General features: G+C 68.5%; 27 protein-coding genes, 1 tRNA gene and 3 pseudogenes. 21 read left to right on the top strand and 10 right to left on the bottom strand.

The genetic code is table 11. The annotated features are described in order from the left end of the window. The first annotated feature begins 657 nt into the window (after window positions 1–657). The 11 genes from AC1DWT_RS26015 (at window position 658) to AC1DWT_RS25965 (ending at window position 11,917) form a co-directional block, all read left to right on the top strand. Complete coding sequence (locus tag AC1DWT_RS26015) at window positions 658–1,422, top strand: MlaE family ABC transporter permease (RefSeq protein ID WP_015888557.1); 765 nt, start codon at window positions 658–660, stop codon at window positions 1,420–1,422. A gap of 20 nt (window positions 1,423–1,442) precedes the next feature. Continuing rightward, window positions 1,443–2,294 carry an MlaE family ABC transporter permease gene (locus AC1DWT_RS26010; protein WP_072947894.1) on the top strand — a complete coding sequence of 284 codons (852 nt, stop codon included), beginning with the start codon at window positions 1,443–1,445 and terminating at the stop codon, window positions 2,292–2,294. Window positions 2,295–2,306: 12 nt separating this feature from the next. After that, a complete protein-coding gene (locus tag AC1DWT_RS26005) occupies window positions 2,307–3,482 on the top strand; it encodes an MCE family protein (RefSeq protein WP_095863238.1) in 1,176 nt (391 codons plus the stop codon). Beyond that, a complete protein-coding gene (locus AC1DWT_RS26000) occupies window positions 3,479–4,501 on the top strand; it encodes an MCE family protein (protein ID WP_083395633.1) in 1,023 nt (340 codons plus the stop codon). The genes AC1DWT_RS26005 and AC1DWT_RS26000 overlap by 4 nt, the downstream gene beginning before the upstream one ends. Before the next feature lie 2 nt (window positions 4,502–4,503). Next, window positions 4,504–5,559, top strand: a complete 1,056-nt coding sequence (locus AC1DWT_RS25995; protein WP_072947901.1) for an MCE family protein — start codon at window positions 4,504–4,506, stop codon at window positions 5,557–5,559. Beyond that, on the top strand, window positions 5,556–6,848 hold the full coding sequence (locus tag AC1DWT_RS25990; RefSeq protein WP_072947903.1) for an MCE family protein: 1,293 nt from the start codon (window positions 5,556–5,558) through the stop codon (window positions 6,846–6,848). The genes AC1DWT_RS25995 and AC1DWT_RS25990 overlap by 4 nt, the downstream gene beginning before the upstream one ends. Next, entirely contained in the window at window positions 6,845–8,074 is a 1,230-nt protein-coding gene (locus AC1DWT_RS25985) for an MCE family protein (protein WP_072947906.1), read from the top strand. The genes AC1DWT_RS25990 and AC1DWT_RS25985 overlap by 4 nt, the downstream gene beginning before the upstream one ends. Continuing rightward, a complete protein-coding gene (locus AC1DWT_RS25980) occupies window positions 8,071–9,480 on the top strand; it encodes an MCE family protein (protein WP_072947909.1) in 1,410 nt (469 codons plus the stop codon). Before AC1DWT_RS25985 ends, AC1DWT_RS25980 begins: the two co-directional genes overlap by 4 nt. Next, window positions 9,477–10,223: a hypothetical protein gene (locus AC1DWT_RS25975; protein ID WP_477922811.1), complete on the top strand. Its 747-nt coding sequence runs from the start codon at window positions 9,477–9,479 to the stop codon at window positions 10,221–10,223. Before AC1DWT_RS25980 ends, AC1DWT_RS25975 begins: the two co-directional genes overlap by 4 nt. Further along, window positions 10,220–10,738 carry a h domain protein gene (locus AC1DWT_RS25970; protein ID WP_072947914.1) on the top strand — a complete coding sequence of 173 codons (519 nt, stop codon included), beginning with the start codon at window positions 10,220–10,222 and terminating at the stop codon, window positions 10,736–10,738. Before AC1DWT_RS25975 ends, AC1DWT_RS25970 begins: the two co-directional genes overlap by 4 nt. A 168-nt stretch (window positions 10,739–10,906) precedes the next feature. Then, complete coding sequence (locus tag AC1DWT_RS25965) at window positions 10,907–11,917, top strand: NAD-dependent epimerase/dehydratase family protein (RefSeq protein WP_095863242.1); 1,011 nt, start codon at window positions 10,907–10,909, stop codon at window positions 11,915–11,917. On the opposite strand, the gene AC1DWT_RS25960 is transcribed toward AC1DWT_RS25965, so the two are convergent. Continuing rightward, the gene (locus AC1DWT_RS25960; protein ID WP_477922806.1) at window positions 11,887–13,434 is read right to left on the bottom strand and encodes an alpha,alpha-trehalose-phosphate synthase (UDP-forming); all 1,548 of its coding nucleotides are present in this window, start codon (window positions 13,432–13,434) and stop codon (window positions 11,887–11,889) included. The two genes, AC1DWT_RS25965 and AC1DWT_RS25960, sit on opposite strands and share 31 nt — an antisense overlap. A 33-nt stretch (window positions 13,435–13,467) precedes the next feature. Then, on the bottom strand, window positions 13,468–13,641 hold the full coding sequence (locus AC1DWT_RS25955; RefSeq protein WP_005262874.1) for a hypothetical protein: 174 nt from the start codon (window positions 13,639–13,641) through the stop codon (window positions 13,468–13,470). A gap of 166 nt (window positions 13,642–13,807) precedes the next feature. Between AC1DWT_RS25955 and AC1DWT_RS25950 the strand changes: the two genes are divergently transcribed. Together AC1DWT_RS25950 and AC1DWT_RS25945 are read left to right on the top strand one after the other, a co-directional pair. After that, window positions 13,808–15,511: an ABC transporter ATP-binding protein gene (locus AC1DWT_RS25950; RefSeq protein ID WP_477922803.1), complete on the top strand. Its 1,704-nt coding sequence runs from the start codon at window positions 13,808–13,810 to the stop codon at window positions 15,509–15,511. Then, window positions 15,508–17,256, top strand: coding sequence for an ABC transporter ATP-binding protein (locus AC1DWT_RS25945; protein ID WP_477922801.1), 1,749 nt, complete (start codon window positions 15,508–15,510; stop codon window positions 17,254–17,256). The genes AC1DWT_RS25950 and AC1DWT_RS25945 overlap by 4 nt, the downstream gene beginning before the upstream one ends. Window positions 17,257–17,314: 58 nt before the next feature. Here the strand turns inward: AC1DWT_RS25945 and AC1DWT_RS25940 are convergent, their stop codons facing one another. Further along, window positions 17,315–18,250 (bottom strand): methionyl-tRNA formyltransferase, encoded by a 936-nt coding sequence (locus tag AC1DWT_RS25940; protein ID WP_477922799.1) that lies wholly within the window; start codon window positions 18,248–18,250, stop codon window positions 17,315–17,317. A 110-nt stretch (window positions 18,251–18,360) separates the two neighbouring features. On the opposite strand from AC1DWT_RS25940, the gene AC1DWT_RS25935 reads away from it, so the two are divergent. From AC1DWT_RS25935 to AC1DWT_RS25915, 5 genes are all read left to right on the top strand, one after another. Continuing rightward, a complete protein-coding gene (locus tag AC1DWT_RS25935) occupies window positions 18,361–19,164 on the top strand; it encodes an alpha/beta fold hydrolase (protein WP_015888572.1) in 804 nt (267 codons plus the stop codon). A 79-nt stretch (window positions 19,165–19,243) separates the two neighbouring features. After that, window positions 19,244–20,443 carry a diguanylate cyclase domain-containing protein gene (locus AC1DWT_RS25930; RefSeq protein ID WP_477922796.1) on the top strand — a complete coding sequence of 400 codons (1,200 nt, stop codon included), beginning with the start codon at window positions 19,244–19,246 and terminating at the stop codon, window positions 20,441–20,443. A 307-nt stretch (window positions 20,444–20,750) separates the two neighbouring features. Continuing rightward, window positions 20,751–37,553 carry an amino acid adenylation domain-containing protein gene (locus AC1DWT_RS25925; protein ID WP_477922794.1) on the top strand — a complete coding sequence of 5,601 codons (16,803 nt, stop codon included), beginning with the start codon at window positions 20,751–20,753 and terminating at the stop codon, window positions 37,551–37,553. A 162-nt stretch (window positions 37,554–37,715) separates the two neighbouring features. Continuing rightward, a complete protein-coding gene (locus tag AC1DWT_RS25920; RefSeq protein ID WP_095863247.1) occupies window positions 37,716–39,062 on the top strand; it encodes a lysine N(6)-hydroxylase/L-ornithine N(5)-oxygenase family protein in 1,347 nt (448 codons plus the stop codon). Then, window positions 39,059–39,310: an MbtH family protein gene (locus AC1DWT_RS25915; RefSeq protein ID WP_005244517.1), complete on the top strand. Its 252-nt coding sequence runs from the start codon at window positions 39,059–39,061 to the stop codon at window positions 39,308–39,310. Before AC1DWT_RS25920 ends, AC1DWT_RS25915 begins: the two co-directional genes overlap by 4 nt. Window positions 39,311–39,419: 109 nt before the next feature. On the opposite strand, the gene AC1DWT_RS25910 is transcribed toward AC1DWT_RS25915, so the two are convergent. After that, the gene (locus tag AC1DWT_RS25910; protein WP_072947937.1) at window positions 39,420–40,859 is read right to left on the bottom strand and encodes a threonine/serine exporter family protein; all 1,440 of its coding nucleotides are present in this window, start codon (window positions 40,857–40,859) and stop codon (window positions 39,420–39,422) included. Between the two features lies 1 nt (window position 40,860). Then, window positions 40,861–41,241, bottom strand: coding sequence for a nuclear transport factor 2 family protein (locus tag AC1DWT_RS25905; protein WP_095863248.1), 381 nt, complete (start codon window positions 41,239–41,241; stop codon window positions 40,861–40,863). Between the two features lie 72 nt (window positions 41,242–41,313). On the opposite strand from AC1DWT_RS25905, the gene AC1DWT_RS25900 reads away from it, so the two are divergent. Both AC1DWT_RS25900 and AC1DWT_RS25895 read left to right on the top strand, forming a co-directional pair. Then, a tRNA-Thr gene (locus tag AC1DWT_RS25900) sits at window positions 41,314–41,388 on the top strand. Between the two features lie 145 nt (window positions 41,389–41,533). Continuing rightward, a complete protein-coding gene (locus tag AC1DWT_RS25895) occupies window positions 41,534–41,737 on the top strand; it encodes an RNA polymerase sigma factor (RefSeq protein WP_095863249.1) in 204 nt (67 codons plus the stop codon). 4 nt (window positions 41,738–41,741) lie between these two features. Here the strand turns inward: AC1DWT_RS25895 and AC1DWT_RS25890 are convergent. From AC1DWT_RS25890 to AC1DWT_RS25875, 4 genes and pseudogenes are all read right to left on the bottom strand, one after another. After that, window positions 41,742–43,152 (bottom strand): annotated as a pseudogene (locus tag AC1DWT_RS25890) (lipase family protein). A gap of 95 nt (window positions 43,153–43,247) precedes the next feature. Beyond that, window positions 43,248–43,883, bottom strand: coding sequence for a TetR/AcrR family transcriptional regulator (locus AC1DWT_RS25885; protein ID WP_095863250.1), 636 nt, complete (start codon window positions 43,881–43,883; stop codon window positions 43,248–43,250). Window positions 43,884–43,955: 72 nt separating this feature from the next. Then, window positions 43,956–45,848, bottom strand: a complete 1,893-nt coding sequence (locus tag AC1DWT_RS25880) for a glycoside hydrolase family 15 protein (RefSeq protein ID WP_095863251.1) — start codon at window positions 45,846–45,848, stop codon at window positions 43,956–43,958. An 85-nt stretch (window positions 45,849–45,933) separates the two neighbouring features. Continuing rightward, window positions 45,934–46,821, bottom strand: coding sequence for a sigma-70 family RNA polymerase sigma factor (locus AC1DWT_RS25875; RefSeq protein WP_095863252.1), 888 nt, complete (start codon window positions 46,819–46,821; stop codon window positions 45,934–45,936). Between the two features lie 78 nt (window positions 46,822–46,899). On the opposite strand from AC1DWT_RS25875, the pseudogene AC1DWT_RS25870 reads away from it, so the two are divergent. Further along, window positions 46,900–47,286: pseudogene (locus tag AC1DWT_RS25870) on the top strand (SDR family oxidoreductase); the annotation flags it as partial. On the opposite strand, the pseudogene tnpA reads toward AC1DWT_RS25870, so the two are convergent. Then, window positions 47,262–47,658, bottom strand: a pseudogene (tnpA, locus tag AC1DWT_RS25865) (IS200/IS605 family transposase); the annotation flags it as partial. The pseudogenes AC1DWT_RS25870 and tnpA sit on opposite strands and share 25 nt — an antisense overlap. Between the last annotated feature and the right edge of the window lie 188 nt (window positions 47,659–47,846).

Raw genomic sequence — 47,846 nt, 5'->3', positions numbered from 1 at the left:
GAGGAGCTCGGGACCTACTTCGAGGACCGGGATCCGGCCGCGATGTTCTCGGCCTCCGCGGCGCTGCGCGAACTGGGCTGATCCGCGTCCTGCGGGTCGAGGAATCGACACGACCCGGGTTTGCGTATCGTTTCCGCAGGTAATGCGTCCGCGATGGGCGATACTGAAGGCAACTGAACAGCTGCGGAGCGGGGCCGGGTGACGGTGGAGGGGGTGTGGAACGCGTGCCGGATTTGACTAGATCGTGTTCTAGTTTTCCGCCGTCGACCGGTTCGATCACCCTTGCCTGCGACACTCCCGAAGCGCTGGTGCCCGGCGGGCGCGCCCGGTCGCCGGAATCGGACGCAAAGGCGATTTCCGCGCTCGCCCGTGCGCGATGATATTTATTCAAAGGTCTTGTGCTATAACAACTTAGCGCCAACGCTTTGTGTTTCCGGCTGGCACCAACTTCCAGGTCCGATCGCGGGGTGACACGCCCTGATTTTCGGTCGAATCCGACCCTCGGAGCGTGCTGAATATGGGACGATTCTTGCTGATGAGCGGCCACCTTTGACAGGTGAACACGTTCTAGTTAATATGACCTGAGTCACAGACCGTTGGGGGGCTGGGCTCGAACTGACAGTCGGTGCTGGGCGAGATCATGGACGAGGAGGACGGATGGTAGACCTCCTCGAGGTGCCGTTGCGTGCGGTCGGCGGGTTCTTCACGATGTCGGGCGAAACGTTGAGGGCAGTCTTTTCGAGGCCCTTCCAGCGTCGCGAGTTCGTCGACCAGGCGTGGTTCGTCGCCCGGGTCTCGATGGTGCCCACCGTGCTGGTGGCCATTCCGTTCACGGTGCTGGTGAGCTTCACGATCAACATCCTCCTGCGCGAGATCGGCGCGGCAGACCTCAGCGGCGCGGGCGCCGCTCTCGGCACCGTCACCCAGGTCGGCCCCATCGTCACTGTGCTCATCGTGGCGGGTGCGGGTGCCACCGCCATCTGCGCAGATCTCTCCGCCCGCACCATCCGCGAAGAGATCGACGCGATGCGCGTGCTGGGCATCAACCCGATCCACCGCCTGGTCGTGCCGCGCGTGCTGGCCTCGACCGTCGTGGCGCTCCTGCTCAACGGGCTGGTCTGCACCATCGGCATCCTCGGCGGTTTCGTCTTCTCGGTCTACATCCAGGACGTCAACCCGGGTGCCTTCGTCAACGGCATCACGCTGCTCACCGGTTTCGGGGAACTCGTGATCTCGGAAGTCAAAGCAGGTCTGTTCGGCATGATCGCCGGCCTCGTCGCCGCCTACCTCGGCCTGAACGTCAAGGGTGGCGCGAAGAGCGTCGGTGACGCCGTCAACCAGACCGTCGTGTTCTCGTTCATGGCCCTCTTCGTGGTCAACGTTCTCGTCACCGCCGTCGGCATCAAACTGACGGCAGGGTGATCGACTTGGTGGTGGAGTAGATGGCACTAGCGGCGGCCGGGCGCTTTCCCCGAACTCGCAGACGGTTCGCGTCGGCGTCACGCTCGATCGACCGGCTCGGTGAGCAGGCACTGTTCTTCGCGCGGGCCATCGGCTCGGCGCCCCGCGCCCTGATGCACTACCCGAGGGAGACGCTGCGGCTGATCGCCGAGATCAGCATGGGCACCGGTGCRCTCGCGGTGATCGGCGGAACGGTCGTCATCGTCGGCTTCCTGACTCTGTTCACCGGCGGCACCATCGCCGTGCAGGGGTACAGCTCGCTCGGCAACATCGGTGTCGAGGCACTCACCGGCTTCTTCGCGGCATTCATCAACGTGCGCATCGCGGCGCCGGTCATCGCCGGCATCGGGCTGGCGGCCACCATCGGCGCCGGCTCCACTGCCCAACTCGGCGCGATGCGCGTCTCGGAGGAGATCGACGCACTCGAGACGATGGCGATCCCGTCGATCCCGTACCTGGTCAGCACCCGCGTGATGGCGGGCATGATCGCGATCATCCCGCTGTACGCCCTGGCGGTGATCGCGTCCTTCATGGCGAGCCGGTTCGCGACCGTCGTGCTGTACGACCAGTCGTCCGGCGTCTACGACCACTACTTCTCGACGTTCCTGATACCCACGGACATCCTGTGGTCGTTCGCCCAGGCCATCGTCATGGCGATCGCGATCATGCTCATCCACACCTACTACGGCTTCAACGCCTCGGGCGGCCCGGTCGGCGTCGGTGTGGCCGTCGGCAACGCGGTGCGCTCCTCGCTGATCGCCGTCGTCACCGTCACCCTGCTCATCTCGCTCGCCATCTACGGCGGGTCCGGCAACTTCAACCTTTCGGGATAGGAGTGCCGGTAGATGACTGATTCGAGTGGGAAGAAGAAGCTCGCGGCACTCGTACTCGTGGTGAGTCTTCTCGCGATCATCGGTGTGTCACTGGCCATGTTCAACGGCACGTTCAACGAGACCACGCCCGTCACCGTGACGTCGGATCGCTCCGGACTGGTGATGGAACCCGACGCCAAGGTCAAGCTCCTCGGTGTCCAGGTCGGCCGCGTCGCCGCCATCGAGCACGTGACCGACGGCGCCGAGCTGAAACTGGCGATGTACCCCGACATGATGTCGCTGATTCCGTCCAACGCGACTGTGGAAATCAAGTCCACCACCGTGTTCGGCGCCAAGTACGTCAACTTCGTGATGCCGGAGAACCCGTCGTCCACTCCTCTCCAGTCGGGGGACGTCATCGCTTCCGACAACGTCACCGTCGAATTCAACACGGTCTTCCAGCACCTGTCCGACGTGTTGGCCAAGGTGCAGCCAGAGAAGCTCAACGCCACCCTCGGTGCCATCTCCTCGGCGCTGCACGGGCGGGGTGACGAACTCGGCGCCCTGCTCGAGCAGAGCGACAGCTACCTGGCGGAGATGAACCCGAGTCTGCCCCAGTTGCAGGAAGATCTGGCGAAGGCGGCGCAGGTCACCGACGTGTATGCCGACACCGCGCCCGACCTGCTCCGGGTGCTCGACAACGCGACGGCCACCAGCGGCACCGTCGTCGACGAACAGGACAACCTGGACGCCGTGCTGCTCAACGTCACCGGGCTGGCCGACACGGCGAACACCGTCCTGACCGAGAACGAGCAGAACCTGGACTCCGCTCTCGGCCTGCTGCTCCCGACGACGGATCTGCTGGCCGAGTACTCGCCCGAGATCTCCTGCTTCATCGTCGGCCTGAACAACGTGATCCCCCTCGCCGAACAGCTCATCGGCGGCAATCAGCCGGGTATCGCGCTGAGTGCCAGCTTCATGTACGGGCAGGAGCCGTACACCTATCCGAAGGACCTGCCGAAAGTGAACGCGACAGGTGGGCCGAACTGCCACGGTCTTCCCAACCCCGATCTCAGCAAGCACGCGAACTTCGTCGTGGCCGACACCGGCACGGTGCCGTTCGTGCCGTCGACGGAAGTCCAGGTACATCTGCCGAAGGTGTTCCAACTGTTGTTCGCGGGCGTGTTCCCCGGGCAGGGTGGGCAGTGACTGTGCGAGCGACCACGGTCAAGCTGCTGATCTTCGCGACGGTGATGTCGGTGATCTTCGCCGGGCTCGCCCTGGTGTTCAGCCAGTACCGATTCAGTAGTTCCGACGGCTACCACGCTACGTTCACCGACGTGTCCGGGCTCAAGCCCGGCGACAAGGTCCGCATCGCCGGCGTTCCCGTCGGCGCCGTCGAGAAGGTGGGCATCGACGACGACAACCTGGCCGACGTCGACTTCACCGTCGACACCAAGTACTCGCTGTTCGACGGGACCAAGGCGACGGTGCGGTACGAGAACCTCGTCGGCGACCGGTACATGGAACTCCTCGAAGGCGCCGGATCGGTGGAACCACTGCCGGACGGTGGTTCGATCCCCGTCGAGAACACCTCTCCCGCACTCGATCTCGACCTTCTGCTGGGCGGGTTCAAGCCGCTGCTCCGGGCGCTGGACCCGCAGCAGGTCAACGACCTGTCGCAGGCGCTGGTCCAGGTGTTCCAGGGGCAGGGCGGCACGCTCGTCTCGCTCCTCGGCAGCACGAGTTCGTTCACGAACACCCTCGCCGACCGGGACCAGTTGATCGGCGAGGTGATCACGAACCTCAACCAGGTGCTCGGGACCATCAACGACCGCGGCGACCAGTTCCGGTCGACGCTCGACCAGTTGCAGCAGTTGGTGAGCGGGCTCTCCCAGGACCGCGATCAGATCGGTGACGCCATTCCCCGCATCGCCGGGGCGACGGGCGATCTCGCACATCTGCTCGAAGGTGCGCGGCCGCCCCTGCAGAGCACGATCGCGGAGGCCAACCGCACCGCGACTCAACTCCAGGCGGGCGAGGACGACCTCGACTGGGTGTTCCAGAATCTGCCCGACGCGTACCGCAGGCTCATCCGCATCGGCACGTACGGCAGCTTCTTCCAGATGTACGTCTGCACGGTCAAGTTCAAGTTCTCCGGCCCGGACGGATCGGATCTGCTCCTGAACATGCCGGGCGGTCAGACGGCAGGGAGGTGTGCACCGTAGCCATGAAGAGTGAACGCAATCCCGTACAGGTGGGACTCATCGGTGTCGCCGTCGCGAGCATGATCGTGATCGCGACCCTGCAATACGATCAGCTGCAATTCCTGTCGGGCGGCACGCAGTACTCCGCCTATTTCGAGGACGCGGGTGGGCTGATGACCGGCGACACGGTGACCCTCGCCGGTGTCGACGTCGGGAAGGTCGCCGAGGTGGAACTCGACGACCAGAAGGTGCTCGTCACGTTCACCATCCAGGACGGCATCGCCCTCGGCGACGCCACCGAGGCGAACATCAAGACCAACACCGTTCTCGGGCGCAAGTCCCTCGCCGTCACCCCGCTCGGGCACGACACGATGCGGGTGGGATCGACTATTCCGTTGGAGCGCACCAACTCTCCGTACTCGCTCAACGACGCACTCGGCGATCTGTCGACCACCGTCTCCGAACTCGACACCGACGAGGTCAACAACGCGTTGAACGCGATGTCCGGCGCTCTCGAGAACACGCCGCCCGAGCTGCGCACCGCACTGGACGGCCTGACCCGGTTGTCGGAGAGCATCAACTCGCGGGACGAGAGCCTGCGGCAGCTGCTCTCGCGGGCCGAGAACGTGACCGGAATCCTCGCCGAGCGCAGCGGGCAGATCAACTCGCTGATCGTCGACGGAAACGAGCTGTTCGGTGAGCTCGACCGTCGCCGCGCGGCGATCAGCCAGCTGATCGTGAACATCTCCGAGGTGTCCCGGCAGCTCACCGGGCTGGTCCAGGACAACGAGGAGCAGATGAAACCGACGCTCGACAAGCTGAACTCGGTGGTCGACGTCCTGCAGCGCAACAAGGACAACATCTCACAGGCTCTCGACGGCCTCGCGCCGTACGCCACTCAGCTCGGCGAGTCGGTGGGTAGCGGCCCGTTCTTCATGGCGTACGTCTACAACATCGGCATCGGCAACCTGTTCCAGGGGCTCAGCGACGCGGTGACGTGGCCGGAGCATCTGCCCAACGACCTCCAGGCGTACCTGCAGACGGGTCCGTCCATCGAGCTGAGGGAACCGCCGCGATGACGACGAACCCGGAAATCACCAACACGCGGAAGAAGTGGCTGATCCGCGGCGGCGTCGCCGCGGTCGTGGTGGTGCTGATCGTCGGCGCCGCAGTGATGTTCGTGCCCAAGCTGTTCCAGAACACGATCACCGCCTACTTCCCGGCGACCACCGGGCTGTATTCGGGCGACGACGTCCGCGTCCTCGGTGTGAAGGTGGGGACGATCGATTCGATCGAGCCCGGCGCCGACTTCGCGCGGGTGACGATGAACGTGAACAAGAGCGTGAAGATTCCGGCCGACGCGAAGGCCGTCATTGTCGCGCCCAGCCTGGTGTCGGGACGGTTCGTCCAGCTGACACCCGTGTACGCGGGTGGGCCGACGATGGGCGACGGCGCGAGCATCCCGGTGGAGCACACCGCCGTCCCGGTGGAATGGGACGAGATCAAGACCGAGCTGAACAAGCTGTCGGAGGCGCTCGGACCGCAGGGCGCCGACCCGCAGGGCTCGCTCGGCACGTTCATCGACACCGCCGCCGCCAATCTCGACGGGAACGGCGAGTCGCTGCGCAACACGTTGCGGGAACTGTCGGAGACCATGCGGACCCTGTCCGACGGCCGCACCGACCTGTTCTCGACCATCCGCAACCTGCAGACGTTCGTGGCGGCGCTGTCGTCGAGCAACGAGCAGATCGTCCAGTTCGAGGGCAGGCTCGCGTCGGTGTCGAACATGCTCGCCACCAACTCCGACGAACTCGGAACCGCCCTGAACGACCTCGACCTGGCGCTCGGCGACGTCAACCGGTTCGTGGCGGAGAACCGCGCCGCCCTCAGTGAGCAGGTCGGCCGTCTGGCGGACGCCACCCAGGTGCTCGCCGACAAGAGGCCCCAGATCGAGCAGGTGCTCCACGTGGCGCCCACGGCGCTGGCGAACTTCAGCAACATCTACAAGCCGGCGCAGGGGTCACTGGTCGGTGCGGTCGCGTTTGCGAACCTCGGGAACCCCGTGAACTTCATGTGCGGCGCCATCCAGAGCCTGCAGGCCAACGAGGCGAATCGCAGTGCCGACCTGTGCACCCAGTACCTGTCGCCGGTCCTGAACTCGCTGACGATGAACTATCTGCCCGTCCTCACCAACCCGACCACGGGAGTGAATGCGTTCCCGGATCAGATCGAGTACACCCCGCCGAGTCTCGAGGCCTCCGTGCCGCCGCGGTCCGCGCCCCCGGTGACCGGCACCCTCGCCGGGATGCCGACGGTGGACGTGCCCAGAGACCTGAACGATCTGCTGCAGCCGGGAGGTGGGCGATGACGAAGCACGCACGGATGCGTCGCGGTGGCATCGCCGCGGTGGCGATCACACTGACGCTGACCCTGACCGGATGCGAGTGGGAAGGGCTGAATTCGCTTCCCCTGCCGGGGACCGAGGGGCAGGGCGACGACGCCTACACCGTCGAGATCCAGATGCCCAATGTGACGACGCTGTCGCAGAACTCGCCCGTCCGGGTGAACGACGTGACGGTGGGTTCGGTGACGGGCATCGAGGTGCAGGACTGGCACGCCCTGGTCACCGTGTCGATCAACGGCGACGTCCAGTTGCCCGCCAATGCGACCGCCAAGATCGGCCAGACCAGCCTCCTCGGCTCGCAGCACCTCGAGCTGGCTCCGCCGAGCGACGTCGAGCCCGAAGGCAAACTCGAGGACGGCGACGTCATCCCGATCGAGCGGGCGGGCGCCTACCCGACCACCGAGCAGACGCTGTCGTCGCTGTCGGTGGTGCTCAACGGCGGCGGCATCGCCCAGATCCGCGACATCACCCAGGAACTCAACGCCGCGCTGGGCGGACGGGAGGAGTCCATCCGCGACCTCCTTCCGCAACTCGACCAGCTCGTCACGAGCCTCGACCGGCAGCGCGGCGACATCATCGGTGCGATGGAGGGGCTCGACCGGTTGTCGGGCACCGTCAACGAGCAGAAGGCCACCCTGGACGCGGCGCTGGACGGCATCCCGCCCGCGCTGGACGTGCTCGTCACCCAACGGCAGAATCTCACCACCGCTCTGGTCGAGGTGGGCAAGCTCAGCGACACCGCCTCCCGTCTCGTCGAGAGCAGCGGCGAGGACCTGAAGGCGAACCTGCGCAACCTCACCCCGGTGCTGCGTGAACTCGCCAACTCGGGGAGCGCGCTGACCGAGGTGCTGACCCTGATGCTCACGTACCCCTTCCCGATGAAGACGATGGACAAGGCGATTCAGGGCGACTACGCGAACCTCATGATGACGATCGACATGACCAACGAACGCGTCGACAGCAACTTCCTGACCGGAACCGGGCTCGGCGGATCACTCGGCGGCGTGGAGGGCGCCGTGGGATCGCTCGCCGGGGTGGCCGGACAGTCCGGCGATCCGCTGCAGGCGCCGCTGCAGCCGGCGCCGAAACCGGCACCCGCGCCGCCGGTGATTCCCGGGCTCCCGCAGATACCCGGACTGCCGCAGATACCGGGCCTTCCGCCGCAACTGGGAGGGGCGCCGACACCATGAGAATGACGAGATTCGTTCGTATTCAGCTGATCATCTTCTCGATCCTCACCGTCATCGGGCTCGTCGTGATGTCGATCCAGTACATCAAGGTGCCGGTGCTGTTCGGCGTCGGACGCTACGAGGTGAGCGTCCGGCTGCCGTCCACCGGCGGGCTCTACTCCCACGCCAATGTCGCGTACCGCGGCACCAACATCGGTGTCGTCGAGAACGTGACGCTCACCGGCGAGGGTGTGGAGGCGAAGATGTCGCTCGACAGCGACTACAAGATCCCGGCCGACGTCGACGCGGCGGTCAAGAGCGTGTCGGCGGTCGGCGAGCAGTACGTCGACCTGATCCCGCGGGAAGGCACAGCCGACGGCCCGTACCTCGCGAACGGCGACGTGATCCCGGAGGATCGGGCGACCATCCCGCAGGACGTCGGCGAGATGCTCGACCAGGCCGACGAACTGCTCGCCAGCATTTCGGACACCAGGCTGCAGACGGTGATCGACGAGGCGTTCACGGCGTTCAACGGATCCGGTCCCGACCTGCAGCGGCTCATCGACTCGGCCCGCCTGTTCGTCGAGGAGGCCGACGCGAACAGCGACGCGACGAAGGCCCTGATCGACCAGGTCGGTCCGCTGCTCGACACCCAGACGGTCAGCAGCGACGCCATCCGCTCGTGGACCCAGGACCTCGTGACATTCACCGACCAGTTGCGGGCGAGCGACCCGAGCCTGCGGTCGGTGCTGGAGAAGGGTCCCGGCGCGGCGCAGGAAGCCACCCAGCTGTTCCAGGACCTGCAGCCGACGCTGCCGATCCTGCTGCGGAATCTGGTGAGCGTCGGGCAGGTCGGGGTGATCTACAACAAGAGCATCGAGCAGGTGCTGGTCATCTACCCGCCGCTGACCGCGGCGCTCGTGACGGCGGCGACCGGCGGGCCCGTGGAGGACGGCGCGATCGTCGACTTCGCCCTGCAACTGCACGACCCCCCGGCGTGTACGACGGGATTCCTGCCCCCCGACCAACGCCGGTCGGGAGATCAGACCGACCCGATCGCGACACCGAACGACCTGTACTGCAAGGCCGCTCCGGACGACCCGTCCGTCGTGCGCGGCGCGCGGAACCTCCCGTGCATGGAGTTCCCCGGACGCCGCGCACCGACGGTCGAGGCATGCCGCGAGGGCTGGGAGGCGTCGGGCAACAACCCGCCGTACGGGCCGATCATGCCGCCGGATGTACCCTCGTACACAGCCGTTCCGAGTTCCTACGAAGGCTCCGCGGGTGCACCGGTCGCGGCCGTGCCCTACGACCCGGCCACCGGTAGCTTCATTGGTTCGGATGGAAAGACGTACACCCAACCGGATCTGGCGGTGCAGGGAAAGGACTCGACGTGGCAGACGATGATGACAGGTCAGCAGATTTGAGTTCCGGCACGGACGAGCGCGTGACCGACTCCGCGGATCAGGCGCAGCAGACACACGCATCGACGGACCGGACGAGACGCCGGGCCGTCCGGCACGCCGGCCCGCCGGTGGGGGAGACCGAGGCCCCGAAGCCGGTGGTCCTCGCCAAGCCGGCGGTCGCGCAGGCCACTCCCGAGGCGGAGAAGGTCTCCACGACGACGTCCGCACCACAGGCGTCCGAGGCGCCGCCGATCGAGGCGCCGAAGCAGGGTCGGTCCCTGAAGTCGTTGCTCACGTGGGGCGTTACGGCGGTGGTGATTGTCGCACTGGTCGTCGCGGCGGTAGTCCTGCTGCTCGACCAGCTGTCCGCGCGCGAACGGGACGACCGCCGTCAAGCCTTCGTCGACACGGCCCGGCAGACGGTGCTCAACCTGACGACCATCCACCCCGAGACCGCGAAGGACGACGTCGCCCGAATCGTCGCCGGTGCTTCCGGCCAGTTCCTCGAAGAGTTCCAGGGCCGGGAGGATCCGTTCGTCGGTGTCGTGCAGGACGCGAACGTGACCACCGAGGGCGAGGTCATCGAGGCCGGCATCGAGAACGGTACCGAGACGTCGATCTCGGCGAACGTCCTGGTGGCCGCGCGGACGATGGTGAGCAGCAAGGAACAGCCGGAACCCTCACCGCGCGACTTCCGGATGCGGGTGACGATCAGCGACGTCGACGGCAAGTTGACCGCATCGAAGGTGGAGTTCGTCCCATGAGCGACAACAACGAAGGCAAGCGAAAGTTCGCAATCACCAAGGGCGCAGCGCTGAAGATCGCGGCCGCGGTCGTGGTGGTCGCGCTCGCCGTCGGGGTGGGCTTCCTCTGGTACGGCCACCGGCAGGATCAACTCTCCGAGCAGGCGCGCATCGACGCCGTCGACGCCGCGGGCAAGCAGGCCGTCGCGATGCTGGCGTACGACTTCGCCGACGTCGACAACCAGTTGGCCTCTGCCGCAGACGGACTCACCGGTTCGTTCCGTGACGACTACACCACGCTCGTCCAGGAGACCATCGCACCGGGCGCCAAGCAGAAGCAACTCACCGTGCAGGTGTCGGTGCAGGCCGCCGCGCCGGTGTCGACCACACCCGACGAGGCGGTGGTTCTGCTGTACCTGAACCAGACGACGACGAGCGCCGACGCCCCCGACGCCCGAACGTCGGGCAGCCGGGTGCGGGTGTCGCTGCAGAAGGTCGACGACCGCTGGCTCGTCGATCAGCTGACCCCGGTGTAGCTGCGCTGCCTGTGAGTACTTATTAACGTCGGGCGGTTGACAAGTACTCACGGGGCGGAGCCACCCCCTTCGCAAAATGAAACAAGTTCTAGTAGTCTCGGGGTTTCCTGGCCGGGTGCCGACGCACGACGCTGTGTCGCACGGCCACAACCGAACGGGGAGTCGTCGATGAAGGTTGCAGTAACCGGCGCCGCGGGATTCGTGGGCAACAATCTGCTGAATCTGTTGGTCGAGGCAGGGCATGAGGTGACTGCCATCGACCGCGTCCGTTCCCGGTACGCACCCGAATACGGGGTCACCTGGGTGAACGCCGACGTGCTCGACGTCGAATCCATGAAGCAGGCGCTGGACGGCGCCGAGGTGGTCTACCACCTGGTCGCGATGATCACCCTCGCCCAGAAGGACGACCTGGCGTGGACCGTCAACACCAAGGGTGTTCGCACCGTCGCCGAAGCCGCTCTCGCGGTGGGAGTTCGGCGGATGGTGCATTGCAGTTCTGTGCACTCCTTCGACCAGAGCAGTTGCGGCGGAACGCTCGACGAGTACTCGCCGAGGTCCGTCGACGCGTCGATCCCCGTGTACGACAGGTCGAAATGGGCAGGCGAGATCGAACTCCGCGAGGTGGTCGACGCCGGCCTCGACGCGGTGATCTGCAACCCCACCGGGGTGTACGGGCCCGCCGACTACGGACTGTCGCGGGTGAACGCGTTGCTGCGCAACGCCGCTCGTGGCCGGGTGCCCGCGGCGGTGCAGGGCGGGTTCGACTTCGTCGACGTCCGCGACGTCGCCGCCGGACTGATCGCCGCAGGCGAGAAGGGCCGGACCGGTGAGAACTACCTGATTTCGGGGCACATGCTCGGCATGCATGATGTCGTGAGGAGGGCAGCGCGTGCGGCGGGCCGTCGGGGGCCGCTGTACTCGTTCCCGCTCAGTGTCATCGAACGCGTGCTGCCGATCGCCGAACCGATCGGGACCCGCTTCGGGTCGGACGTGCTGTCGCGGTCGGCGATGTCGGCGCTGCTCGCGGCGCCGGTCGTCGACGGTGGCAAGGCGCGGTCCGAACTCGGTTACGCCCCACGTCCCGCCGACGAGACGATCCGCGACTTCGTCGCCTTCCTGGTGACGTCCGGTCAGCTGAGCCGGGGAGGTCAGCTGTTCCCGGTCGCGTCTTCGGTGTAGTCGGACTCGGAAGCCTCGGCGGGAGCGATCAGCGCGGGGCCCGCGGCGCCGCCGTGTGCGAGGGCGTCGAGGAAGGACCGGGCCCACCGGTCGACGTCGTGTGCGAGGACCTGCCTGCGCAGGGCCCGCATGTGGCGTCGGCCGTCCTCCTTCGGCTGGTTCAGGGCCTGCTCCATCGCGTCCTTGACGCTGTCGAGATCGTGCGGATTGCACAGGAACGCCTGACGCAGTTCGGCGGCCGCACCGGTGAACTCGCTGAGCAGCAGCGCGCCGCCGAGATCACTCCGGCACGCCACGTACTCCTTGGCGACCAGGTTCATGCCGTCCCGCAGCGGGGTCACCAGCATCACGTCGGCGGCGACGAAGAACGCGATCAGTTCGTCGCGGGGGATGGGCCGGTGGATGTAGTGCACCACGGGCCTGCCGACCTCGCCGTACTCGCCGTTGATCCGCGACACCGACTGCTCGATCTCGCCGCGCATGTGGACGTAGCTCTCGACGCGCTCACGGCTGGGTGTCGCGAGTTGCACGAGCACGGTGTCGGCGGGGTCGACGCGGTTCTCGTCGAGCAGTTCGTGCAACGCGGCGAGGCGGACGTCGATGCCCTTCGTGTAATCGAGGCGGTCGACGCCGAGCATGATGTGTTTGGGATTGCCCAGTTCCTTGCGGATCTTCCTGGCGCGGTCCCGGATGGACTTGGACCGGGACTGCTCGTCCAACTGCCCCGAGTCGATGGAGATCGGGAACGCGCCGACGCGGACCGTGCGGAAACCTACCTGCACGACGCCCAGCTTGGAGCGGACGCCCACGTTGCCGCGGGACGTCTGCTGGCCGGCGAGTTTGCGGGCCAGKTAGAGGAAGTTCTGGGCACCGCCCGGGAGGTGGAACCCGATCAGATCGGCGCCGAGCAGGCCCTCGATGATCTCGGTGCGCCACGGCATCTGCATGAACAGTTCCACCGGCGGGAACGGAATGTGCAGGAAGAACCCGATGGTGAGGTCGGGGCGGAGCATGCGCAGCATCTTCGGAACGAGCTGCAGCTGGTAGTCCTGGATCCACACGGTGGCGCCCTGCGCGGCAGCCTTCGACGTGGCCTCCGCGAAACGGCGGTTGACCTCGACGTAGGCGTTCCACCAGGCGCGGTTGTACTCGGGCTTGACGATGACGTCGTGGTACAGCGGCCACAGGGTGGCGTTGGAGAAGCCCTCGTAGTAATCGGCGATCTCCGCGGCGCTCAGCGGAACCGGGTACAGCTCGAGATCGTCCTCCACGACGGGATCGAGCTCCGCGTCCGGGACCCCCGCCCAGCCGACCCATGCGCCCTTGTTGCGGCGCAGGATCGGCTCGAGCGCGGTGACGAGGCCACCGGGGCTGCGCTTCCAGCGGGTGGTGCCGTCCGGAAGGCGTTCGAGATCGACGGGGAGTCGGTTCGCGACGACGACGAAGTCGGCTTGCCCGGAAACCGGATCAGAAGTCGAGCGTGATGACGATGCTGACGATTCCGAACTGGCAGCCACGGGCTTCCTTCGCAGTCGAAGTGGATGAAATTCTCAGTCGAGCTTGGAGGTGGGTCCGATTCCCAGCATCGAGAGCAGCATCCTGCACTCGTCGGCATCTTCGGCGTATGCAGCGACAACACGCTGCGCCTGGCGAGCGGTCTCGTCGGCTAGGGGTTCGAGATCCTCGTCCGCGATGTCGTTTTCGGCGGTCGTCTTCGCGGCCATCTTTGTCCTCTCGGGCTTGCTGCTGCGTCACGCGCAGTAGTTCGTATCGGCGACTCTATGAGAACCGGGCATGTCAACGCTAGTTGCCCATCGATTAGGGTTCATCTAGTTAGGGTCCGCTTACTTTGTGGTGGGTGGGGAAGCGTCGGCGTTGGGAGTTACGCGCGTGAAGACTGGTGGCACCGCAATTCTGCGTCGCACCCTGGTGCGGAATCGGGGACGGCTGGGCATCGGCACCGTACTCGTCTGCCTGCATCAGGTAGCCGAGACGCTGGTCCCGATCTCGATCGGTGTGATCGTCGACCGGGCCGTCGCGACCGGCGACGTGTTCGCGCTCGCGGTGTGGCTGTGCGCCCTCGCACTGCTGTTCCTGGTGCTCACCGCGGCCTGGCGCTACGGTGCGCGTTTCATCGTCGTGGCGATGCAGAACGAGGCCCACCAGCTGCGGATGGAGGTCGCGCACCGCATCCTCGACCCGCGGGGGGTGCGCACCGAGCTGCGCGCCGGTGAGCTGCTGTCCGTGTCGACGTCGGACGCCGACCGCGCGGCCTGGATCGCGGACATCACCCCGCGCGCCGCCGCGGCCCTCACCGCGGCGATCGGATCCGCGATCGCCCTGCTGCTGATCGACGTGCCCCTCGGCCTCGCCGTCCTGATCGGCACCCCCGTCATCCTCGGACTTCTCCAACTCGCTGCACCGCTGATCACCCGCCGCGCCACCGACCAGCAGGCGGCGGTCGCGCGGGCGTCCGCGATGGCCACCGACCTCGTGAGCGGGCTCCGCCCCCTGCGCGGGATCGGCGCCGAGGTGTCGGCGTCGCGCCGGTACCGGGCGGCCAGCCGCGACGCACTCGGCGCCACCCTGCACACGGCGAAGAGTTCCGCCGTGTTCGCCGGGGTGTCGATGACCGTCAGCGCACTCCTCGCCGTCGGGGTCGCGGGTTTCGCGGGCTGGTTCGCGCTCGAGGGCCGCATCACTATCGGCGAACTGATCACCGTCGTCGGACTGTCCCAGTTCTTCATCGAACCGCTCGGCGTTCTCGCCGGCCTGCCCGGGTTCCTCGCCCTCGCCCGCGCGTCGGCGGACCGCCTCGCACTCGTACTGGACGCGGAACCCCTGCTGCCCGCCGGGTCGGGCCGGACACTCGACGGCAGCGAACTCAGCCTCACCGGCGTGTCCTACCGGTCCCTGAGCGGACTGGACCTCCGGGTCACCCCCGGCGAACTGCTCGGCGTCGTCGCGTACCGCCCCCAGGACGCGGAGGCGCTGGCCGCGCTGCTGTCCGGGCAGGTTCCGCCCGACCGTTACGACGGCGAACTGACGGTGGGCGGGGTCCGGCTGTCGGACGCGGATCTTTCGCACGCCCGCCGGACGCTGCTCGTCGAACCGCACAACGGCGACCTGTTCTCCGGAACCGTCGCATCGAACGTGACCGCGGGCAGGCCCGGCGCGACGGCGTCCGAGGTACACGCGGCGCTGTCCGCGTCCGCGGCGGTCGACGTCGTCGAAGCGCACCCCGAGGGGCTCGACCACGAGGTCGCCGACCGCGGGTCCTCGCTGTCCGGTGGTCAACGACAGCGCGTCGCCCTGGCACGCGCACTCGTGGCGCAGTCGCCGGTGATGGTGCTGCACGATCCGACGACGGCGGTGGACGCCGTCACCGAACACGCGATCGCGGGCGGAATCGCGGACCTCCGGCATCGCGGCTCCCCGGATCGCCAGACCACGATCCTCATCACGAGCAGCCCCGCGCTGCTGTCCGTCACCGACCGCGTCGTCGTGCTCGACGACGGAACGGTGGCCGGTGAGGGCACCCACTCGCAACTGGCCACCGAGAACGCGAACTACAGTCAGGCGGTCCTGCGATGAGTGAACTGCTTCCCATCGCGAACGCGCGCGACACGTGGGCGTGGCTGAGGTCCGAGCTGGGACAGCGCCGCGGCCGGAGCGTCTTCACGCTGCTGGTGGCGGCTGTCGCGGCCGGCATGGCGCTGGTCCCCGTCTACGTCTTCGGCGTCCTCGTCGACCGCGTCCAGGAGGGTGCGCCGCCGTCCACCATCGGCTGGGTGGTCGCGGTGATCGCGTCCGCCGCGGTGATCGGCGGACTGTGCGCCGGGTTCGCGTCGTATCTGATCCGCAGTCTCGGCGAGGGAATCCTGGCGGACCTGCGCGAGCGGACCGTCGACCGGGCGCTCCGGCTGCCGATCCAGACGATCGAACGGGTCGGCAAGGGCGACCTGCTGTCGCGCGTCGGCGACGACGTCGCGGTGATCGGCAAGGCTGTCACCGACGTGGTCCCCAATCTCGTCACGGCGGTCCTGCTGGTGGTGCTGAGCATGGTCACGATGCTCGGCATCGACTGGCGGCTCGGGCTCGCGGGCATGGTGGCGCTGCCGATGTACGCGCTGGCGATGCGCTGGTACCTGCCGCGGTCGGCGCCGGTGTACGCCGCCGAACGCGTCGCGATGGGGGAGCGTTCGCAGGCCCTGATCAGCAGCATGCAGGGTGCCCGGACGGTGCGCGCCTACGGCCTGGAAGACAGCCACCTGGGTCAGATCAACGGCGCGTCGGAGAAGGCCCGCGACCTGTCCGTCGGCGTCTTCGCACTGTTCACCCGGTTCGCGGGACGCGGCAACCGGGCCGAGTTCGTGGGGCTGGCCACCATCCTCGCCGCYGGATTCGCCCTGGTGAACGCGGACATCGTGACAGTCGGCCAGACCACGACCGCGGCGCTGCTCTTCCACCGGTTGTTCAATCCGATCGGCATGCTGATGTACACGTTCGACGAGGTGCAGTCTGCCGGTGCGAGCCTGGCGCGGCTCGTCGGCGTCGTCGACCTCGACGACGAATCCTCCGCCGGGACCGCCGCCGCCGGGGAGAACACGGACGCGACGCTCGAACTCGACGACGTCCGCCACACCTACGACGGCAGCCACGAAGTGGTGCACGGCATCAGCCTGCACGTGAAGTCGGGTGAACGTGTCGCCCTCGTCGGCTCGACCGGGGCGGGCAAGACGACGGTCGCGGCGATCGCGGCCGGGTCGATCGTCCCGACGGCCGGTTCGGTGCGGATCGGCGGAACCGCGCTGGCGGACCTCGAGCCGGGTGGCCTCCGTCGCCGGGTCGCGATCGTCAGCCAGGAAGTCCACGTGTTCGCCGGACCGCTGATCGACGACCTGCGGCTCGCGGCACCCGACGCCTCCGAGGAGGACGCGGCGATGGCTCTGAAAGTCGTCGGCGCCGACGGCTGGGTGAGCGCACTGGACGACGGGGTTCAGACCGTGGTCGGGGAGGGCGGCCACGAGTTGACCGCCGCCCAGGCGCAGCAGTTGGCCCTGGCCCGACTCGTCCTCGCGAACCCGGCGGTCGCCATCCTGGACGAGGCGACGGCCGAAGCCGGCAGCGCGGGTGCCYGGGAACTCGAGGCGTCGGCCGAGGCCGCGACCCGCGGTCGCACGACGCTGATGGTCGCCCACCGGCTGACCCAGGCGGCCGCCGCAGACCGGGTCGTCGTCCTGGAACACGGCCGGATCGTCGAGGAAGGTCCGCACACCCGGCTCGTCGAGGCCGGCGGACGCTACGCCGAGCTGTGGTCGGCGTGGGAGGGGCGGTAGGGCGTTCCGCCCCGTGCGCCTTTCTGGTAGCACCCACTACCAGAAAGGCGCACGGGCGTCAGCTGAGGTAGCCGCCGCCGTGGGGGAAGAAGTCGGTCCCGGCGAGTTCGGTGCCGTCGTCGAGGCGGACGTGCTGGATCTTCAGGCCCTTGTTCTGTCCGGTGCGGGCGTCGGGTCCGGCGACGATGACCATTCCGTCGCCTTCGTGGATGAAGACACGCCCGGGCGTTCCACCGTAATTTCCCTCGGATACGGCGGCCTTCAGAACCCGGACACGCTGACCCTTGAAATGGGTGAAGGCGTTCGGGTACGGGTCGGACTGCGCGCGGACGAGGCGTTCGATGGCGTCGGCGGGCCACGTCCAGTCGATGAGGCTGTCCTCGGGGGCACGCTTGTGGAAGAACGTGGCCTGCGAGCGGTCCTGCGGCGTCCAGTCCGTGCGACCGGACTCGATCAGTGCGAGCGCGTCGAGCGTGATCGGGCCGATCATGTCGACGGTGCGGTGGAACAGATCGGTGACGGTGTCCGTCGGCCCGACCCGCGTCGACCTCTGCAAAACGATGTCGCCGGCGTCGAGTTCCTCGTCCATCAGGTGCGCGGTGAGGCCGACTTCTTCCTCGCCGTTGATGAGCGCCCAGATCAGCGGGGAGAATCCTGTGTACTTGGGCAGGAGCGAATCGTGAATGTTGAGGGTGCCGTAGCGGGGAGAGTCGAAGACGTCCCGCGGCAGCCACGTGCGCCAGTTGTTGGCGACGACGATGTCCGGGTCGGCCTGCTTCAGCGCGGCCTTGAAGTTTTCGTCCGGCTTGGTGGCGATGTGCACGGGCACCCCGTGCTCGGTAGCCAGGTCGGCGACGGAGTCCGCCCACATCTGTTCGTAGACGTGATCGCTCCTGGGGTGGGTGATCGCGAGGACGACCTCATGGTCGGACTGGAGCAGGGCCTGCAGGGTACGGTGACCCCAGGTTTGATATCCGAGTGTGGCGACTCTCAACGCGGTCCTCCTGGACGAGCTTGTCGGTCAGCGCCGCTTTTGAGCGGCGGCGAAGCCAGCTTAGGCTATCCAATCTAGTTCGGTGAGGCCGCCCAGGGAAGGAAGGCAAGATGACGATCGCCACGATCAATGGGATCCCCCTGAATTACCAGGTCAAGGGATCCGGCGATTTAGTGGTGCTCATCATGGGAACCGGAAGCCCGGGGCGGGTATGGGATCTGCATCAGACCCCCGCGCTCGTCGACGCCGGCTACCGCGTCTGCACGTTCGACAACCGGGGCATCGCGCCGTCCGGTGAGAGCGTCGACGGGATCACCATGGACGACCTCGTCGCGGACACCGCGGGACTGATCGAGCACCTCGGTGGCGGACCGGCCCGTGTCGTCGGCACCTCGATGGGCGCCCGTGTCGCGCAGGAACTGGCACTGTCCCGCCCTGATCTCGTGCTCAAGGCGGCCTTCCTCGCCGGCCACGCCCGCATGGACTACTTCCAGCAGACCCTCACCGAGGGCGAGCGCGCCCTCCACGACAGCGGGGTCGAACTCCCCGCCAAGTACCGGGCCGCGGTGACCGCCGTGATGAACCTGTCGCCCGCGTCGCTCGTCGACCCGCACACGGCCCGCGACTGGCTCGACCTGTTCGAGTTCAGCGGCGGCCGGACGTCGGACGGTGTGCGCGCGCAGATGGAGATGGACCGCAGCTTCGACCGCAGGCAGGCCTACCGGGCGATCACCGCGCCGTGCCTGTCCGTCGGTTTCGCCGACGACAGGATGATTCCGCCGTACCTCTCGCGTGAGGTGGCCGAGGCGATCCCGTCGGCCCGGTACTACGAGATCCCCGACGTGGGGCACTACGGCTACCTCGAACAGCCCGAAGTGGTGAACAAGGTACTGCTCGAGTTCCTCGCCAACTGACCGGTGGCTGCCGCCACCGTTGTGAGTAGGGTGGATCTTCGAGTGGCTGGGGGGCGATCACGGTGACGGCGAGGACCTGATGGCGTTGGGCATTCCGCGCCTCGGGGTGGGCATCGTCCGGTACGACGTCGTGAACGGCACCTTGTGGTGGGACGAGAAGGCCGCCGCCATCTTCGGGGACGACGGTTCCCTGCCGCCGCTCGAATTGTGGCGGGAGCGCGTCCATTCCGAGGACATCGGCACGGTGCGCCGGATGTTCGAAGACACGGCCGGCTCGGTCGGCGCGGAATGCGTGTTCCGTATCGTGCTGACGGATCGGTCGACCCGGTACATCCTCACCCGCAGCATCGACGTCACCACCGATGCGTCCGGGGATCCCGTCGAGTTGACGGGGGTCGTCATCGAACTCGGACACGTCGCCGGCCGGGACGCCCAGCTCGCGTCTCTGCTCGACCGGGTGGGCCTGGGGTTCTTGGCGCTCGACGAGGACCTTCGGATCATCTACGTCAACTCCGTCTGCCTGCGGCACGTACGACGGTCGCGGGAGGAGTTGCTCGGCCGCGTCGTCACCGAGGTTCTCCCCGAAACGCAGGGCAGCTACTTCGACGCACTGTGCCGCAAGGTCCTCGCCACCGGGACTGAGCAGCAGACCCGGGTGGATTCGTTGTATCGGCCCGGGGCGACGATCGAGGTGACCGCCGCGGCCGACGCCGGCGCGCTGGTCGTGCATTTCCGGGATGTCACCGCGGAAGTCACCGCCCAGAAGCAGGCGGAGGAGGCGCATGCGCTGCTTCTGCACGAGGCCACGCACGACAGTCTCACCGGGCTGCTCAATCGCGCCGCCATCACGGAGCATCTGCAGCGCTTGTTCGAGCCCGGCGTGGGTCCGGCGGTCGCGTTGTTCCTCGACGTGGACGGGTTCAAGGAAGTCAACGACACCCGGGGCCATCGCGTCGGCGATTCCATCCTGCAGGCGGTGTCCGAGCATCTGCGGCACGCGATGCGGACGCCGTCCGCGGTGGGCAGACTCGGCGGCGACGAGTTCGTCGCGATCCTTCCGGACATCGACGAACTGGACGCCGACGACGTGGTCGACCGGATGCTCGCCTCGATCACGACGCCGATCGACGTCGGCGACGAACTGCTCGTCGTGACGATCAGTGTGGGGATGGCGCGCAGTACGTCGGCTCGCACGGTCGACGAGTTGCTCCATCACGCCGATATCGCCCTCTACGCCGCCAAGCGCCGGGGCGGGAACACCGCGGTCTGGCACGAATAGGTTTGCCGGGCGGCTGCGGTTGCTGGACGGCTGCCCCCGGAAACCGGCATCGCCCGGGCCTCCCGAGTGAACGAACGCACGGTATGTTTATGGGGCAAAACCCGACGTAGTGACCGCTTTGGCGCGGGGAATTCTGTTGGCAGTGCGGGGGACACGCGGCCGGGGAGATTGAACCGAAATTGCCGCCGTGATAACCATCGCCTGTGAACTTGCTGGCAACCGGCTTGTTGCTGGTGGGTAGCCTAACCTAAACTTCCTCGGGTGCCCGTCGTTGGACGGGCGCTCTCGACGGACGATCGGATCACCCATGTCTCCGGACCACTCGGCGGCTGCTCGCCTTCAGCACCTTTCGGCCGAGAGCGCTTCTTCCTCGATCGGCGCCAGTTCGACGCCTGTCGCGTTGCCGGTGACGGCCGCGCAGTCCGAGGTGTGGGTCGGGCAGCAGCTGAACCCGGGCAGCCCGGTCTACAACCTCTCGCTCGTCGTGGAGGTCGCGGGCCCGATCGATCTGGACCGGACGGTCGCGGCGATCCGGAAGACCGTCGCACGGGCCGACGCCCTGCACGTGCGCTTCGAGCGCGGTGAAGGCAACGAATTGCTCCAGGTGCCGACAGCGCCCGGCGAGTGGACCCTGAGCGTCGTCGACCTGCGCCGCGAAGAGGATCCCGAAGCGAGTGCGCGCGCGTGGATGGACCGCGACATGGAGACGGTCGTCGACATCGAGGGCGACGAACCGCTGTTCCGGCACGCCCTGCTGCGCACCGGAGACGAGTCGGTCATCTGGTACCAGCGCTACCACCACAGCCTCATCGACGGGTACGGCATCACCCTGCTCGTGGCGGACGTCGTCCATCGATACGACCATCCGGAACTCGAGACGTCCACGGCGCCGTGGCCGCTCGACTCCCTCGTGGCGTCCGATCGCGACTACCGCGCCTCGGAGCGTTTCGAATCCGACCGCGACTTCTGGATCCGGCAGGTCGTCGACGCGCCGGAACCGCCCCGCCTGCTCCCGCAGGTCGTCGACCACTCCGGGACGCCGATCTCCGCCCTCGTCGAGATCGACGGGGACGACGCCGACGCGCTCTACGCCTTCGCCTCCGATGCCGGGATCCGGCGCACCCGGCTGCCGCTCGCCGCGGTCGTGGCATACATCCACCGGCTCACCGGCCGCCGCGACCTCACGTTGTCGCTGCCGATGACGGCGCGGGTCGGGCGCGAACTGCGCCGCATCCCGGGGATGTGCTCGACGATCCTGCCGCTCCGGGTGCAGGTGGATCCCGAGATGACGGTGGGTGAGCTCGCCACCCGCATCGACACGACGCTGATCTCGGTGCTGCGGCACGGGCGTTACCGCGGTGAGGACCTCGCCCGCGAACTGCGGTCGATCGACCCGGACCGCCAGATCTTCGGTCCCGGAATCAATTCCATGATGTTCGAGCATTCGCTGACGTTCGGCGGATTCCCGGCGTGGGTGCGCGGTTCGGCGACCGGACCGGTCCGCGACCTCGACTTCTCGATCCGCGGTGGGCAGGATTCGGAGCCCATCCAGATCGACCTCCGGGCCCCGGCCGGTCTCGGGGCCGAACTCGAGGAGCACCGCCGTCGGCTCGAGCACTTCGTCGGGCAGATCGTCGCCGACCCGGCGCAGCCCATCGCGTCGCTCGATCCGATGACCGTGGYCGAGCGCCGGCAGTTGCTGGTGGAGTTCAACGACACGGCGTCCCCGCAGGAATCGGTGACGGTCCCCGAACTGTTCCACGCCCAGGTGGCGCGGACGCCGGATGCCGAGGCCCTGATCGCCGGCGACGTCCGGTTCACCTACCGGGAGCTCGGGGAGCGGGTGGCGCAGCTGTCCCACCACCTCCTGGACCGCGGTGCCGGGTCGGAAACCGTTGTGGCGATAGGCCTTCCGCGCTCCGCGGAAATGGTGATCGGACTGCTCGCCGTCATGTGCTCGGGTGGGGCGTTCGTGCCCCTGGACCCGTCGTGGCCGGAGGACCGCCGGACGTCGGTGCTCGCCGACGCTGGGGCCGCCCTCGTTCTCACCGGCCCCGGCGGGGTCACCGACGCGGGGGAGCGGGCCGTGCCCGTCGACCTCGCGGCGTGGGCGCACGCCGGGCAGCCGACCGAACCGCCCGCCGTGACCGTGCAGGGTGCGCGGCTGGCGTACGTCATCTTCACGTCGGGTTCGACGGGCAGGCCAAAGGGGGCCATGATCCGGCACGAGGCCGTCTGCGCGAGACTGCTGTGGCAGCGCGACGAGATCCTGGGATTCGGACCTTCGGACGCGTCGCTGTTCAAGGCGCCGCTGTCTTTCGACATCTCCGTGAACGAGATCCTGCTGCCGCTGGTGGCGGGTGCCAGGCTGGTGGTGGCCGAGCCTGGCGGGGAACGGGACCCGCAGTATCTCCTTGACCTGATCGCGCGCGAGTCGGTGACGTTCGTCTACCTCGTGTCGTCGATGCTGGACGTGCTGCTCGACCTGTCCCGGGGCGCGGACCGGATGTCGGCGCTGAAGCACGTGTGGTGCGGCGGTGAGGTTCTCACACCCCGGCTGTTCGAGAGGTTCCGAGCGCAACTGGCCATCACGATGTACCACGGCTACGGTCCGGCGGAGGCGACGATCGGGGTATCGCACGTGATCTACCGGGAGGACGCCGCGCGGATCGCGACGTCGATCGGGCGCCCGAATCCCAACACCCAGCTGTACGTGCTGGACGAGCACCTGAACCCGGTGCCGCTCGGCACCGGCGGTGAACTGTACGCAGGCGGATTCCTCCTCGGGCGCGGCTATGTGGACGCACCGGAGCTGACGGCGTCCCGGTTCGTCGCCAACCCGTTCGCGAACGACGGATCCCGGCTGTATCGGACCGGCGACCTCGCCCGGTGGGCGCCGGACGGCACCCTCGACTTCCTCGGCCGCGCCGACAACCAGGTGAAGATCCGGGGCATGCGGCTCGAACTCGAGGACGTCGAGGCGGGCATCGTGTCGCATCCCGCCGTCCGGCACAGCGCCGTCGTCGTGCGGCAAACACCGTCGGGTGCACGGTATCTCGCGGCCTACGTCGTGGCGAAGCAGGATTCGGTGCCGGACGTCGCGGAACTGCGGGTCTGGGCGTCGTCGAAGCTGCCGGAGTATATGGTGCCGTCGGCGTTCGTCGTCCTCGATCGGTTCCCGCTCACCCCCAACGGAAAACTGGACCGGCGGGCGCTGCCCGAGCCGGACCTCGGCGCGGCAGGCGAGAACGTCGCGCCCCGCACCGCCGCCGAGAAAACCCTGTGTGCGCTGATGGCCGGTGTCCTCGGGGTGGAATCGGTGGGCGTCACCGACGACTTCTTCGCGTTGGGCGGCGACAGCATCGTCGCGATCCAGCTGGTCAACCATGCTCGGCGGGAAGGGCTTTCGATCAGCCCACGGGAGATCTTCCAGCTCCGCACCGCCGAGGCGCTCGCCCGGGTCCAGGACGGCCGGACCGCGGCCGCCGTGGACTCCGACGACGTCGCCGTCGGTGACGTCCGCAGCACCCCGATCGTCGCGCGCACCGCCGAGAGGGGCGGCGAGATCGCCGCGTTCCACCAGTCGGTGCTGGTGCAGACTCCGGCGGCCCTCGACGAACCTGCCGCGAGGGCGGCCCTGGCGGCGGTGCTCGAGCGGCACGACGCCCTGCGCGCGACGCTGGTCCGTGGTAGCGGAAGCGGCCTCCGCCGCGGGGGTAACCGCTGGACACTCTCCGTGCCCGAACCGTCCCCGTCGGCGGTCGACGGAATCCTCCGGGTCGTCGAATTCGACGGCAGCGCCGAGCAACTCGACAGCGAGACCCGCGCGGCCGTCGCACGGCTCGACCCGGACGCGGGCACGATGCTGCAGGCCGTCCTCTTCTCCGCCGCCGAGGGGTCCGGCCGGTTGCTGCTGATCGGGCACCACCTCGTGGTCGACGGGGTGTCCTGGCGCATCATCCTCGAAGACCTCGCCCGCGCGGGCACCGCCGCGGCGGCCGGGGGCGTCCCCGAACTGCCTCCGGTCGGGACGTCGCTGCGCCGCTGGTCCGAATTGCTGGACGAGCACGCGAAGTCGGGCGCGTTCGACCACGAACTGCCGTTCTGGGCGGACGTCGCGGCCACCGCAGACCCGCTCCTCGGATCGCGTGCGCTCGATCCGGCCCTCGACCTCGCCGGTGACGCCGAAACCCTCACGGTGACATTGCCTCCGGAGTTCACCGGGCCGCTGCTCTCCACCGTGCCCGCAGCGTTCCACGGCCACGTCAACGACGCGCTCCTCACCGGTGTCGCGGTGGCGCTGCAGAGGTGGCGGGACGGCGAACCCGACCCCCTGCTCCTCGACGTCGAAGGGCACGGACGCGAGGAAGACCTCGTGCGCCGCACCGACGGACCCGCCCTCGACCTCTCCCGGACCGTCGGCTGGTTCACCACCGTCTACCCGGTGGTGCTCGACCCCGGTGCGGCCGCGGACGAGGCGGGCATCGCCGACGCACTGAAGGCGGTGAAGGACCAGTTGCGCCGCATCCCGGGTGCCGGGTTCGGCTACGGCGCCCTGCGCTACCTCGGCGTGCCGAAACCGGAACTCGGGCAGGCGCCGACGCCCCAGGTGCTGTTCAACTACCTCGGACGGGTGACGTACGCCGACGGCGCCGATTGGCTGCCGCGGGCGATGGGCGGCGCCGAAGACCCACGGACGCCGCTCGGACATGCCCTCGCGTTCGACGTGATCGCCGAGGACGGCGCCGACGGTCCGGTGCTGCGTACGACGCTGACGTGGGCTCCCGGTGTGCTCACCCGCGACGCCGTCCGGGCCCTCGCCGACGAGTGGACCGCGGTGCTGCGGGTGCTCGCCGGGATCGACCGCCTCGGCGGTCACACGCCTTCGGACTTCCCGCTCGTCTCGCTGGCCCAGCCGGACGTGGACGCGCTGGCGGGCGCGGCCGACGTGCTGCCGCTGACACCATTGCAGGAGGGCATCTACTTCCAGTCGGCGTTCGAGGACACCGGTGCGGACCCCTACGTGGTGCAGCAGGTGATCGAACTGACCGGGCCCGTCGACGCCGCGGCGCTGCACCGCGGACTGCAGACCGTCGTCGACCGGCACGCGGCCCTGCGCGTCGGTGTGCGGGCGGTGTCGGACGGCCGGGTGGTCCAGGTGGTCGGCGACGACGTCCGGGTGCCGATGGAGGTACTCGATCTCACCGGCGTCGCGGATCCGGAGTCGCGCGTGGAAGAGGTACTGGCGGCAGATCGCGCGCGGGGCTTCGACTTCGCCCGCGGACCCCTGCTGCGGTACACGCTCGCCCGGGTGGAACGGGCGAGCGGAGCGACGGGGGGTAATACTGCCAAGTTCCTTCTGCTGCAGTCGATTCACCACATCGTCGCCGACGGGTGGTCGGTGCCGGTGATGTTGCGGGAGCTGATGGCGCTGTACAGCGTCGAGGGGACGCCGCAGGCGCTGCCGATGCCGACGCCCTACCGGAACTACCTCGAATGGCTGGGGACGCGGGACCGCCAGGCGTCGCTCGCGGTGTGGCGGGAGGCGCTCGCAGACGCTCCCGAGCCGGTGGAACTCCCGACGTCCACGACGAAGGGGGAGTCCGGGATCCGCAGTGTCCGGGTGGCGCTGCCGTCGGAAGACACCGCCGCCCTCACCGCGGTGGGCCGGGCCCGCGGACTGACGCTCAGCACGCTGGTGCACGGCACGTGGGGCCTGGTCCTCGGCCGCCTCACCGGCCGCGAGGACGTGCTGTTCGGTTCGACGGTGTCGGGCCGCGGCGGCGACCTGCCCGGCATCGAGACCATGGTCGGCCTGTTCATCAACACCGTTCCCACAAGGCTGCGGTACCGGGCCACCGACACGGTGGCCGGGACCCTCGCCCGGTGGCAGCACGAGCAGTCGACGCTGCTCGACCACCAGTACCTCGGACTGGCCGAGCTGCGCCGGGAAGCGGGACTGCAGAACCTGTTCGAGACGCTGGTCGTGTTCGAGAACTATCCGCTCGGCGACGGCGCGGTCGCGGATCCCTCCGGTGCGGTGCAGTTGACCGGCATCCGTTTCGACGAGCATCCGCCGTACGCGATGACGCTGATCGTGGTGCCCGGTGACGCGCTGACGCTCGAGCTGAAGTACGACGACGCCCGCGTCGATGCGGCGACCGCCACCCGGTTCGCGGAGTCGACGATCGCCTATCTCGCCGAGCTGACCCGGGACGTCGATCAGACCGTGTCCGCCATCCCGCTGGCGCCGCGTGAGCCGATCGAGGCCGCACTGTGCGACGTCGAGGTGGAGTTCCCCGACACGACGGTGACGGCCCTGCTCGAGGAGCAGGCCGAGCGCACACCGGACGCGGTGGCCGTCGTGTTCGAGGACGACCACCTCACGTACGCGGAACTGCACGCGCGCGCCAACCGCCTCGCCCGGCTGCTCGTCGAGCGTGGGGTGGCGCCCGAGTCGAAGGTCGCGGTGGCACTGCCGCGTTCGCTGGATCTGATGGTGGCGCTGCTCGCGGTCGGGAAGGCGGGCGGCGCGTACGTCCCGCTCGACACCGGGTACCCCGCGGACCGGCTGGCGTACATGCTGGCCGACGCGCAGCCGGTGTGCGTGCTCACCGACGGCACCGTGACGTTCGCCGGTTCCGGCGTTCCGCAGGTCCGGGTGTCGGACGCCGACAGTTTCTCGTCCGAGCCACTGACCGGTGTTGCGCTCGTGCCGCAGCATCCCGCCTACGTGATCTACACGTCGGGATCGACCGGCAGGCCCAAGGGGGTCGTCGTGCCGCACGCCGGCATCGTCAACCGTCTGCTGTGGGTTCAGCGGTTCCGGCCGATCACTCCTTCGGACAATGTGTTCCAGAAGACGCCGTCCAGCTTCGACGTGTCGGTGCTGGAATTCTTCGGACCGCTCCTCGCCGGGGCGACGCTCGTGCTCGCCCGGCCGGACGGTCACAAGGACCCGGCGTACCTCGCCGACGTCATCGTGCGGCAGTCGATCACGCGCGTGCATTTCGTCCCCTCGATGCTCGAGGTGTTCCTGGCCGAGCCGGCCGCCGCCCGGTGCACCGGTCTGCGGATCATCTCCTGCAGCGGTGAGGCGCTGCCCGTGGCGTCCGCGCGGCGCGTCGCCGAACTCCTGCCCGGGGTGGAACTCGACAACCTCTACGGTCCCACCGAGGCGTCGGTCGACGTCAGCTATGCCGCGTCCGTTCAAGGAATCGACGCGGCCGCGCCGTCCGTGCCGATCGGTCTGCCGACGTCCAACACCGGACTCTACGTGCTCGACCGGTACCTGCAGCCCGTGCCCGCGGGCGCCGCCGGTGAGCTCTATCTGTCCGGGCCGCAGCTGGCCCGCGGCTACCTGGGCAGGCCCGGGTTGAGCGCGGAGCGCTTTGTCGCCGACCCGTTCTCCCGCGCCGGGACCCGCATGTACCGGACCGGTGACGTCGCACGGGTCGACGCGGACGGTGCCGTCGAGTACCTCGGCCGGATCGACGATCAGGTGAAGCTTCGCGGCTTCCGGATCGAACTGGGCGAGATCGAAGCCCAGATGACCGCCTGCCCCGGCGTGCGGCAGGCCGCCGCCGTCGTGCGCTCGGACCGGCCCGGTCGGCAACAGCTGGTCGGGTACGTCGTCGGGGACGCCGATCTCGCCGACGTCCGTGCGCGCCTGGCCTCGGCGCTGCCGGAGTTCATGGTGCCCGTCGCGTTCGTGAACGTGGCGGAATTCCCGCTCGGCCCCAGTGGCAAGCTGAACCGCAAAGCCCTTCCCGCGCCGGACTTCTCCGTGCACATGACTTCGGGGCAGGCGACCTCCGCACCGATCGTGGCGAGCGGACCGGCAACGGTGCTGGCCGCCCACTACGCCGAGGTTCTCGGTCTCGGGACCGTCGGCGTGGACGACGACTTCTTCGCTCTCGGCGGAGACAGCATCCTCGCCATCCGCCTGGTGAATCTCGCTCGCCGGGAGGGGATCACCGTCACCCCACGGCAGATTTTCGAAGAACGGACGCCGGCCGCGCTCGCGCGACTGGTCGCGGCCACGGCCGTCCCGCAGACGCCGCGGGTGGAGGAGTCTGGCATCGGCGTCCTGCTGCCGCTGCCCGTCGTCCACCGGCTGTCCGAGTGGAGCGGCAGCAAGAACCGCTTCAACCAGGCCGTTCTGCTGCACACACCGGCCGGCACCACCAGTGCCGTCCTCACGTCGGCCCTGAATTCGGTGATCGCTCACCACGACGGCCTGCGGCAGACGCTCACCCGGCACGCACCGGGCGTGTGGTCGCTCGAGATCGCCGCCACCGCCGAGGTGACATTGCGCCGCGTCGACGTCACCGGACTCGACGCCGACGCGCTGCGCGAGACGGTGGCAGGCGAATCCGACGCCGCCACCGACCGGTTGAACCCCGACGACGGCACCATGCTGTCGGCGGTGTGGTTCGACGCCGGCCCGCAGGAACTGGGCAGGCTGCTGCTCGTCGCGCACCACCTGGTGATCGACGGGGTGTCGTGGCGGACCCTGATCGAGGACCTCGCCATGGCGTGGGTGGCCGCCGACAGCGGCGAGAACGCGGCACTCGACCCGGTGCCCACGTCGCTGCGCGGATTCGCCCGCATCGTTACCGAGCAGGCGCAGGAACCGGCCCGCCTGGCCGAACTCGACCACTGGCTGCGGGTCACCGAACCCGGCGCCGACCTGGTGCCCGGCACCGACGGGCATGCCGTCGTGAGCAGCGGCGCCCGGCGGACGGTCCGCCTGGACCGGCAACTGACGACGGCCCTGCTGACCACCGTGCCCGCCGTCGTCGGCGCGGACGTCACCGACGTGCTGCTCGCGGCGCTGCGACTGTCGGCCGACCGCTGGCTCGCCGAGCGCGGACGCGAGAACGACCTGCTGGTCGACCTCGAGCGGCACGGGCGCGAAGAACTCGCCGAAGGCGTTGATCTCTCCCGCACGGTCGGCTGGCTCACCAACGTCACCCCCGTCCGGTTGCGCAGCCGGGCGGGCGCACTCGACACGCTCAAGGACGTCAAGGAACAGTTGCGCGGCGCGCCCGACGGCGGCATCGGCTACGGCATGCTGCGGTACGTCAACGCGCGCACCGCCGGTCTCCTCGCGGCACGGTCCGAATCGCAGGTGCTGTTCAACTACCTGGGCCGCATGCCGCACGTCGCGCCCGGGCCCTGGACTCCCGCGGTCGAATCCTACTCCCTGGCAACCGATCCCGACGCCGACCTCGGCGGTCCGTACCGGCTGGTGATCAACGCGCTGTGCGAGGAATCCGCAGAGGGCACCGAACTGCAGGCCGTGTTCGCCTGGTCGGACGCCGACCTGAGCGAGGTCGACACCGTCGCGTTGAGCGACGGCTGGGTGGCCGCCCTTGGTGAACTCGCCGACGCCGCCGCAGCACACGACGGACCGGCGATGCTCACGCCGTCCGACCTGCCGCTCGTGACGCTGACGCAGGACGAGATCGACCGGATCGTCCAGACGAGCCCGAGCGGGGTCGACACGGTGCTGCCGCTGTCGCCACTGCAGGAGGGCCTGTACTTCCAGGCCGGGTTCGACTCCGGCACCGACATCTACACGGCACAGTTCTCCCTCGACTTCGAGCACCGCCTCGACACCGATCGGCTCGCCGCCGCGCTGCGGACCCTGCAGCGCCGCAACCCCACGCTGCGAGCGGGATTCGTCAGCGCGGGCCTGCCCGCGCCGGTGCAGTTCTTCGGCACCGGACTGGACGTGCCCGTCGCCGAGTTCGACCTGCGCGAACTCGACGAGACCGAACGCGACTCCTACGCCGCACAATTGACGGCGCAGGACCGGCTGACACCGTTCGACCTGACCGCCCCGCCGCTGTGGCGGGCAATGGTGTTGCGACTCGGTGATTCCCACGACCGACTGGTGATCAACCGGCAGTTCCTGCTGTGGGACGGATGGTCCAACGGTCTCGTCGTCAGCCAGCTGCTCGCCCTGTACGAATCGGGCGGCGACGACACCGGGTTCGCCGCCCCGGAAGGGTCCTTCGAGGACTACCTGCAGTGGCTGGCCACCCGGGACGCGGACGCCGCACAGTCGGCGTGGACCGACGCCCTCGCCGGGCTCGACGAGCCGACACTGCTCGCCGCGACGATCACCGGGGAGCCGGAGCCACCGCAGCGCCGGGACGCGGTGCTGTCCGAGGACCTGAGCGAACGGCTCCGGGCCGGTGCCCGCGGCGCCGGTGTCACGTTCAACGCGGTGCTGAACGCCGCGCTGGCGGTCGTACTCGGCATCGAGACGGGACGCCGCGACCTCGTGTTCGGCACCACCGTGGCCGGACGGCCACCGGAGGTCCCGGGCATCGACGCGGTGACGGGCATGTTCCTCAACACCGTCCCCGTCCGGACGACACTGCGCGCCGACGAGACCGTCGCCGACCTGCTGCGGCGAATCCAGTCCGAGCGGTTGGCGCTGACCCCGTACGACTACCTCGGGCTCGCCTCCATCCAGCGGGTCTCCGAGCACCGGCAACTGTTCGACGTGCTCTACGTGCTGCAGAACTTCGTGGACGAGAAGCAGGTGTCGGCGCTCAACGCGGCGCACGACATCAGCGGTGGCGACAGCATCGACCACACGCACTACCCGGTCACGGTCGTCGTGACACCCGGCGTGAGCGTGAAGGTGAAGTTCGAGTTCCACCCGGAGAAGATCTCGGAGTCGCGGGTCGAACGCATGCTGTCGCGGTACGTGACCGTGCTCGAGGAGTGGTCCACGGACCTGTCGGGCATGGTCGGCGGAATCGCCGGTGCCGCAACACCCGTGCCGATCCAGCCGAAAGCCCTGCCCGACGCGACCATCGCCGACCTGTTCGCCGACGCGGCGCTCGTCCGTCCCGACGAGACGGCCCTCGTGTTCGGGGACCGCGCCGTGAGCTACGCCGAACTCGACGCCGACGTGAACCGGATGGCCCGGCTGCTGCTGGGCCGCGGCGCGGGACCGGAACGGATCGTCGCGCTCGCACTGCCGCGGACGGTGGAGATGGTGGTGGCGCTGTTCGCCGTCCTGCGCACCGGATCCGCGTACCTGCCGCTCGAACTGGACCATCCGGCCGAGCGCCTCGTCGCGATGCTCGACGACGCCCGGCCGACGGTCATGGTCACCACGTCGGACGTCGCCGGGACGCTCGCCGCGGCCACCGTCGACACGCTGGCCGTCGACACCCTCGACTTCGGCGCGGTCGCGTCCGCACCGCTGTCGGAGGCCGAACTCGGCGGTTTCGCGCCCGGAACCCCGGGGCGCCTGGACCATCCGGCGTACGTCATCTACACGTCCGGGTCCACGGGCAAGCCGAAGGGCGTCGTCACCCCGTACCGCGGACTGACCAACATGCAGTTCAACCATCGCGAGGCGATCTTCGAACCGGTCGTCGCCGCGGCGGGCGGTCGGCGACTGCGGATCGCGCACACCGTGTCGTTCGCGTTCGACATGTCGTGGGAGGAACTGCTGTGGCTGGTCGAAGGACACGAGGTCCACATCTGCGACGAGAACCTGCGGCGTGACGCGGAGGCGCTCGTCGCCTACTGCGACACCCACGAAATCGACGTCGTCAACGTGACACCGACGTACGCGCAGCACCTGATCGAGGAGGGTCTGCTCGACGACGGTCCGGGGCGGCACCGGCCGCCGCTCGTACTCCTCGGCGGCGAGGCGGTGCCGGATTCGGTGTGGAACCGGTTGCGCGACACGGACGGAACGTGCGGGTACAACCTGTACGGTCCCACCGAGTACACCATCAACACGCTCGGTGCCGGCACCGCCGACAGCGCGACGCCCACCGTCGGCACACCGATCTGGAACACGTCCGCCTATGTGCTGGACGCCTGGTTGCGTCCGGTTCCGGACGGCGTTCCCGGTGAGCTGTACATCTCCGGGGTGGGGTTGGCCCGCGGCTACCTCGACCGGTTCGCGTTGACGGCGGAGCGTTTCGTCGCCGACCCGTTCCGTCAATCCGTACGTATGTATCGGACGGGTGACCTCGTGCGCCGGCGTGACGACGGGAACCTCGACTTCCTGGGCCGCACGGACGATCAGGTGAAGATCCGCGGTCACCGGGTGGAACTCGGCGAAATCGCCTCGGCGCTCGAAGCGCTGGACGGCGTGCGCCAGGCGGCGGTCGTCGTCGACTCGGGGCCGGGCGGGTTCAAGCGGCTCGTCGGCTACGCCGTACCCGTGAGTACTTATCAACCGCCGGACGTTAACAAGTACTCACAGGCGCTGCGCGCAACGTTGCCGGACTACATGGTGCCCGCCGCGGTCATCGAGGTCGACAGGCTGCCGATGACGGTCAACGGCAAACTCGACGTCAAGGCGCTGCCGTCCGCGGACGACGTGCTCGGCCGGAGCGGCGGTGCGCGCACCGAACCCCGCACCGACACCGAACGGGTGCTGTCCGAATTGTTCGGCGAGATCCTCGGCGTTCCCGCCCCCGGGGTCGACGACGACTTCTTCGACCTCGGCGGTCACTCGCTGCTCGCCACCAGGCTGATCAGCCGGGCACGGGCCGCGCTCGACACCGACCTCACCATGCGCGACCTGTTCGAGGCGCCGACGGTGGCCGAACTCGCCACCCGGATCGGCGACGACACCGCGTCGACGCGTCCGGTGCTGGCGGCCAGGCCACGGCCCGAGCATCTGCCGCTCTCCGCTGCGCAGCAACGCCTCTGGCTCCTGCAGCAGATGGAAGGGGCGTCGGTTCAGGATGGGGCGGGCCCCGCCGTCGCCTACAACTTCCCGATCGTCCTGCGACTGCGGGACGCACTCGACCCGGAGGTGTTCGAGCAGGCGCTGACCGACGTGGTGTCGCGGCACGAGTCGCTGCGCACCGTGTTCGGGGAGCACGACGGGGAACCCGTGCAGGTGATCCTGGACGACGTCCGCCCCGACGTCGCGGTCGTGGACGGCACCGGGGCCGATCTGGTCCGGCTCGTCACCGAGACCGTCGGCCGGCCGTTCGACCTGGCCACCGAGATCCCGGTGCGCGCGAGCCTCATCCGGGTCGGCGACGAGCAGGTGCTGGCGATCGTGCTGCACCACATCGCAACCGACGAGTGGTCGGACCGGCCGTTCCTGCGGGACCTGATGACGGCGTACGCCGCTCGCGCGCAGGGTTCGGCACCGGGCTGGGAGCCGCTCGACGTCCAGTACGCCGATTACACGCTGTGGCAGCGCGACGTCCTGGGTGACCCGCAGGAGAAGTCCAGCCTCGTCAGCCGTCAACTCGACTACTGGGCGAAGACCCTCGACGGGGCGCCGGAGGAGTTGGTGCTCCCCGCCGACCGCACCCGGCCGGCGCGGCCCAGCTTCGCGGGCGGCGCCATCGAGGCGACGCTCGACGCCGCGACGACGCGGGCGCTCCGTTCGCTCGCGCGGACGTCGGGGACCAGCATGTTCATGGTGCTGCACGCGGCGTCGGCGGCGTTGCTGCACCGTCTCGGCGCGGGCGACGATCTGCCGATCGGGGCACCGGTCGCCGGCCGCAGCGAACAGGGCCTCGACGACCTGATCGGGTTCTTCGTCAACACCGTGGTGCTGCGGACGGACGTGTCGGGCAACCCCACGTTCGACCAGCTGCTGGCCCGGGTCCGCGACACCGACCTGGCGGCCTTCTCGCACTCGGACGTTCCGTTCGAAACCGTTGTGGAGAAGGTGAATCCGGCGCGGACGCTGGCCCGGAACCCGCTGTTCCAGGTGATGGTCGGCTACCACAGCCGGACGTCCGATTCGGCGCAGGCCGCCGGATCGGCCCTCACCCCGGTGGTGTTCGAGGAACGCACGGCCAAGTTCGACCTGGTGTTCAACTTCACCGAGTACCTCGACGACGACCGGGTCGAACTGCGCCTCGAATACGGTTCGGACCTGTTCGACAAGGCCACCGCGGAGAAGATCGCGCGCAGGCAGGTCGAGGTGCTCGGCGCCGTCGCGTCCGACTCGGGGCGCGCCATCGGCGACCTCGACGTGTTCCTCGGCGACGAACGTGAACTGGTGGTGCACGGGTTCAACGACACCGCACAGCCGGTGGCGGAGGAGACGTTCTACGAGGCGTTCGCGCGCCACGTCGCCGCGACCCCCGACGCTGTGGCCGTCGTCGACGCCGCGGGCGAGGTGACGTATGCGGAGCTGAGTGCCCGCGCCGACCGGATCGCCGCGCTGCTGCATCGCCGCGGCGTCTCGGCCGAAGACGTTGTGGGTCTCGCGGTCCCGAGGTCTTCGCAGATGGTGGCGGTCGTGCTCGGGGTGCTGAAGCTCGGGGCGGCGTACCTGCCGCTCGACCTGAACCACCCGTCCGACCGCATCTCCTACATGCTCGCCGACTCCGCGGCGCGGGTGCTGGCGACCACGGTGGGGGAGAGCCCGCGCATCGCGGAGGCCGACGGCCTCGTTCGCGTTCTGCTCGACGACGAGTCCGTCGTCACGGAGCTCGAGGCCGGGTTCGACGGACCGGTGCCGCAGCCCCCGCGGGGCCTGAACCATGCCGCGTACGTCATCTACACGTCGGGCTCCACCGGTAAACCCAAGGGCGCGATCCTCACTCACGACGGGATCTCCAGCCTCGTCGCCACCGCCGAACAGCGGATGAAACTCGTCCCGGGCTCGGTGGTGATGCAGTTCGCGTCGATCGGATTCGACGTGGCGGTCTTCGAGTTGTCGATGGCGCTCTGCACGGGCTCCCGTGTGGTGATCGTGCCCGACGAGTCCCGCTTCGCCGGACCGGAACTCACCGATTTCATGGCCGCGCATTCCGTGACGCACGCGATCATTCCGCCGTCCCTGCTGGCGGCGCTGCCGTCCGGATGCGACGTCCCCGAGGGATGTACCGTGCTGGTGGGCACGGAGACCGTGCCGCCGGAACTGATCGGACGGTGGGCGGAGCGGCTCAACCTGCTGGCCGCCTACGGTCTCACCGAGGCCACCGTCAACAACACGTTGTGGCAGGCGGAGCCCGGGTGGAACTCCGCTGTGCCGATCGGCATCCCGGACCCCAACGAACAGGCGTACGTCCTCGACGACCGCCTGCAGCCGGTGCCGCCGGGGGTGGCGGGCGAGTTGTACATCGCCGGCCGCGGACTGGCGCGCGGATATCTCGGCAGGCCCGACCTCACGTCGGTCCGGTTCGTGCCCAGCCCCTTCGGCGACGCGGGCACCCGCATGTACCGGACCGGTGACCGGGCGCGCTGGCGGGCCGACGGCAACATCGACTTCCTCGGACGCGTCGACGACCAGGTGAAGATCCGTGGGTTCCGCATCGAACTCGGCGAGATCATCGCGGCCCTCGGAAGCCATCCGGCCGTGAAGCAGTCGGCGGTCGTCGCCGATCGGTCCGGCGACATCGTCCGCCTCGTCGGCTACGTCACCCCGGCCGACGGGCACGGGGCCGGGCAGATCGATCCGCAAGCAGTGCGGGAACACGCCGCCGCGCGCTTGCCCGACTACATGGTGCCGACTCTCGTGGTCGTGCTGGACGGCGAACTTCCGTTGACCCCCAACGGGAAACTCGACCGCAAGGCGCTGCCGCTGCCGGACTGGTCGGCCCTGACCGGGGACGGCACTCCGCAGACGCCGGAGCAGAAGGAGATCGCCGCAGCGTTCGCCGAGATCCTGCACCTGCCGTCGGTCGGCATCCACGACAACTTCTTCGACCTCGGTGGTAACTCCATGGCGTCGATGCGGCTGGTGGGCCGGATCCGTGGGCGGTTCGCCGTCGACATCGGCATCCGGGACGTGTTCGACAGTTCCACGGTGGCCGAACTCTCCGCGATCGTCGCGGCGGCCGCGTCCACCGGCAGGCCGGTGCTGACGGCGTCGGACCCCCGGCCCGAGACGCTTCCGCTGTCCGGGCCGCAACGCAGGTTCTGGAAGCAGTTCCGGGCGGCGGGCGCCGACGCCCGCGCCAGTCACGCACTGTCGCTGCAGCTTCGCGACACCGTCGACCCCGAGATCCTGGCGCAGGCTCTCGACGACGTCACGACGCGGCACGAACCGCTGCGCACCGTGTACGTCGAGGTCGGGGACACCGTGTTCGCCCAGGAGGCGGTGCGGCCCGCCCTCGAACTCGTCGACGTCGACGACGGGGACGTGCACCGCACGGTCTTCGAGTTGGCGCAGGCACCCCTCGACCTCACCGAGCACGCACCGCTGCGGGTGCATCTGGTGACCGGTGCGGACGGCACCCAGGCGCTGCTCCTCGCGATGCACTACATCGCCGTCGATGAATGGTCCGTGGTGCCGTTGCTCGGTGACCTGATGGGCGCATACGCCGCCCGCTCACACGGCGGCGAACCCGAATGGGACCCGCTGCCCGTCGGATACGCCGACTACGTGGTGTGGTCGCAGGCACTCGCCGGCGATCCCGGGGACCCGGACAGCCGCCGGTCCCGTCAGCTCGCGTACTGGCGCGAGACGCTGGACGGGATGCCGTCCCGGCTCGAACTTCYCGCCCCGGGCATTCGCGGACCGCGGACGGCGGAGATCGTGCCCGTCGAGATCGACGCGGAACTGCACAGCGCGGTCACGAAGTTCGCGAGCGACACGGGCACCAGCCTGTTCATGGTGTTGCAGGCGGCGCTCGCGACCGTGCTGACCCGGCACGGCGCCGGCACGGACATCCCGCTGGGGTCGCTCGTCGCGGGACGCACCGAGGAGACGCTGGACGCGCTCGTCGGCTGCTTCTTCAATATCGTTCTGCTGCGAACGGATACGAGTGGTGATCCCGATCCCGTGGAGTTGCTGCAGCGTATCCGCGCTGGAAATCTCGACGCGCTGGACAACCAGGACGTGGCCTTCGCCGACGTGGTGGAGGCGCTCGGCGACACGCCGGTGCTTCGTCCGCAGGTCATGATCGTTCATCACGAGCAGGCCAGGCTCGGTCACCTCGACGCGCTGGGCGGCTTCATGCCGGTGCCGGTGGGTGTGCCGGATTCGGATCTGACGCTGAGCTTCTACGAGCCGATCGGCGGCGGACCCGTCCACGCATATTTCTCTTTCTCCTCGGATGTGCTGGATGCCGAGGAGGTCCGTGGCTGGGCGTCGGAGTTGTCGGCGCTGGTCACCGCATGGGCGCAAGGCGTCCGATGATCAAGAGTGATCTAGATCGCAGTTCTGGGGCGGACTTCGCCGCCTCGGGGGCCGGAAGTACTTGGTACTGTGCTCGAAATAAGGATAGGCTTCACTATCTTGCCGGAAGACAGACGGCGGCTGGGTCGGGTGCGGCGCGGCGTCGAGGACGGACAACGAGCTATGAGTGAATCGCCGGAAACGGTCGGTACAGATCTCCCGGTGCGAGATGTCGTGGGTGTCGGATTCGGTCCCGCCAACCTCGCACTGGCCATTGCCATCGAGGAACACAACGCGGAGTGCCCCCCGCGCGAGCGGATCAGCGCGCAATTCTTCGAGAAGCAGGATCGATTCGGGTGGCATCCCGGAATGCTGCTCGACGGCGCCACCATGCAGATCGCGTTTCCCAAGGATCTGGTGACGTTCCGGAATCCGCGCAGCGCATTCACCTTCTTCAATTACCTCTTCGATCAGGGTCGCCTCGTCGACTTCGTCAATCACCAGACGTTCTTCCCGACTCGTCACGAGTTCCACGACTACCTGCAGTGGGCGGCACGCCGAGTGGACGCCGACGTGCGGTACGGCACCACGGTGGAGGCGGTACGCGGAATCCGCGGCGACGACGGGGTGATCGACCGTTTCGAGGTCCGTGCCGCCGACGGCTCCACGGTGATCGCACGCAACGTCGTGGTCGGCGCGGGTCTGCGGGAACGAATCCCCGAGTGGGCCAACCCCTCTGCGCGGTGCTTCCACAACCATCAATTCCTGTTCCGGCTCGGCGAGATGCCGGCCCCGGTTCACCAGCGGTTCGTCGTCCTCGGAGCGGGTCAGAGCGCCGCCGAGATCGTCCAGTACCTGCACGGAAACTACCCCGAAGCCGAAGTCCACAGCGTCTTCTCGCGTTACGGCTACAGCCCGGCCGACGACAGTCCGTACGCCAACCGCATCTTCGATCCGGAGGCCGTGGACGACCTGCACGGCGCCCCGGAGGGGGAGCGTCTGCGATTGCTGGATGTCCATAGGAGTACTAACTATTCGGTGGTCGACATCGAGCTCATCAACGAGCTGTACGCGACCGAGTACCAGGAACGCGTGCGCGGGCGCCGCCGGCTGTTCATGCGCCGCGCGTCGGAGATCATTGCCGTCGACGAGACTTCGGACGGAATCGAGGTGGCGGTGCGCAGCGGTGTGGACGGCCTCACCGACACTCTTGCTTGCGACGCACTGATTCTGGCCACCGGTTTCACCCCCGCTCCCCTCGAGCCGCTGCTCGGCGAACTGGCGCCGAAAACCCACCCGCCCCGGGAAGTCGGCCGAGATTACCGATTGGCGGTTTCGCCGGACGTCACAGCGGGAATCTATCTGCAGGGCGGCACGGAGAAAACGCACGGAATCACGTCGTCGCTCCTGTCGAACGTTGCCGTGCGGGCGGGAGAGATCGTTACATCTGTCGTAACAAGGCGTGGCAGCAACGGCACGCTTGCTAGTGTGAACGCACAGGACACGTATGCGACAAGCGAGGCGAGATGAGCACCAATCCATTCGATGACGAAGAAGGCCGCTTCTACGTGCTGGTGAACGACGAGGACCAGCACTCACTGTGGCCCACGTTCTCTGAGGTGCCGGCAGGCTGGCGCGTGGTTTTCGGCGAGGAAAGCCGGGCAGCCTGCCTCGAGTACGTGGAGAAGAACTGGACCGACATGCGGCCGAAGAGCCTGCGTGAGGCCATGGAGGCCGACGAGAAGTCGGGCGGACGGCACAGCGTCGACAAGAGCTGACCTCCTCGTCGCCCGCGTTTCGGCGACGTTGTGGGCCGGGACGACCGTCCGGTGAGATTCCGGCGGTCGCGCCCGGCCGACGGCCGAGAGGCCGTCACCTGAAACTGCCTCAGGCCGCCTTCTGTGTGTGTGTTTCGACCGGCTTCCGCCGCCTCGTCTTGAAGACGGGGCGGCGGATGTCGTCTGTGCGGCGCAGGATGCGCGGCCTCCGCAGGGTCCGGGCGATCCATTCGCCGAGTGTGACGCCGGCCGCGAGCGCGCAACCGATACCGAACGCCGCCAGCAGCGAGCCCAGTCCGATCACCACCTCGTTGTTGAGCAGGGCGTACAGACCCCGGTACAGGGACAGACCCGGCAGCAGCGGCGTGATACCCGCCACCACGACGACCAACGGCGGCGTGAGCGCGCGGCGGGCCATCAGACCACCGGCGAAGCCGACCACGGTGGCGGCGAGTGCCGAACCGATGATCGGGCCGATGCCGAACTGGTGCGCCACCATGTACACGAGCGCGCCGGCCGCGCCACCGAACCACGCGGCCGTCAGGGCCCGTTGCTCGGCGTAACAGGCCAGTGCATAGAACATCGACGCGAAAGCGCCCGACATCACCAGCACGGGGAGTTGCACGAGTTCGGTGATCTCGACGTTGACCGGGGGCAGGGTCGAACCCAGCACGCCGGTCAGACGCAACGAGATGGCCACACCGGCGATGATGCCGCCGGTCATCATGACCACTTCGAAGAATCGCGCCGCCGCCGTGATCGGTGCTCCCGTGATGGCGTCCTGTACGGAACCGACCAGTGACAGCCCGGACAACAGCACCACCACACCGGCCGAAATGATCTGCGACGGTCTGATCTCGACACCCAGCTGATCCTGGAACGTGTAGAGCGTCGCCGCCGGGGTCGCGGCCACCAGGCCGCCCGCCACCTGCTGGAAGAAGAACGGCAGACCGATGCGGTTGAGGACGCGGTTGACCCGGTAGATCACCATCGTCGTCAGGAAGGCGACGGACGCGACCAGCACCCCACCACCCATCAACACGGACACCGACGCGGCCATCGACGCCCAGGCGAGCGTCGCGATCCAGCGGTTGTACGGGTGCGGCGCCGTGGTGACCGCGGTCAGGGCCTCATGCGCCTCGCCGGGGGTGACCGCTTCCCGGCGGATGCGCCGGGTGAGCCGGTCGACCGCCGCGAGCCGGGTGAAGTCCATCGAGCGGTAGTGCACGATCCGCATGGTGCTCGCCGGCGGGAGGGTGGGCCCGCGGTACGCCGACAGCACGATGGAGTTGTACGTGACATCCACATCGCACTGGGCGAGGCCGTACGTGGCGGCGATGAACTGCACCTGTTCGGCGGTGTCCATCGCACCGGTGCCGGACGCGAGGAGGACTTCACCGACTCGCACGGCGAGGTCGAGTACTTCGGCGACGACCGCATCGTCGGTGAGGTCGATCGGCTGCAGCGGGGTGGGTGCAGCGGTGACCGCATCGACCGTTGCGCGACGGTCGCCTGTGAGACGTTGGAGGGATTCTGTGAGCTTGGACATACTACGTGTCGGAGACAAGGTCTTTCTCGGTCAGATCGGTAGCGGAGAGTGCAGACTCGAGTGTCTCGTGGCGGAACGTGGAGATGACCTGATCGTGGACGACACGGAATGCAGAGGCCAGGATACGCGTCTCTTCCGGGTCCGTGGCCCACGTGGCCTGCTGTTCGACCACCAGCACTCCGTCGTAGTAATACATTCGCTTCGGATTCAGCGTGATGCCCGCGGTGGACGCCCATTCCCGCAGCGGCGCCAGGCCCTGAGTGGCGCCTTTCGGTCCACCCATCTCGATGTCGTCGCTCGACAGCGACAGCAGAGTGTCGATGTCGCCGGAGTTGAGGGCGTCGTGCCAAGCGAGGACGGTGGCGATCTCCGAGGTACTCATGGCTCCAACGCTATCCAATGTGGGCGGAAGTGGCCGACGTTCCTGCAATGGATATGATGGGCGCGCGTGTCCGCCTCCTTAGCTCAGTGGTAGAGCACTCGCCTTGTAAGCGAGCGGTCGTCAGTTCAATCCTGACAGGAGGCTCCACCGCGGAATTGCCTCCGCACACAGAGGGCCACCTTCCCCCGGGGGAAGGTGGCCCTCTGTCTTTTCCGCACGCTCACCCCTGGGTGGGCAGTTCGTCACCCTGGGGTCCCTGTCTCCGACCCCGCCGGTCATTGACGATGGGTACATGCAAGTGAATTCGTGCAGGTCGGCGGTATTGGACGCGGTCGACGCGCTGCCCGCCCTCGAAAGGGAGACACTCGCCCTCGTGTTCTACCGGGGAATGTCCTGCGACGAGGTGGCGGCGACGATGAAGACCACCGTCGACGTCGTCCGGGACCGGCTCCACGAGGGCTCGCGCACCCTGCTCGCCGGTGTCGGCGGGCTGTGAACCGTCACGTCCCGATCGGCTGACCGAGCAGGCTCGCGAGTGTGTCGCCGACGATCGACGACCACACCGGCCACGTCTTCTCGTCGAGGGCCATCGACCCCACGTCGTGGGTGGCGCACCCGGCGCCGGCCGGGACCCCGTCGAAACGGTCCCGCAACCACATCAGGGCGCTCGCGGCCGCGACCGGCTCGAGGGACAGGTGCTCGCTGGCGTGGTCGCGGATGTACGTCACCCGGGCGTCCGGGTCCTGGCAGTACGTGTCGACGAGCCGGTCGACGGGCCCGACCGGCACCAGCCAGTCCGGGTTCGCCTGATACATGAACATGGGGACGTCCGGCACCCGATGGCCCATCCTCGTCCGGTCGAGTACCGATTCGACCACCGGATCGCGCAGCGGGTCGCCGCTGGGGCTGTCGAACAGGCCCCGCAGGTTCGCGAACGGCAGCAGCGCGGACTGATAACTGACGCACAGGTTGCCCTTGGCGGCGAGGAGCTGCTTGCCGAGGGGGTTCAGGTGGGTGTCGAGATACTCCGCGAGTTCGGGGTAGTCCCGGCTCACCCCGAACACCCCGCCCAGCACGATCCCCGCGCCCAGGTTGTTGTCCGCGAGATCGACCAGGGCGCCGAGATCGGCCGGGATACCGCCCTCGGCCGCGCCGACGATGTTCAGGTCCGGCGCGTAGCTCTCGTGGAGTTCGGCGGCATGCCCCGTCGCGATCGCGCCACCCGAGTACCCCATCAGTCCGACCGGGGTCTGCCTGCCGGACAGCTCCAGGGGGTCGAAGTTCTCCGCCGCCCGGATTCCGTCCAGGGTGATGCGGCCCGCGAGGGGCCCGGCCGCGTAGGCGGCGTTCGGGCCCTGATGGTCCGGCAGCACGACGGCCCATCCCTGGGCGAGCGCGGCCTGGGCCTCGAGGAACTGCAGCGGCGCGGACCTGACCGGTCAGCGGCGCGGGAACGGACCACTGCTGCAGCGCGTACGAGGCGGCGCAGTACTGGCCGAGCGAGTCTTCCGCCGGCTGGAGCGACAGCAGATTGCGGACGCCGTCGATCGTGCCCCGCGGTTTGACGACCGTCGCGACCGCCGGGATCGCCTCGTCCCGCGAATTGTTGGAGCGATACGACAGCTGCCACGCGTCGACGTTCACCGGAACCGCCGACAGGTTCGCCAGATGGACTTCGCGGGCGGCGATGATCTCGCCCGGCTCGGCCGCCGCGACCACGTCCGCAGGCGGCTCGTAGAAGCCCCGGTCGGCCTCGGGCCAGGCGGGAACGGCCGGGGCCGGCTGCACGTCCACCGCCGTCCCGCCGTCGGTGGGCGCCCCGACCGACGGTGCGGCGACGGCGAGCTGTGCACCCACCACCATCGCTCCCACCAGCAGTATTCGGTGTCGCAGCGCTCTCGATCTGATCATGTGGTCCTCCCCGGGCCGAAGTGAGACGTCCATGTCTCACTTTGAGTGCCAGATCAGGTGTGACGGGTATCGCAATACTCGCGAGTAAGTTCCGGTCAGGCCTGATCGGTGACCAGCGCGATGAGCATCGTGCTCAGGACGTCCACCAGGACCGACGCGGACGGCCGGGGTGAGGCGGTGCTCCAGTGGTGGGCGAGGTCGTTGACCGCCCCGATGAAGGCGATCGACACCATCGCGAACCGTTCGGGTGGGTCGACGACGCCACCGTCGATCGTGCGGGTGACCGCCTCGAAGAGTTGCGCCCACTGTGCGCGGCGCTCGAGGCGGTACTGCTCGACCCGGGGGCCCGCCCCGACCACCTCCACGAAGATGATCCTGGCGCGCCGCTCGTCGGTGCCGACCGATTCGATGTAGGCCGTCATCACGGTGCCGGCTACGGTCCGCGGATCGCGCGAGGGGGCCGCCTCGTTCGCGGCGAGCACGGCGTCCCGGGCGTCGTCCTGAATCGTGTCGTAGACGGCCAGGAGGATGTCCTCGCGGCTGCCGAACTCCTCGTAGAACTGGCGCCGCGACAGTCCCGCGTCGGCGCAGATGTCGCTGATCGAACTGTGGGCGTACGTCTTCTCCGCGAAGACCGACAGGGCCGAGTCGAGGAACCGTGCCCGGCGGGCTACGCGACGTTCGGCGACCGGTTGGCCGCTGTACGTCCGACTCGATTCGGCTCGGGACACATGATCAGCCTACGGTGGCGGACACAGCGAGGCCGTCGCCCGCGCGGCGGACGTGTCGGGCCCGGCCTCGGCTCACATCAGTTCCCGCATCCGCTCGTGCAGGATGATGCGCCCCGCGGCCTCGATCAGCGCGAGGTGGGAGAACGCCTGCGGAAAATTGCCGAGGTGACGGCCCGTGCTCGTGTCGAATTCTTCCGCGTACAGGCCCAGGGGAGACGACACGCTGACCAGTCGCTCCATCAAATCGGTGGCCTCCTGCACCTGATCGACCACGGTCAGGGCCGACACCAGCCAGAACGAGCAGATCAGGAAACTGCCTTCCTTGCCCGACAATCCGTCGTCGGTTTCGCCGGTGCGGTAGCGCAGGACGAATCCGTCCTCGGTGAGATCGCTCGCGATGGCGTCGACGGTGGCGCGCAGCCGGACGTCCCCGCGGGGTAGGAACCCGAAGACCGCGGCGAGCAGCGTCGACGCGTCCAGCGCCTCGGTGTCGTAGTGCTGTCGCAGCACCCCCTTCTTCACGCCGTGCGCGAGGATGTCGGCGCGGATCTCCTCGGCTGTGGCACGCCAGGTGTCCTCTGCCGCCCGATCGCCGCGGATGCCCGCGATCTTCGACGCCCGGTCGAGCGCCACCCAGCACATCAGCTTCGACGACACATAGTGCTGCGGTGCGCCGCGCGCCTCCCAGATCCCCTGATCGGGGTCGCGCCACACCGCCGAGGCGCACGCCGCCTGCTGCTGCACTAGCGGCCACAACCGGCGGGGAAGTCGCTTGCTGCGCACCGTGTGCAGCAGGATCGAGTCGAGGACGGCGCCGAACACGTCGTTCTGCCGCTGGTCGAACGCGCCGTTACCGATCCGCACCGGGCGCGCGCCCGCATAGCCGGACAGGTCGTCGCGGGTCGACTCGGTGAGGTCGCGGGTGCCGTCGATTCCGTACATGATCTGCAGTGCGCCGTCACCGTTCGACTCGAGGTCGGCGATGAACTGCATGAACTCGTCGGCCTCCCAGTCCAGGTTCAGGTAGTGCAGGGCCTGCAGCGTGAACGTGGAATCCCGCATCCACGTGTAGCGATAGTCCCAATTGCGTTCGCCACCAGGGGTTTCCGGCAGGGAAGTTGTGAGGGCTGCGACGGTGGCGCCGGTCGGCATGTACGTGAGGCCCTTGATGGTCAGGGCGGACCTCTGGATCGCCTCACGCCACCGATGGTCTGGGAAGCGGGCGTGACTGAACCAGCGCCGCCAGAACGTCGCGGTCGCATCGAGTTGCGCGACAGCCTCTTCCACCGTTCCCGGCGCGGCGAGTTCCGCGGCCCAGGTCAGCGCGCAGTACAGGGTTTCGCCCTTCTCGAGCATGTGGCGCGCGCGAACCCGTCCGCCCTCGATGCCGAGCGCCATGTCCGTCTGCAGGCGCAGCGTGAGCCCCGCACCGCTCGCGTCGGCGGTGTGCCGATCACCGTTCACGAGAACCCACTCCGCCGGTGCGCGTCCGTAGTCGAACACGGGCTCGCACACCAACTCCACCTCCACGCTGCCGTCGAGGCACGTGACCGTGCGGACCAGCATGTGGTCGGCATCCTCGTCCGCCGGCGGCCTCGTGTGGGGAGTGACGGTGTCCTCACCGCGGGTCGGGCTCATCGTCAGCGCACTGCGCACGTTCACCCACCCGGTCGGGGTGTTCCACACCGCCGAGATGATGTTGGTGCCCGGCTCGTACTGGCGGGACGCCGGAACGTTGAGCCCGAACGGGCCGATCCGGAACATCCCGGCCTCACGGTCGAGGAGGGAACCGAACACGCTGGGCGAATCGAACCGGGGCACGCACAGCCAGTCGACGGAACCGTCCGGCGCGATCAGCGCCCCGGTGTGGCAGTTCGAGAGGAAGGCGTAGTCCGCGATCGGCGGGAACGGCGACGGCGCGGCCGCGCTCCGGGGTGGGGCATCGTCGTCCGAGGCAGTAGTCACGTTCGCGCCCCTCTCCCCGGGTGTCGGCTCCCTCCATGCTGCGGGGTCTCGGCGCCGACGGTCATCACCCGGATCGGGTGACCGGTCAGTCCCCGAGGACGGCGAGATCGAGCCGGCGGACGCGATCCGGCTCCGCGATGACGTCGATCTCGGTGATCGTCCCGTCCACGATCGTGAACGCCAGCACCAGGGGCGGCCGCCCTCGGGGAGCCATCACGAGCCCGGCCGCCCCGTTCACCAGGGCCACCTGGGTGACCCGGGCCCGTTCCGCGGATGCGAGCGCGCCCTTGGCCACGACGCGGGCGCCCCGGATCACGAGCGGTCCCGGGGTGGGTCCGACAGCCGGATCGGCCCGGAGCACCACCTCCGGATCGAGCAGGGCGACCAGCGCGTCGAAGTCGCCGCCGCGGGTGGCGGCCAGATAGGCGTCGACGACAGCTCGCCTGCGGTCCAGGTCGGCGGAGTCCGGTGCCGGCGCCGCGCCCTTCACCCGCCGGCGGGCGCGGCTGGCGAGTTGCCGCACCGCCTGGGAGGAGCGGCCCACGATGGGGGCGACGTCGTCGAACGGCACGTCGAACATGTCGTGCAGCACGAACGCGAGCCGCTCGGCCGGGGTCAGCGTGTCGAGCACGACCAGCAGCGCCAGCCCGACCGAGTCGGCCAGCATCGCTTCGTGTTCGGGGTCGCCACCGTCGTCGTGGCCGACGGCCGGATCGTGTGCCTGCACGTCGAGAGGTTCCTCGCGCCGCTGCTCGCGTGAGCGCAGCACGTTCAGGCACACCCGCGACACCACCGTGATCAGCCACGCCCCGAGGTTCTCCACCTCGCCGGTGTCCGCGCGAATCGTGCGCAACCACGCTTCCTGGACGGCGTCGTCGGCCTCGCTCACCGAGCCCAGCATCCGGTAGGCGACGGCCCGCAGCCGCGGCCGGTGTTCCTCGAAACGCTCGGTCAGCCGATCGCGGTCGTCCACCGTGTCACATTCCTTCCTCGCGGCGTGTCTCACAGGTAGACCCACCGAAATCAGCAGTCCGAAGAATCTGGACAGATCATGACATCACCCATTCTCATCACCGGCGGTACCGGCACGCTCGGACGTCAGGTCGTCCCACTGCTGCGGGCGGCGGGGCGGGACGTGCGGGTCGTCAGCCGGCACGGCCGAGACCCCGGCGACGGCGTCGAGTACATGATCGGCGACCTGTTCGAGGGCAAGGGAATTGAAGCCGCACTGGACGGGGTCGAGACCGTTCTGCACCTGGCGGGTGGCCCCAAGGGCGACGAGGTGGCGACCCGGAACCTGGTCGAGGCCGCCTCGCGCGCCGGGGTGCAGCATCTCGTCTACATCTCGGTGATCGGGGCCGACCGGGTTCCGCTCGGCTGGTTCACCGGATTAATCAGAGGAAGCCTGGCCCTTCAGGGCCGGGAGGAAGCTGATTCTGTACTGCGCGATCGCGCGTAGCGGGGTCGCTTCTTGTGTGGGTTCGGGTCGTTTTGGTTGGTGATGTACTCGGCGACGATGGCGAGTGGGGCTCCGCCTGCGGAGGCGGCGAAGTAGGACGGTGACCAGAAGTGATTGCCCCACAGGTATTTCTGGATGTGGTCGGGGAACTCTTGGCGCAGGTATCGAGCGGAGACGCCCTTGAGGCTATTGACCAGGGTGGAGAGTTGCACGGTAGGTGGGTAGTGGATCACTAGGTGGACGTGGTCGGTGTCTCCGTTGAACTCGGTCAACGTGCGCCGAACTTGTCACACACCTCTGCCATGATTGCCCGCATCGGGTCAGCATCGGGTCGGTGAACGCACCGCGACGATCAGGGAAAGGCGCAGGGTGTGAAGCGGATCGTTGTCGTGAAGCTGGCTCCCACCCCGGAGCAGTATGTGGCGCTGAAATCGACACTGGAGTTGTGCAATGCGGGGGCGAACATGGTTGCGCAGCTCGCGCACACCGCCGCTGATCGGCGCCCGTTCGCGCTGCAAAAGCAGGTCTCTGCCCAGATC

It is taken from the genome of Rhodococcus sp. P4_B6, from assembly GCF_056402215.1.
This window is presented reverse-complemented; position numbering and strand designations above follow the sequence as displayed.

Excerpts from the sequence above, each read along its gene's own strand:
- AC1DWT_RS26015 (WP_015888557.1), top strand. The coding sequence starts at position 658 with ATGGTAGACCTCCTCGAGGTGCCGTTGCGTGCGGTCGGCGGGTTCTTC.
- AC1DWT_RS26005 (WP_095863238.1), top strand. The coding sequence starts at position 2,307 with ATGACTGATTCGAGTGGGAAGAAGAAGCTCGCGGCACTCGTACTCGTG.
- AC1DWT_RS25995 (WP_072947901.1), top strand. The coding sequence starts at position 4,504 with ATGAAGAGTGAACGCAATCCCGTACAGGTGGGACTCATCGGTGTCGCC.
- AC1DWT_RS25990 (WP_072947903.1), top strand. The coding sequence starts at position 5,556 with ATGACGACGAACCCGGAAATCACCAACACGCGGAAGAAGTGGCTGATC.
- AC1DWT_RS25985 (WP_072947906.1), top strand. The coding sequence starts at position 6,845 with ATGACGAAGCACGCACGGATGCGTCGCGGTGGCATCGCCGCGGTGGCG.
- AC1DWT_RS25980 (WP_072947909.1), top strand. The coding sequence starts at position 8,071 with ATGAGAATGACGAGATTCGTTCGTATTCAGCTGATCATCTTCTCGATC.
- AC1DWT_RS25970 (WP_072947914.1), top strand. The coding sequence starts at position 10,220 with ATGAGCGACAACAACGAAGGCAAGCGAAAGTTCGCAATCACCAAGGGC.
- AC1DWT_RS25965 (WP_095863242.1), top strand. The coding sequence starts at position 10,907 with ATGAAGGTTGCAGTAACCGGCGCCGCGGGATTCGTGGGCAACAATCTG.
- AC1DWT_RS25955 (WP_005262874.1), bottom strand. The coding sequence starts at position 13,641 with ATGGCCGCGAAGACGACCGCCGAAAACGACATCGCGGACGAGGATCTC.
- AC1DWT_RS25935 (WP_015888572.1), top strand. The coding sequence starts at position 18,361 with ATGACGATCGCCACGATCAATGGGATCCCCCTGAATTACCAGGTCAAG.
- AC1DWT_RS25930 (WP_477922796.1), top strand. The coding sequence starts at position 19,244 with ATGGCGTTGGGCATTCCGCGCCTCGGGGTGGGCATCGTCCGGTACGAC.
- AC1DWT_RS25920 (WP_095863247.1), top strand. The coding sequence starts at position 37,716 with ATGAGTGAATCGCCGGAAACGGTCGGTACAGATCTCCCGGTGCGAGAT.
- AC1DWT_RS25915 (WP_005244517.1), top strand. The coding sequence starts at position 39,059 with ATGAGCACCAATCCATTCGATGACGAAGAAGGCCGCTTCTACGTGCTG.
- AC1DWT_RS25910 (WP_072947937.1), bottom strand. The coding sequence starts at position 40,859 with ATGTCCAAGCTCACAGAATCCCTCCAACGTCTCACAGGCGACCGTCGC.
- AC1DWT_RS25905 (WP_095863248.1), bottom strand. The coding sequence starts at position 41,241 with ATGAGTACCTCGGAGATCGCCACCGTCCTCGCTTGGCACGACGCCCTC.
- AC1DWT_RS25895 (WP_095863249.1), top strand. The coding sequence starts at position 41,534 with ATGCAAGTGAATTCGTGCAGGTCGGCGGTATTGGACGCGGTCGACGCG.